At 63.3% G+C, this 55,877-nt stretch carries 58 protein-coding genes (2 of these 58 cut by a window edge); 33 read left to right on the top strand and 25 right to left on the bottom strand.

The genetic code is table 11. The features are described from left to right. The 4 genes in view from OPV09_RS26525 to OPV09_RS26510 are tightly spaced (at most 28 nt apart) and all read left to right on the top strand, a layout consistent with a single transcriptional unit that may run on beyond the window. On the top strand, positions 1-893 hold the 3' portion of the coding sequence (locus tag OPV09_RS26525) for a formimidoylglutamate deiminase (protein WP_338679839.1). The gene continues 484 nt to the left of window position 1, outside the view; only the last 893 of its 1,377 coding nucleotides appear in the window; the start codon falls outside the window, past its left edge; its stop codon occupies positions 891-893. Next, a complete protein-coding gene (locus OPV09_RS26520) occupies positions 893-1,468 on the top strand; it encodes a HutD/Ves family protein (protein WP_034746284.1) in 576 nt (191 codons plus the stop codon). The genes OPV09_RS26525 and OPV09_RS26520 overlap by 1 nt, the downstream gene beginning before the upstream one ends. Positions 1,469-1,496: 28 nt before the next feature. Beyond that, on the top strand, positions 1,497-2,708 hold the full coding sequence (gene hutI / locus OPV09_RS26515) for an imidazolonepropionase (RefSeq protein ID WP_338682384.1): 1,212 nt from the start codon (positions 1,497-1,499) through the stop codon (positions 2,706-2,708). Positions 2,709-2,729: 21 nt separating this feature from the next. Next, positions 2,730-4,229: a glycine betaine ABC transporter substrate-binding protein gene (locus tag OPV09_RS26510; RefSeq protein ID WP_425324011.1), complete on the top strand. Its 1,500-nt coding sequence runs from the start codon at positions 2,730-2,732 to the stop codon at positions 4,227-4,229. 11 nt (positions 4,230-4,240) lie between these two features. On the opposite strand, the gene OPV09_RS26505 is transcribed toward OPV09_RS26510, so the two are convergent. The 5 genes from OPV09_RS26505 to OPV09_RS26485 form a co-directional block, all read right to left on the bottom strand. After that, positions 4,241-4,420: a hypothetical protein gene (locus OPV09_RS26505; protein ID WP_034746290.1), complete on the bottom strand. Its 180-nt coding sequence runs from the start codon at positions 4,418-4,420 to the stop codon at positions 4,241-4,243. 580 nt (positions 4,421-5,000) lie between these two features. Continuing rightward, entirely contained in the window at positions 5,001-5,507 is a 507-nt protein-coding gene (locus OPV09_RS26500; protein WP_338679837.1) for a GNAT family N-acetyltransferase, read from the bottom strand. Further along, positions 5,504-6,448, bottom strand: coding sequence for a DMT family transporter (locus tag OPV09_RS26495; protein ID WP_331777174.1), 945 nt, complete (start codon positions 6,446-6,448; stop codon positions 5,504-5,506). Before OPV09_RS26495 ends, OPV09_RS26500 begins: the two co-directional genes overlap by 4 nt. Positions 6,449-6,766: 318 nt before the next feature. Continuing rightward, positions 6,767-7,216 (bottom strand): glycine zipper 2TM domain-containing protein, encoded by a 450-nt coding sequence (locus tag OPV09_RS26490; protein WP_034780449.1) that lies wholly within the window; start codon positions 7,214-7,216, stop codon positions 6,767-6,769. A gap of 137 nt (positions 7,217-7,353) precedes the next feature. Beyond that, positions 7,354-7,782 carry a DUF962 domain-containing protein gene (locus tag OPV09_RS26485; protein WP_070301111.1) on the bottom strand — a complete coding sequence of 143 codons (429 nt, stop codon included), beginning with the start codon at positions 7,780-7,782 and terminating at the stop codon, positions 7,354-7,356. A gap of 93 nt (positions 7,783-7,875) precedes the next feature. On the opposite strand from OPV09_RS26485, the gene OPV09_RS26480 reads away from it, so the two are divergent. Continuing rightward, positions 7,876-8,400, top strand: coding sequence for a DNA-deoxyinosine glycosylase (locus tag OPV09_RS26480; protein ID WP_338679833.1), 525 nt, complete (start codon positions 7,876-7,878; stop codon positions 8,398-8,400). A gap of 3 nt (positions 8,401-8,403) precedes the next feature. Here OPV09_RS26480 and OPV09_RS26475 read toward each other — a convergent pair whose 3' ends face one another. Next, positions 8,404-9,612, bottom strand: coding sequence for a hypothetical protein (locus OPV09_RS26475; RefSeq protein ID WP_338679832.1), 1,209 nt, complete (start codon positions 9,610-9,612; stop codon positions 8,404-8,406). 107 nt (positions 9,613-9,719) lie between these two features. Next, positions 9,720-10,586 (bottom strand): HDOD domain-containing protein, encoded by an 867-nt coding sequence (locus OPV09_RS26470; RefSeq protein WP_034746307.1) that lies wholly within the window; start codon positions 10,584-10,586, stop codon positions 9,720-9,722. A 288-nt stretch (positions 10,587-10,874) separates the two neighbouring features. Between OPV09_RS26470 and OPV09_RS26465 the strand changes: the two genes are divergently transcribed. Then, positions 10,875-11,453 carry a DNA-3-methyladenine glycosylase gene (locus OPV09_RS26465; protein WP_338679831.1) on the top strand — a complete coding sequence of 193 codons (579 nt, stop codon included), beginning with the start codon at positions 10,875-10,877 and terminating at the stop codon, positions 11,451-11,453. On the opposite strand, the gene OPV09_RS26460 is transcribed toward OPV09_RS26465, so the two are convergent. Further along, a complete protein-coding gene (locus OPV09_RS26460) occupies positions 11,450-13,144 on the bottom strand; it encodes a methyl-accepting chemotaxis protein (protein ID WP_338679830.1) in 1,695 nt (564 codons plus the stop codon). The two genes, OPV09_RS26465 and OPV09_RS26460, sit on opposite strands and share 4 nt — an antisense overlap. 68 nt (positions 13,145-13,212) lie before the next feature. Continuing rightward, the gene (locus OPV09_RS26455) at positions 13,213-13,671 is read right to left on the bottom strand and encodes a cache domain-containing protein (protein WP_338679829.1); all 459 of its coding nucleotides are present in this window, start codon (positions 13,669-13,671) and stop codon (positions 13,213-13,215) included. Positions 13,672-13,953: 282 nt separating this feature from the next. Here OPV09_RS26455 and OPV09_RS26450 point away from each other — a divergent pair, with 282 nt between their 5' ends. The 5 genes from OPV09_RS26450 to OPV09_RS26430 all read left to right on the top strand — a co-directional run bounded on the left by OPV09_RS26450 (position 13,954) and on the right by OPV09_RS26430 (position 19,678). Continuing rightward, positions 13,954-15,318 carry a lysine 2,3-aminomutase gene (locus OPV09_RS26450; RefSeq protein WP_338679828.1) on the top strand — a complete coding sequence of 455 codons (1,365 nt, stop codon included), beginning with the start codon at positions 13,954-13,956 and terminating at the stop codon, positions 15,316-15,318. 2 nt (positions 15,319-15,320) lie between these two features. Beyond that, positions 15,321-16,661: an MFS transporter gene (locus OPV09_RS26445; RefSeq protein WP_338679827.1), complete on the top strand. Its 1,341-nt coding sequence runs from the start codon at positions 15,321-15,323 to the stop codon at positions 16,659-16,661. Next, the gene (locus OPV09_RS26440) at positions 16,606-17,454 is read left to right on the top strand and encodes a fumarylacetoacetate hydrolase family protein (protein WP_034746323.1); all 849 of its coding nucleotides are present in this window, start codon (positions 16,606-16,608) and stop codon (positions 17,452-17,454) included. The genes OPV09_RS26445 and OPV09_RS26440 overlap by 56 nt, the downstream gene beginning before the upstream one ends. Next, positions 17,454-18,020, top strand: a complete 567-nt coding sequence (locus OPV09_RS26435; RefSeq protein ID WP_338679826.1) for a carboxymuconolactone decarboxylase family protein — start codon at positions 17,454-17,456, stop codon at positions 18,018-18,020. Before OPV09_RS26440 ends, OPV09_RS26435 begins: the two co-directional genes overlap by 1 nt. A gap of 104 nt (positions 18,021-18,124) precedes the next feature. Continuing rightward, the gene (locus OPV09_RS26430) at positions 18,125-19,678 is read left to right on the top strand and encodes a S1C family serine protease (RefSeq protein WP_254798539.1); all 1,554 of its coding nucleotides are present in this window, start codon (positions 18,125-18,127) and stop codon (positions 19,676-19,678) included. A 55-nt stretch (positions 19,679-19,733) separates the two neighbouring features. On the opposite strand, the gene OPV09_RS26425 is transcribed toward OPV09_RS26430, so the two are convergent. The 3 genes from OPV09_RS26425 to yjgA form a co-directional block, all read right to left on the bottom strand. Further along, positions 19,734-20,402 (bottom strand): alpha/beta hydrolase, encoded by a 669-nt coding sequence (locus OPV09_RS26425; RefSeq protein ID WP_072454978.1) that lies wholly within the window; start codon positions 20,400-20,402, stop codon positions 19,734-19,736. Next, positions 20,399-21,028 carry a molybdopterin adenylyltransferase gene (gene mog, locus OPV09_RS26420; protein ID WP_058048219.1) on the bottom strand — a complete coding sequence of 210 codons (630 nt, stop codon included), beginning with the start codon at positions 21,026-21,028 and terminating at the stop codon, positions 20,399-20,401. The genes OPV09_RS26425 and mog overlap by 4 nt, the downstream gene beginning before the upstream one ends. Positions 21,029-21,104: 76 nt before the next feature. Further along, entirely contained in the window at positions 21,105-21,704 is a 600-nt protein-coding gene (gene yjgA, locus OPV09_RS26415) for a ribosome biogenesis factor YjgA (protein WP_034746337.1), read from the bottom strand. Positions 21,705-21,800: 96 nt separating this feature from the next. On the opposite strand from yjgA, the gene pmbA reads away from it, so the two are divergent. After that, positions 21,801-23,153, top strand: coding sequence for a metalloprotease PmbA (gene pmbA / locus OPV09_RS26410; RefSeq protein ID WP_338679824.1), 1,353 nt, complete (start codon positions 21,801-21,803; stop codon positions 23,151-23,153). A gap of 37 nt (positions 23,154-23,190) precedes the next feature. Here the strand turns inward: pmbA and OPV09_RS26405 are convergent, their stop codons facing one another. Then, complete coding sequence (locus tag OPV09_RS26405; protein WP_338679823.1) at positions 23,191-24,894, bottom strand: methyl-accepting chemotaxis protein; 1,704 nt, start codon at positions 24,892-24,894, stop codon at positions 23,191-23,193. 378 nt (positions 24,895-25,272) lie between these two features. Further along, entirely contained in the window at positions 25,273-26,397 is a 1,125-nt protein-coding gene (locus tag OPV09_RS26400) for a M14 family metallopeptidase (RefSeq protein ID WP_338679822.1), read from the bottom strand. 140 nt (positions 26,398-26,537) lie between these two features. Here OPV09_RS26400 and OPV09_RS26395 point away from each other — a divergent pair, with 140 nt between their 5' ends. Beyond that, complete coding sequence (locus tag OPV09_RS26395) at positions 26,538-26,792, top strand: hypothetical protein (RefSeq protein WP_331777160.1); 255 nt, start codon at positions 26,538-26,540, stop codon at positions 26,790-26,792. A 97-nt stretch (positions 26,793-26,889) separates the two neighbouring features. Here OPV09_RS26395 and paaX read toward each other — a convergent pair whose 3' ends face one another. Next, a complete protein-coding gene (gene paaX / locus OPV09_RS26390; protein WP_338679820.1) occupies positions 26,890-27,819 on the bottom strand; it encodes a phenylacetic acid degradation operon negative regulatory protein PaaX in 930 nt (309 codons plus the stop codon). 267 nt (positions 27,820-28,086) lie between these two features. On the opposite strand from paaX, the gene paaA reads away from it, so the two are divergent. The 20 genes from paaA (at position 28,087) to OPV09_RS26290 (ending at position 48,501) form a co-directional block, all read left to right on the top strand. Beyond that, positions 28,087-29,076: a 1,2-phenylacetyl-CoA epoxidase subunit PaaA gene (gene paaA / locus OPV09_RS26385; RefSeq protein WP_034746354.1), complete on the top strand. Its 990-nt coding sequence runs from the start codon at positions 28,087-28,089 to the stop codon at positions 29,074-29,076. 28 nt (positions 29,077-29,104) lie between these two features. Then, a complete protein-coding gene (gene paaB, locus OPV09_RS26380; protein WP_034746356.1) occupies positions 29,105-29,389 on the top strand; it encodes a 1,2-phenylacetyl-CoA epoxidase subunit PaaB in 285 nt (94 codons plus the stop codon). Then, complete coding sequence (paaC, locus tag OPV09_RS26375) at positions 29,389-30,156, top strand: 1,2-phenylacetyl-CoA epoxidase subunit PaaC (protein WP_257620220.1); 768 nt, start codon at positions 29,389-29,391, stop codon at positions 30,154-30,156. Before paaB ends, paaC begins: the two co-directional genes overlap by 1 nt. Next, entirely contained in the window at positions 30,156-30,689 is a 534-nt protein-coding gene (gene paaD, locus OPV09_RS26370; protein ID WP_072454984.1) for a 1,2-phenylacetyl-CoA epoxidase subunit PaaD, read from the top strand. The genes paaC and paaD overlap by 1 nt, the downstream gene beginning before the upstream one ends. 40 nt (positions 30,690-30,729) lie before the next feature. Beyond that, positions 30,730-31,809 (top strand): 1,2-phenylacetyl-CoA epoxidase subunit PaaE, encoded by a 1,080-nt coding sequence (gene paaE, locus OPV09_RS26365; protein WP_034746362.1) that lies wholly within the window; start codon positions 30,730-30,732, stop codon positions 31,807-31,809. A gap of 75 nt (positions 31,810-31,884) precedes the next feature. Then, positions 31,885-32,676, top strand: a complete 792-nt coding sequence (gene paaG, locus OPV09_RS26360) for a 2-(1,2-epoxy-1,2-dihydrophenyl)acetyl-CoA isomerase PaaG (RefSeq protein WP_034746364.1) — start codon at positions 31,885-31,887, stop codon at positions 32,674-32,676. A 1-nt stretch (position 32,677) separates the two neighbouring features. After that, the gene (gene paaH / locus OPV09_RS26355; protein WP_338679813.1) at positions 32,678-34,246 is read left to right on the top strand and encodes a 3-hydroxyacyl-CoA dehydrogenase PaaH; all 1,569 of its coding nucleotides are present in this window, start codon (positions 32,678-32,680) and stop codon (positions 34,244-34,246) included. A 22-nt stretch (positions 34,247-34,268) separates the two neighbouring features. Continuing rightward, positions 34,269-34,694, top strand: coding sequence for a hydroxyphenylacetyl-CoA thioesterase PaaI (paaI, locus tag OPV09_RS26350; RefSeq protein WP_425324010.1), 426 nt, complete (start codon positions 34,269-34,271; stop codon positions 34,692-34,694). A 68-nt stretch (positions 34,695-34,762) separates the two neighbouring features. Beyond that, positions 34,763-36,091, top strand: coding sequence for a phenylacetate--CoA ligase PaaK (paaK, locus tag OPV09_RS26345; RefSeq protein ID WP_072454987.1), 1,329 nt, complete (start codon positions 34,763-34,765; stop codon positions 36,089-36,091). 22 nt (positions 36,092-36,113) lie between these two features. Continuing rightward, a complete protein-coding gene (gene pcaF / locus OPV09_RS26340) occupies positions 36,114-37,319 on the top strand; it encodes a 3-oxoadipyl-CoA thiolase (protein WP_072454988.1) in 1,206 nt (401 codons plus the stop codon). 90 nt (positions 37,320-37,409) lie between these two features. Further along, positions 37,410-38,561 (top strand): ABC transporter substrate-binding protein, encoded by a 1,152-nt coding sequence (locus tag OPV09_RS26335; RefSeq protein WP_070301131.1) that lies wholly within the window; start codon positions 37,410-37,412, stop codon positions 38,559-38,561. An 85-nt stretch (positions 38,562-38,646) separates the two neighbouring features. Continuing rightward, entirely contained in the window at positions 38,647-39,525 is an 879-nt protein-coding gene (locus OPV09_RS26330; RefSeq protein WP_034780386.1) for a branched-chain amino acid ABC transporter permease, read from the top strand. Further along, a complete protein-coding gene (locus tag OPV09_RS26325; protein ID WP_070301132.1) occupies positions 39,522-40,505 on the top strand; it encodes a branched-chain amino acid ABC transporter permease in 984 nt (327 codons plus the stop codon). Before OPV09_RS26330 ends, OPV09_RS26325 begins: the two co-directional genes overlap by 4 nt. A 1-nt stretch (position 40,506) precedes the next feature. After that, positions 40,507-41,262, top strand: a complete 756-nt coding sequence (locus OPV09_RS26320) for an ABC transporter ATP-binding protein (protein WP_072454989.1) — start codon at positions 40,507-40,509, stop codon at positions 41,260-41,262. Continuing rightward, positions 41,262-41,993 (top strand): ABC transporter ATP-binding protein, encoded by a 732-nt coding sequence (locus OPV09_RS26315; protein ID WP_072454990.1) that lies wholly within the window; start codon positions 41,262-41,264, stop codon positions 41,991-41,993. The genes OPV09_RS26320 and OPV09_RS26315 overlap by 1 nt, the downstream gene beginning before the upstream one ends. A gap of 77 nt (positions 41,994-42,070) precedes the next feature. Next, the gene (paaY, locus tag OPV09_RS26310; RefSeq protein WP_219327973.1) at positions 42,071-42,685 is read left to right on the top strand and encodes a phenylacetic acid degradation protein PaaY; all 615 of its coding nucleotides are present in this window, start codon (positions 42,071-42,073) and stop codon (positions 42,683-42,685) included. 62 nt (positions 42,686-42,747) lie between these two features. Beyond that, entirely contained in the window at positions 42,748-44,799 is a 2,052-nt protein-coding gene (gene paaZ, locus OPV09_RS26305; RefSeq protein WP_219327972.1) for a phenylacetic acid degradation bifunctional protein PaaZ, read from the top strand. A 384-nt stretch (positions 44,800-45,183) separates the two neighbouring features. Then, a complete protein-coding gene (locus tag OPV09_RS26300; protein ID WP_338679811.1) occupies positions 45,184-46,446 on the top strand; it encodes a hypothetical protein in 1,263 nt (420 codons plus the stop codon). 10 nt (positions 46,447-46,456) lie between these two features. Then, positions 46,457-46,861 (top strand): hypothetical protein, encoded by a 405-nt coding sequence (locus OPV09_RS26295; RefSeq protein ID WP_219327970.1) that lies wholly within the window; start codon positions 46,457-46,459, stop codon positions 46,859-46,861. A 59-nt stretch (positions 46,862-46,920) separates the two neighbouring features. After that, positions 46,921-48,501, top strand: a complete 1,581-nt coding sequence (locus OPV09_RS26290) for a methyl-accepting chemotaxis protein (RefSeq protein WP_338679810.1) — start codon at positions 46,921-46,923, stop codon at positions 48,499-48,501. 33 nt (positions 48,502-48,534) lie between these two features. Here the strand turns inward: OPV09_RS26290 and OPV09_RS26285 are convergent, their stop codons facing one another. The 10 genes in view from OPV09_RS26285 to OPV09_RS26240 are tightly spaced (at most 45 nt apart) and all read right to left on the bottom strand, a layout consistent with a single transcriptional unit that may run on beyond the window. After that, on the bottom strand, positions 48,535-49,758 hold the full coding sequence (locus OPV09_RS26285) for a Xaa-Pro peptidase family protein (protein ID WP_338679809.1): 1,224 nt from the start codon (positions 49,756-49,758) through the stop codon (positions 48,535-48,537). 45 nt (positions 49,759-49,803) lie between these two features. Then, on the bottom strand, positions 49,804-50,340 hold the full coding sequence (locus OPV09_RS26280) for a type II secretion system protein (RefSeq protein WP_319990651.1): 537 nt from the start codon (positions 50,338-50,340) through the stop codon (positions 49,804-49,806). After that, the gene (locus OPV09_RS26275) at positions 50,327-50,710 is read right to left on the bottom strand and encodes a type II secretion system protein (RefSeq protein ID WP_338679808.1); all 384 of its coding nucleotides are present in this window, start codon (positions 50,708-50,710) and stop codon (positions 50,327-50,329) included. Before OPV09_RS26275 ends, OPV09_RS26280 begins: the two co-directional genes overlap by 14 nt. A 5-nt stretch (positions 50,711-50,715) precedes the next feature. After that, entirely contained in the window at positions 50,716-51,186 is a 471-nt protein-coding gene (locus tag OPV09_RS26270) for a type II secretion system protein (protein WP_331777150.1), read from the bottom strand. Beyond that, positions 51,183-53,063 carry a secretin and TonB N-terminal domain-containing protein gene (locus OPV09_RS26265; RefSeq protein WP_070301144.1) on the bottom strand — a complete coding sequence of 627 codons (1,881 nt, stop codon included), beginning with the start codon at positions 53,061-53,063 and terminating at the stop codon, positions 51,183-51,185. The genes OPV09_RS26270 and OPV09_RS26265 overlap by 4 nt, the downstream gene beginning before the upstream one ends. A 17-nt stretch (positions 53,064-53,080) precedes the next feature. Further along, positions 53,081-53,623, bottom strand: coding sequence for a hypothetical protein (locus tag OPV09_RS26260; RefSeq protein WP_338679807.1), 543 nt, complete (start codon positions 53,621-53,623; stop codon positions 53,081-53,083). Next, the gene (pilO, locus tag OPV09_RS26255) at positions 53,620-54,240 is read right to left on the bottom strand and encodes a type 4a pilus biogenesis protein PilO (RefSeq protein ID WP_070301146.1); all 621 of its coding nucleotides are present in this window, start codon (positions 54,238-54,240) and stop codon (positions 53,620-53,622) included. Before pilO ends, OPV09_RS26260 begins: the two co-directional genes overlap by 4 nt. Further along, on the bottom strand, positions 54,228-54,770 hold the full coding sequence (locus OPV09_RS26250) for a hypothetical protein (RefSeq protein WP_070301147.1): 543 nt from the start codon (positions 54,768-54,770) through the stop codon (positions 54,228-54,230). The genes pilO and OPV09_RS26250 overlap by 13 nt, the downstream gene beginning before the upstream one ends. Beyond that, a complete protein-coding gene (locus OPV09_RS26245) occupies positions 54,761-55,549 on the bottom strand; it encodes a hypothetical protein (protein ID WP_139143246.1) in 789 nt (262 codons plus the stop codon). The genes OPV09_RS26250 and OPV09_RS26245 overlap by 10 nt, the downstream gene beginning before the upstream one ends. After that, on the bottom strand, positions 55,536-55,877 hold the 3' end of the coding sequence (locus OPV09_RS26240; protein ID WP_338679803.1) for a GspE/PulE family protein. Its footprint extends 1,356 nt past the window's final position; 342 of the gene's 1,698 nt are visible here — the last part of the coding sequence; its start codon lies beyond the right edge, outside the window; its stop codon occupies positions 55,536-55,538. Before OPV09_RS26240 ends, OPV09_RS26245 begins: the two co-directional genes overlap by 14 nt.

Here is a 55,877-nt window from a genome sequence, read left to right as displayed (position 1 = left end):
TGCTGTACAGCCATGCGGGTTTCGGCGCTCAGCCCCTCAAACCCGAGCAGGCGCGCTTTCGCACCGGTGCGGATGACGTGCTGCGCATCGTCGAAGCGCTGGCGCCGCAGCGCGGCGGGCAGGTGGAGGTGGGCTTTGCGCCCCATTCCCTGCGCGCGGCCGGCGTGGCGCAGATCCGCGCAGTGGCGCAAGCGCTGCCTGCGGACCGTCCCATCCACATCCACATCGCCGAGCAGCAGGGCGAGGTGCGCCAGAGTCTCGATGTCACCGGCCTGCGCCCGGTGGAGTATCTGTACGACCAGATCGACGTCGATGCGCGCTGGTGCCTCGTGCACGCCACGCACGTGCAGCCCGATGAAGTCGCGTTGATGGCGGCCAGCGGCGCCGTCGCGGGCCTGTGCCCGACGACGGAAGCGAACCTGGGTGACGGCCTGTTCCCGCTGGCCGAATTCATTGCCGCCGGCGGGCGTTTCGGCGTCGGCAGCGACAGCCACGTGTCGCAGTCGCCGGTGGAGGAATTGCGCTGGCTCGAATATGGCCAGCGCTTGCAGCGCCAGCAGCGCAATGTGGCCGCCACGCCCGATGAACGCCATGTGGGCGACTATCTGTGGCAAACGGCCTTGCAGGGCGGCGCGCAGGCATCCGGGCGCAAGCTCGGTGCGTTGGCGCCGGGCTGCCGTGCCGACTTGCTGGTGCTCGACGACGCGCATGTGAACCTGTGCGGCGTGGCCATCGCCGATGTGCTGGGCAGCGTACTTTTCTGCGGCAACGACAACCTGGTGCGCGACGTGCTGTGCGGCGGCCAGTGGCAGGTGCGCGATGGGCGCCACGTGGCGCAGGACGCCATCGCCACCGCCTACAAGCGCACCCTGGCGCAACTGAGGGCACTCTGATGGCAACCTTCATCCCGCAGGAATACCTGCGCGCCGCGCCGTGGAAAAACGGCGGCGGCAGCACGACGGAAATTGCGATTGCTCCCCCGGGTGCCGGCTTCGACGATTTTGACTGGCGCATCAGCCTGGCGACGATCACGGCCAGCGGGCCATTTTCCAGCTTTCCCGGCATCGACCGCAGTCTGATGCTGGTCGATGGCGACAGTGTGCAGCTGACGCTCGATGGCGCGCGCAAGGTGACCTTGAGCGCGGCGCAACCGATGCTGTGGTTTCCCGGCGAGGCGGCCGTGGTTGCGCAGGTCAAGGGGCCGACGACGGATTTCAATGTGATGACGCGGCGCGACCGCTGCCGCCACCAGCTGGAAAAAATCACGGCGCCGGGCAAGCTGGCGCGGCGCAGCGCGGCGACCCTGCTGTTCGTCGCCGGCGAAGGCCACGTGCTGGCACGCGGTGGCGAGCAGCAGTTCGCGCTGGCCCGCCATGACGCGCTGCTGCTGGACGCCGACGATGCGCCGGACTGGCGGCTCGACGCCTTGCAGCGCACGGCCGTGTTCCGCGTCGACCTGTTCATCTAGGAAGGAAACCGCCGTGCAAGACTGGGATATGGTCATCCACAACGTCCACCTGGCCACGATGGAGCATGGCTATGGCGAGCTGCTCGACGCGGCCATCGCCGTCAAGGATGGCCGCATCGCGTGGTTCGGCCCCGGCGACGAGCTGCCGGCCAGCGGCGCAGTGCTGCACGACGGCCAGGGCTGCTGGCTGACGCCCGGGCTGATCGACTGCCATACGCACATCGTCCACGCGGGCAACCGCAGCGACGAATTCGAGGCGCGCCTGAATGGCGCCAGCTATGAAGACATCAGCCGCGCCGGCGGCGGCATCATGTCCACCGTGCGCGCCACGCGCGCGGCCAGCGATGACGAATTGCTGCGCCAAAGCCTGCCCCGTGTGCTGGCGCTGCTGGCCGAGGGCGTGACGACCCTGGAGATCAAGTCCGGCTACGGTCTTGACGCGGACAGCGAGGCGAAGATGCTGCGCGTGGCGCGCAGGATAGGGGAACAGCTGCCGGTCACTGTGCGCACCACCTTCCTCGGCGCGCACGCGCTGCCGCCCGAATATGCGGGCCGCGCCGACTCTTATATCGAACTGCTGTGCGCGCGGATGCTGCCCCGGCTGGCGGGCGATGGACTGGTCGACGCCGTCGACGCGTTTTGCGAGCGCATCGGCTTTACGCCGGCGCAAACGCAGCGCATGTTTGACGCGGCGCGGGCGCTGGGGCTACCCGTCAAATTGCATGCGGAGCAGTTGTCGGACCTGGGCGGCGCGGCGCTGGTGGCCCGTTACGATGGCCTGTCGGCCGATCACCTGGAATTCCTGTCGGAAGAGGGCGTCGCCGCCATGGCGCAACATGGCACGGTGGCCGTGCTGCTGCCGGGCGCGTATTATTTTTTGCGTGAGACGCAGCCGCCCCCTGTCGCGGCCTTGCGCGCGGCCGGCGTGCCGATGGCCGTATCCACCGATTGCAACCCGGGCACGTCGCCGATGACGTCTCTGCTGCTGGCGATGAACATGGCGTGCACCTTGTGGCGCTTGACGCCGCAGGAAGCACTGGCCGGCTGCACGATCCATGCGGCGCGCGCGCTGGGTTTGCAGGATCGGACGGGCAGCCTGGTGGTGGGCAAGCGCGCCGATTTCGCCCTGTGGCGCATCGCGCGCCCGGCCGACCTGGCGTATGCGCTGGGCCTGAACCCGTGCGCGGGCGTGGTGCATGGCGGTGTCTGGCGCGCGCCGGTGGTAAGCTTGCCGGATTGATCATCCGCCCTGGAGCGCCGCGTGCGTGTTGTTTACTCCTTGTCTTACCTGCTGTTGTTGCTGTTTTTTGCCGCCGCCCCTGCACATGCCCAGGATGGCGGCACCCTGAAGGTGGGTTCGAAGCGCTTTACGGAATCGTACATCCTCGGCGAAATCCTCCAGCAGAGCGCCGCGCCGCACGTCAAGGCGGAGCACCGCCAGGGCCTGGGCAACACGGCCATCGTGCTGGCCGCGCTGCAGGCGGGCAGCATTGACGTGTATGCCGAATACATGGGCACCATCGGCAGCGAAATCCTCAAGCACGACAAGGCCATCGGCCTGGAACAGATGCGGCGCGAGCTGGCGGCGCTGGGCCTGGGCGTGGCCGTGCCGCTGGGCTTTAACAATACCTATGCGCTGGCCGTGCGCAGCGACGAAAAATCGATTGCCAGCCTGGCGCAGCTGGCCCAATACCCGGCCCTGACATTCGGCCTGTCGCATGAATTCATCGGCCGTGTCGATGGCTGGCCGGGCCTGGCCGCCCGCTATGGCTTGCCGCAGCGCCCGCGCGGCCTCGATCACGGCATCGCCTATGAAGCGCTGGCGCAGCGCCAGGTGGACGTGATCGATATTTACTCGACGGATGCGAAGATCCGCCAGTACGGCCTGCGCGTGCTGGCCGACACGCAGCAATACTTTCCCCGCTACGACGCCATGCTGTTGTACCGGCTTGACGTGCCGCAGCGCTTTCCCGCAGCATGGCAGGCGTTGCAAGGGTTGCAGGGACGTATCAGCGAGAGCGACATGATCGCCATGAATGCGGCCGTGGAAATCGATGGCAAGCGTTTTTCCGAGGTGGCGCGGCAGTGGCTGGCTTCCGGCACGCAGGCGAACAAGCCAGCCGCCGCGCGCGGCAAGCTGCTCGATAAAATCATCGGCGACGATCTGTGGACCCTAACGCGCCAGCATCTGACCCTGGTGCTGCTGTCGGTGGCATTGGCGTGCCTGATCGGCATTCCGCTGGGCGTGCTGGCGGCGTTTTCGGCGCCGCTGCGCCAGACGGTGCTGGCCTTCGTCGGCGTGCTGCAGACGGTGCCCTCGCTGGCCCTGCTGGCGATATTGATCCCCGTGCTGGGCATGATCGGCACCGTGCCGGCGCTGGTGGCGCTATTCGTGTACGCGCTGCTGCCCATCGTGCGCAACACGTGCACGGGCATCTTGCAGGTGCCGCAAGGTTTGCGCATGGCGGCGCTGGCGCTGGGCTTGAGCCGGCGCGACCGTCTGCTGCACGTGGACTTGCCGCTGGCCTTGCCCGTGATGCTGGCGGGCGTGAAAACGGCGGCCGTGATGAGCGTGGGCACGGCCACCATCGCCGCCTTCATCGGTGCGGGCGGCTACGGCGAACGCATCACCATCGGCCTGGCGCTCAATGACAATGACATGCTGCTGGCCGGCGCGATCCCCGCAGCCGTGCTGGCCTTGCTGACGCAGGGCTTGTTCGAGCTGGTGGAGCGCTGGGCCGTTGCCGGCCGGCAGCGCTGACGGCATCACGGTTACAGCGAGTGCAGTTTCGAGCGCACCGAGACGACGGCCTGGTGCAGGATGCGTTCGGCCTGGAAGTCGTTTTCGCGCTGTTCGGCGATGGCTTGCAAGTCGCGCGTGTAGCGCTCCAGCCGGGAGCGCAGGTAGGCGCGGTAGATTTTCATGACGAGCGGTTTGGCAGAAACATTCATGATGTGGCTCCCGTATGCGATTCGTTCATTGATTCATTCATTGTGTGTGAGCGCATTGCCGCCATTTTGCGTCGCATCAAACCCCAGCGTGCCGTCACTTTGGCGCGTTTGATCTTCCGCAATGTATCCCAGGCCGAAGATGCCACACTGAATTTTCCCTGCTCGCCTGGTTATCATCAGCCGCAGGCCTGATTCCTTCAAGCATACTCAAGGAGCGTCGCATGGTCATTTTTGCCGTGGTTGCTGGCTGCATCGCCTGCCTGACAGTGTACCAAATCTATAGAAAATCGCAGGGTGGCAGTGGGGTTGCGCAACAACATATCGGCTTGCACGGCACATTGATTGAACCACGGAAATAATCAGTGGCATCCGAGCGACACTGGGTGACACTTGGTTAGCGGATTTAAGTCAAATGTAAGGCCCGGTAAGCAAATGTAAAGGTCTGCGCTATCGCGAGCGGCAGCGTTTATATTGATAACCGTTGATTGCATTCTCCCCCTCCCACTTGACAATGGGTTCTGCCCCGCGGTGCCGCTAGCCCGCGGGGATTTTTTTGGAACTTACGCTTACAGTTCCCTCATCAGACCGATGTTGGCGTGCCTGCCGACAATTGCGTCAAGGCATCGCCAGCGACGCGGCAGATGCGCCAGTCCGGCATCACGTCCGCGCCCATGCCCTTGTAGAAGTTGATCGCGTTTTCATTCCAGTCCAGCACCGACCATTCGAAGCGGCCGCAATCGCGTTCGACAGCCAGTTGCGCCAGCGCCACGAGCATCTGTTTGCCATAACCCTTGCCGCGCACCGATTGCTTCACGTACAGGTCTTCCAGGTACAGGCCCTTGCGGCACAGGAAGGTGGAGAAATTATGGAAAAACAGGGCGAAGGTCACGACTGCACCATTTTCCTCGCCGACCAGCGCTTCGCACGCGGGATGGGCGCCGAACAGGCTGTCGTGCAGCATGGATTCCTTGGCGATCATCATGTGTTCGAGTTTTTCAAACACGGCCAACTCATGGATCATGCCGAAGATGGCGGCCACGTCGGATGCGGCCGCGGGACGGATGGCGAGGGAGGAAGAGGTGCTCATGTTGCCTTTGCTGATGGAGTGGTGGAAAGGGACGCGATGGTACTCGTCTTGCGCGCGCCCGACGTCAGGGCCCAGGCCACGCTGGACAGGCACAGCACCATGCCCACCCATTCGATGGCGGCAGGCCGGTAGTGTTCGAACTGCACCGACAGCAGCACGGAAATGACGGGCGTGACGACGCCGATATACACGGTCTTTTGCGTGCCGATGCGGGCGATTAACGTGAAATACGCGCTGAATGCGATCACCGAACCGAAGATGGCCAGGTACACCAATCCCATCCAGTAACTGGGGCGCGTGGGCAATTGCCAGGACTGGCCCGTGGCGATGGCCCAGGCGGCCACCATCAAGGTGCCCCACAGCATGGTCCAGGCCATGGTCAGCATCACGTTGCCCGAATGTTCGCGCACTTTCATGACGAGGGCGTTGCCTGCCGTGCTCGACACGGTAGCCACCAGCGCCAGGATAAAACCGAGCAGAAAATGGCCATTGCCGCCGCCCAGAATATCTTGCAGCGCCGCACCGATGGACTGGTAAAACAGCAGCACGATGCCGCAGATGGCGACGAATGCCGCGCAGCAGGTGCTCAAGGTGATCGGTGTGCCGAAGGCGATGCGGTTGAGCAACGGCGTCCAGAAGACCATCAGCGCAAACAGCACGCTGACGAGGGCCGACACCAGATACTGTTCGGAACTATACGTGCACACATAGCTGAGGGCAAACGAGGCCAGTCCCTGCAGCAACATCCATTTTTGCGCGCGCCAGGGCAGGCGCAAGCGGTCGCCGCGCACGGCGCACCAGGCAAACAGGGTGGCGGACGCGAGGCCGAAGCGGTAGACCACGGAAACGGCGGGGGCGACATCGCCCAGCTGCAAGGTGATGGCCCAGAAAGTGGAGCCCCAGATCAGGCAGGCAATGATGAACAGGAGAGGAGATGACATCGCGCAAGTATACGGGCATCGCGCGGGGATGGCGAGTGCGGTCGAGTTTGCTCAATGTGCCGTCAGAAGACAGCCAGGATTGAGCCAGCGCAGTGCTTCTGGAAAATGTTGAATTTATGAAAATATTTATTTTATTATCAAGTAAATATTTTCCCGATTGCATCTTTGAAGGGGACCGCCATGCCAGCCTCACTGCAGATCAAAGTATGGAGCGTGCTTGTGTATGTCGTCGTGACGGCGGTGATTGCCATCTGGCTGCACCCTTCAGTCTTGCTCGCTGCCGGCGCATTCGGCTGAGCGCGTGCGCCGGCAAGCGGATCAGTGCGTGACGCGGGTCTTGCGGCCGTCCGACAGCAGGCGTACACGCTCGCCCGGGCGGAACAGCTCGTCGGCGTCTTGCACGATGGCGCGCATGTCGCCATTGTCCAGGCGCACGGTGATTTCCAGACCGGGCTTGTTCGAGGCATTCGCTTCGATGCTCTTGCCAGCCATGCCGCCAGCGACGGCACCGAGGATGCTGGCCGCGATGGCGCCCTTGCCGCCACCGACTGTCGAGCCGGCCACGCCGCCCAGCGCCGCGCCAGCCAGCACGCCTGTGCCCGTTTCGCCCTTGTCGATGGTTACCTGGCGCACGGATTCAACCGTGCCCATGCGAACCGATTGTTCGTTCTGCGCCTGGCGGGCATTGTAGACATTTGCCGAATTCGGTTGTACGGCGCAGCCGGCCAGGGTGGCGAGCAATGCCACTGCAATAATTGGTGCTTTCATGTGGGACTCCCTTGGACAAAAGTTGGTTGCCGATTGCGTCGACCGGCAGATGATGACTTATCATAAGGACACTTGCCTCAGATAACTAGTTGCGAATAGTAAAAATCTGTTACTGCTTTCGCATAACCGCTTGCCGCTCAATACGCCAGCCGCAGGCGCCGGTACAAAAATCCCAGCACAAACAGCGGCCCCACCAGTAAAAAGCGCAAGTCGTCGAGGAACGACGGTTTCTTGCCTTCGATCTGGTGGCCGATGAACTGGCCTATCCAGGCCAGCACGAACAGCGCCAGCGACACGGGCAGGATGGTCAGCGGTGGCATGAGCAACAGCAGACCCAGCATGGCAGCCAGCATCGCCAGCATGCCCACCGCAAACGGGCGCGACAGCTTGTAATAATAGTATAAGGCCAGAATACTGCCGAGCAGCGCCACGCTGGGATGCACGCTCCACAGCAGCCCCAGCAAGCTGAAAACGATCAGCGGCACGCACACGATGTGCACCCGTTCATTGACGTGGTTGCGGTGGCTTTCGCCATACTGGGCCAGCAGGGTGTCGATGGTGCGCATGGGCGGTCTCGTGGGCAGGAAGGTTGTGCGGGGATTCTACACCGTCGCGTGGCCGGGTAAAATGGTCCTTCGTTTTCCCTTCCGGACCGTCCATTGAATAGCCCAGTTATCCTGCCAGAGCAAGCCGCAGATGCGCGCAAGCGCTGCTTCGATCCCGTCGTCGACGCCAACACGCGCTTGCTGATACTGGGCAGCCTGCCCGGCGAAAAATCGCTGGCGCACAGCCAGTACTATGCGCATCCGCAAAACAGGTTCTGGATGCTGCTGGGCGAGGTGCTGGGCGTGGATTTGAAAAGCCAGCCCTATGAGGAACGTCTGGCGACCTTGCTGGCGCACGGCGTGGGCTTGTGGGACGTGGTGGCGCAGGCGCAGCGTGCGGGCAGCCTGGACAGCAATATCCGTGCGCGCGACGATAACGACCTCGTGGCCCTGGCCGCCAGCCTGCCGCAGCTGCGGACGATCGCCTTCAACGGCGGCACGGCGGCAAAGCTGGGTATCAAGGTGCTGGGCGAACACGCGCAGCGCTACCGCATCGTCAGCTTGCCGTCGAGCAGCCCCGCCTACACCTTGGCATATGGCGCCAAGTTGCTGCAGTGGAAAACACTTCAGCCCTTGTAAAGCTTATGCTGGCGCGTACGGCTGCGCTTCCAGCGGCCGTCCCTTGGCATCGAATTTCAGCGCCACGGACAGTTGCGTCACGCCGATGGTGGCAAGTGCGTCGCAGATGTCGTCGACTTCGTCCTGCAAGTCGGCGGCCAGGTCCAGCGGCTTGTCGGCGCTGTGCAATAGTTGGCCGTTCGCCGTGCTGACATTGACGCGCAACAGCATTTCGCCATGTTCATCGGCCGGGCCGACGACCACCGAGACGTCGCCGGCGTCCACCTTGTTTTCCGCCAGTGCATGGTTGATGCCGGACATCATCTGCAGCATCGCGTACTCGCTCATGCCTTGTTCCTTGCCGCCGTGGAACAGATCCTGATAGAGGAAGCTCACTTCCAGGACGCTGCCGGCCGGCGCCAGGCAGCGCTTGACGAGTTCGCCCACTTCCGTCGTCCACTGCTGGTAGCGGGCCATGCGCGCGTCGAACCAGGCGTCGAGCGCCGCTTCGTCCTTCGGTTCCGCATAGAACGGGTCGTCCACGCGTTTCAAGGCAAAGCCCAGCAGGAAGCGCAGTTCGACGGCCGTGTCCTGCGGGCCGAAGGCCGTTTCGCTCCAGCCGACGATGCTGCTTTCCAGGCCCGGCGTGGCGACGATTTTCTTGTCCGTCATCGAGCTATAGGCATCGCGCACCATCTCGTGCAAATGGCTGTAGGTGATGCGGTCGATTTCATCGAGGTCGTAGGCATGGCTCATCAAGACCACCTTGGCCTTGGCGCTTTCCAGTTCTGCCTGTTGGAAACTTTTCACCAGCGCTTCGAAAGCGTCCTGGTCCTGGAAGCTGTCCGCTTCCTTCAAGCCGCCCGTGCTTTGCACCAGCAGGGGCACGACGAAGGCGTTGATTTCCATGGCAGGCGCGTTGTCGCGGCGGATCACGGAAATGGATGCCGCTTCCTCGATGTGGCTGCGCAGGTACTGGTAGGCGCCCACGTCTTCGTATTTCGAACGTTCGATGGCGTCGTACAGGATTTCATCCTTCTTTTGATTCAAGGCCTTGCGGATCAGGCGGCCGAACTCGACGGCTTGCTCGGCCAGCACCGTGCCCTGCGATTCGCTGTCTTCCTGCTCCGCCAGGTTCAGGGCCATCGTGCACAGCATGCGCGTGACGGATTCATCCTTGTCTTCAGGCGTGTTGGCGGATTTACGGGGGACAGGGCGCTTATTTTTGGGCATGGCGATCAACAGGTTAAGAAATACGGGTCAGGCAAACGGAAACGGGCGCCATGGCTCAGGCCAGGCGCCGGGACAGATCATACAGGCGGACGCGGCCGCCTGGCACCTCAATGGTCGGTATCGAACATCTCGTGCAATTCGTCGAGCAGGTCGGCGGCTTCTTCCTGCGACAGGCCGAGATGCTGGCAGGCAAGTTCGCCGCCCTTGTCCCACTCGAGCGAGGTACTGTTGCCATGGTAGCGCTGAATGCCCTTTTCGGCCAGCAGCGACAGGGCGACGAGCGAGCGGATGGCGTCGTCCGTGGACGGGTCGGCCAGCACCGTGTAGTCGTGGTGGTGCAAAATTGCCCAGGAGACGTCGGAGGACAGGCCCCAGTTGCGCGCCAGCAGGCAGCCGATGGCCGCGTGGTTGGTCTGGTGGCGCGCGTCTTCTAGTGCTGTAAAGCAATTGTGCGCATCGTTGGCCGCCGCCGCGTACGTGTTGACGTAGTCGGGGAAGCGGTTCATCAGCAGGGGCACGCCGATGTCGCAGAACAGGCCGAAGGTGTGGGCGATGTCGGGCGGGGCGATGCGCAGCTTGCGCGAAGTAAATACCAGGGCGCGCGCGCGCTTGGCCGACACATCCCAGAAGTTGGTCAGTTCCACGCCTTCCGCTTCCAGCGCCTGGCGTGCCAGCAAGCCCGTCATCATGGCGCTGCACTGGTTGATCCCAAGAAAGTTGATGCCTTGCTCGACGGACTTGGCCTTGCGCGCGGCGCCATAGAATGGCGAGTTGGCCAATTTCAGCAGGGCGCCGGACATGCCGACGTCATCGGCGATGATGCGCGCGATGCGGCGCGGCGACGGGTCTTGTTCCGCCAGTTCGCGCTGCAAGTCGACCAGCAGGCTGGGACGCGGCGGGATACGGATGGAACGCATCAGGGCGTCAACCGGATCTTCCTGCACTACCTGCTTTTGCGCTGCCGCTCTCATCATCACGCTTTCATCATCATTTTGTGCCCGGTGCTTATTCTGTGCGCGCTGCCGCTGCCCGCTGCATGAGCGTCTGGCGCAGTGCCCGACGATTATCGCTGTTTATGCACGGCAATAGTTCATCTCTGCAATATTTTGTCGCAAAAATCCCCGTTTTGGCCTGCTCCAGCTGCGATTTTCGTCATTTTACGACGCTGCCCATCGCGATATTTGTGATGGAAAGGTCAAGTTTTATTTGTTTTCAAGACGAAGCGAGGCGTGTGGCGCGATGCGCGGCGGTACAATTGCCCGATGAAAAAAATCCTCGCGGGTATCGATTTTGCGGACGATTCCAGCAGCGTGGCGCGCCAGCTGATCGGCGTGACCGTGCTGGTCGACGGCGTGGGCGGGCGCATCGTGGAAACGGAAGCGTATGACCGGCTGGACCCGGCCTCGCACACGTATGGCGGCATGACGCCGCGCAATGCGGCCATGTTCGGCCCGCCCGCGCACGCCTATGTCTACCGCTCGTACGGCATCCACTGGTGCCTGAACTTTGTGTGCCGCGAAGCGGGCCATGGCGCGGGCGTGCTGATCCGCGCCATCGAGCCGCTCGTGGGACTCGACGTCATGCGCGAGCGGCGCGGCGTCGAGGATGCGCGGCTGCTGTGCTCGGGGCCGGGCAAGGTGTGCCAGGCGCTCGGTGTCACGCATATGCATAACCGGCTGGCGCTCGATGCGCCGCCATTCACCCTGCTGGCGCGCGAGGAAGAGGTGACGGTACACGCTGGCCCGCGCATCGGCATTTCCAAGGCGATGGAGACGCCGTGGCGTTTCGTGCTGGCCGGTTCGCCTCACTTGAGCAAACCGATGCGCGCGCCGGCCAGCTAGCTGCGCCGGCGCTGTGGCGTCGTGTTTGCGCCGTGCAAGCCGGGCATGCCGCGTAGCGGGCTATGCAGTGCGCGCCGCTCCTGCTGCGTACTGGCTGGATGCCGGAACGCTTCCTCGTCCGGCGAGGCGGGCTGCGCGGGCGCCAGCGGGTCGAGGGTGAACACAGCCACGGCCGCCGACAATTTGACGGCCTGGTCCTGCAAACTGGCCGCCGCTGCCGCCGCCTGTTCCACGAGGGCCGCATTTTGCTGGGTGACGTCATCCATTTGCGTGACAGCCTGATTCACTTCCGTGATGCCCGACGCCTGCTCCGCACTGGCCTCTTTCACGCGCTGGATGATTTCATTGACTTGCTGCACCGAGGCCACGATGGCGCCCATGTTGTCGCCCGCTTGCTGCACGGCCACGCTGCCGCCGTCGATGGTGGTGACCGAGGTGGCGATCAGGGTCTTGATTTCTTTGGCCGCCTGGGCCGAGCGCTGCGCCAGGGTGCGCACTTCGGACGCCACGACGGCAAAGCCGCGGCCCTGTTCGCCCGCGCGCGCCGCTTCCACGGCCGCGTTCAGCGCGAGGATATTGGTCTGGAAGGAGATGCCGTCGATCACGCCGATAATATCCACGATCTGACGCGAATTGGCGCGTATTGTCGCCATCGTCGTCACCGCTTGCTGCATCGACGCACCTCCTTGCACGGCCAGGGTCGATGCTTGCCCCGCCAGCTCGCAGGCCAGCTGGGCGTTGTCGGCATTGTCATTGACGGCTTGCGTCAGCGCTTCCATGGCGCTCGACGTTTCTTCCAGCGAACTGGCCTGCATTTCCGTGCGCGCCGATAAGTCCAGATTGCCGGTGGCAATTTCGCGCGAGGCTGTGTCGATCGATTGCACGGCGTTCATGATGGTGCGCAAGGTCTGGTTCAGGTGGGCGATGGTCTGGTCCAGCACGCGCGACGTGGCGGCGATTTCGTCATTGCCCTGCTTGGGCGCGCCGGCCGTCAGCTTGCCCGCAGCCAGGTCTTGCACGGCGTCGGAAATGCCGCGGATTTCCAGCAGCATGGCGCGCCGCACCAGCATGGTCACGACGATGGAAACGAGGATCGACAGCAGCACCGTCAGCAGCAAGCTCCAGCCCAGGCTGCGGAACTCGGCGCTGGCCGTCGCATGGGCTTCGCTGCTGAGGCTTGTTTCCAGGGCCGACAGTTGCGCCAGCTGCGTATTGAACTGGACGAATTGGGTTTCCGCCTTGAGCATGGAATTGGTGGCGATCGACTGGTCCATCTGCGCCATTTCCATGGTTTCCAGCACAGCCTTGCGATAGCCGGCCAGCGCCGTGATGGCCGCATCGACCAAGGTGCGCTCGGCACCCGTGGCTGTGGTGCGCAGCGTGGCCAGCTGGGTGCCGATGGCTGCATGGCGCGCCTTGATCTGTTGCTCCAGCGTATCGAGGCGGGCCTTGGCGAAGCTGCCATTCGTCCACGACAGCAACTGGTACATATTGCCGTGTACTTGCCTGGCCTCTCCTAGTACGTCGGCGGCCGCCTTCAAATGCGTGATGCGTACCCGCACCATGTTTTCCAGCGAGGCATTTTGCCGCACCATGCCATACCAGGCGCCGCTCGAGCTGAGTATCAGCAGCAGCAAGACCAGGGTGGGCGCCAGCAATAATTTTGGTCCGATGCGTAATTGATTGAGCATGCTTGACTCCTGGCGATGGCTGTTCAAACCGCAGGCGGCGCACGGCGTGCGTGCGCGCCGCCCCCGTCTTATTTTTTGTAGATGCCCGCTTCCAGTACCACATCGTTGACGCGCAGAATGTAGGTGGTCTTCGGCTCGATCTTGCCGCTGACGGGATTCTTGTACTGGTAATCGACCCAGCCCTTGCCCTGTTTTTGTGCCAGTTCAATGATTTCACGGCGATATTTCTTGCCGTTCGCATCGGGCACATCCGTCAAATCCTTGCCCACGATGGAAGGATTGATGGGGTGGGCCAGCACGATGCCCGTCTTGATGTCGCGCATGTCCACATACAGCGAGCCCTGCACGAAGTCCGGGTCTTTCGCCGTGATTTTCTTCATCATTTCTTCCTTGCTATGCGCCTTCATGAAGGCGGCGCCCCGTTCGGCCATGGCGATCGCATCTTTTTCCGTTGGTTCGACCGCGGCACTGACGCTGCCGCCGGCAAATGCCAGGCACAGCAGGCTGCCCGTGAATAAGCGTTTCATGAAAGCTCCTTGTGATATCGAGGGAAGTGTTGCCAAGACGTAATTTACGTCGCCGAAGTTCGTCTCAGCTTGCGTTGGAACAAACTAAGGTGTTGCTTGTAGGCAGCATGCAACGTATCGACGGCTTGTTGATATGCAGCAATTTGATTCCTAATGGCAAGAATTATGATGACTTTCACAGCATGTCGGGGTGGCCTGGCATGCGGGAGAAAAAGGCTGGAATTGGCCGATATACGGCCGATTTCATGAAAGTTATCGCTATTTACAGGCAAGGAGCCGATCGTGTCCGCACTCATTACCGAGCCGTTTTCACCCAAGTTCAAGCCGTATACGCGGCAAACCATTCAACAGGCGCGGCAGTGGGAATGGCTGCCGGAAGAGCAGCGCGAAGCCGTGCAAGTGGTGTCGCACGTCTTGCCGTTTCGCACCAATGAATATGTGCTTGATCAACTGATCGACTGGAACAACATCCCTGACGACCCCATCTACCGTCTCGTCTTTCCCCACCGCGACATGCTGCCACCCGGGCAGTACGCGCACCTGCGCGACCTGGTGCTGGCGCGGCGCGACAAGGCGGCCATTGATGCCTATGTGCATGGTTTGCGCCTGGGCATGAATCCTCATCCTGCTGGGCAGATGACGCATAACGTGCCCCGGGTCAACGACGCGCCCGTGCGCGGCCTGCAGCATAAATATGCGCAAACGGTGCTGTTCTTCCCCAGCGCAGGCCAGACCTGCCACGCGTATTGCACTTTCTGCTTCCGCTGGCCCCAGTTCGTCGGCATGGACGACATGAAGTTCGATGCGCGCGAGTCGCATGAGCTGGTTGCTTACCTGAAACTGCATCCGGAAGTGACGGACGTGCTGATCACGGGCGGCGACCCGATGATCATGAACACGCGGCAACTGGCCGCCTACCTGGAGCCGCTGCTGGCGCCGGGCCTGGAACACATCCAGAACATTCGCATCGGCACCAAGGCGGTGGCGTATTGGCCGCAGCGCTTCGTGTCCGACCGCGATGCGGATGATCTGATGCGCCTGTTCGAGCGCATCGTCAAGGCGGGCAAGAACCTGGCCGTGATGGGCCATTACAGCCATGCCGTCGAGTTGCGCCAGAACATTGCCCAGCAAGCCGTAAAACGCATCGTCTCCACGGGCGCCACCTTGCGCATGCAGGGGCCGCTGATCCGTCACATCAATGAAGACCCGGCAAGCTGGGCCGAGCTGTGGCAGACGGGCACGCGCCTGGGGGCGATTCCCTATTACATGTTTGTCGAACGGGACACGGGTCCGCGCGGCTATTTCGAGTTGCCCTTGGCAAAGGCGCACGAGATTTTCCAGGCCGCCTACCAGATGGTGTCGGGCCTGTCGCGCACGGTGCGCGGACCGTCCATGAGTGCCTTCCCCGGCAAGGTCGTCATCGACGGCATCGTCACCATCAATGGCGAAAAACTGTTTGCCCTGCAATTTTTGCAGGCACGTAACCCGGACTGGGTGCGCCGGCCGTTTTATGCCAAGTTCGACGCGGAAGCGACGTGGCTGGACCATTTGAAACCCGCATTTGGCCACGACAAGTTTTTCTTTGAAATGGATGAGCCCGTGCCGCAGTTGCCGCATAAAATCATCCGCCTGGCACAGGCCGCCTGAGCATGCACGCGGCCGTTGCGCCTGCCCGCTCCGGCGTGGCCGTGTTTTGCCTGGTATTCCTGCCGTTCGCGCTCGGGCATTACCTGTCGTGTCTGCTGCGCGGCGTCAATGCCGTGCTGACGGCCGAGTTGTTGGGCGCCATCGCCCTGACACCAGCCCAGCTGGGCCTGCTTACCAGCGCCTTTTTTCTGGCTTTTGCGCTGGTGCAATTGCCGATCGGCATGGCGCTCGACCGCTACGGTCCCCGCACGGTGCAACTGTGGCTGCTGGCGCTGGCGGCCCTGGGCGTGTGGCTGTTCAGCCGGGGTCACAGCTTTGCCGAGCTGATGTGGGCGCGTGCCTTGATGGGCGCGGGCTTGGGCGGCTGTTTCATGGCCGCCGTGAAAGCGGTCTCGTGCGCCATCGCCCCATCGCGCCTGCCGTCCGTGCACGGCTATCTGATCGCCGTGGGCGGCCTCGGTGCGGCCACGGCCACCATGCCCGTCAAGCTGGCCCTGCACTACACGGATTGGCGCGGCGTGTTCCTGGGCCTGGCGCTGGCGGCGCTGGCCATAGCCTTGCTGATCCGCCTGCTGTCGCCGGCCCTGCCTGCGCCTGCCGCGGCCAAGAGCAAGGTCAGTATCTGGAGCGTGTACCGCGATCCCGGCTTTCGCCGCACCATCGCGCTGATCCTGCTGCCGCACACGGTGTTCTTTGGCATGCAAGGCTTGTGGATAGGCCGCTGGCTGGCCGACGTGGGCGGCTTGTCTGACGACAACGTCGCGTATTTGTTGTACCTGGGCATGGCGGCCGTCATCTTCGGCGCCATCGGCATGGGCATGCTCACGGAATGGGCCGGGCGGCGCGCGATTGAACCGATGCAAGTGGCGGCCGCCGGCATCGTCCTGTTTGTCGCCGTGCAAGTGGCGATGGCCTGCAATGTGGTGCCCAGCCTGCCTTTGCTGTCCGTGCTGTTTACCTTGCTGGGCACGGTGACGGGCCTTGAGTATGCGATCGTCGCGCAAAGCATGCCGGCCAGCCTGACGGGCAGGGCGGCCACGTGCCTCAATTTGCTCATTTTCACGGGCGCCTTCCTGGTGCAGGCGGGCTTTGGCCTGATCCTCGGCTGCTGGCCCCTGAACAGCCAGCAGCAGTATCCGCCGCAGGCCTACCAGGCGGCGTTTGGTGTGCTGGCGGCCTTGCAACTGCCGGGACTTGCGATGTTTTTCATTGGCCGCTACAGGCGTGCCGGGCCATCCGGTAAAATGGCAGCCTGCACAGCGGCAATGATCAACTCCAAGGAAGACTATGAAACTCGTTCGTTATGGACGTCCAGGCAAGGAAAAACCGGGCCTGATCGATGAAGAAGGCAAACTGCGCGACCTGTCCGGCGTGATTGCCGATATTGACGGCGCACAACTGTCCGACAAGGCCCTGCGCAAGCTGGCCAAGCTCGACGAAAAGACCTTGCCTTTGGTGCGCGGCAATCCACGCTTCGGCGTGCCGCTGGCGAAAGTCGGCAAGTTCATCGGCATCGGCCTCAATTATGCGGATCACGCAGCCGAATCCGGCATGGCTATTCCCGCCGAACCGATCGTGTTCATGAAGGCCATTACTTGCCTGAATGGCCCGGACGACAATGTCGTGCTGCCAAAAGGCTCGAAAAAGACGGACTGGGAAGTGGAATTGGGCGTGATCATCGGCACGCGCGCGCAATACGTGAGCGAAGAGGACGCCTTGAAATACGTGGCCGGCTATTGCGTCGTCAACGACATTTCCGAGCGTTCGTTCCAGCTGGAGCGGGGCGGCCAGTGGGATAAAGGCAAGGGCTGCGACACCTTCGGCCCTGTCGGCCCGTGGCTGGTGACGCGCGATGAAGTCATCGACGAGCAGGACCTGGACCTGTACCTGGAAGTCAACGGCAAGCGCATGCAGACCGGCAATACGCAAACCATGATTTTCACGGTGGCGCAGATCGTCAGCTATTTGTCGCAATTCATGACCCTGGAACCGGGCGACGTCATCGCCACGGGCACGCCGCCGGGCGTGGGCCAGGGCCGCAAGCCGCAGCGCTTCCTCAAAAAAGGCGACAGCATGCGCCTGGGTATCGCCGGCCTCGGTGAACAGCAGCAGGACGTGGTCGCCTGGACCGCCTGATGGCCGGTAGTGATATCGACCGTTTGCCCGCGTTGCCGCTGGACCAGCTGGACCAGCAGCAGCGCACGGCCGCGCAAGCCATCATCGACGGCCCGCGCGGGGCGCTGTACGGCCCCTTCGTGCCGCTGATCCGCAGCCCCGAGCTGATGGAAACGGCGCAGCGCATGGGTGAATACCTGCGCTACCGCAGCGCGATCGGCACGCGCCTGTCGGAACTGGCGATCCTGGTGACGGCGCGCCAGTGGGACCAGCAAGTCGAGTGGGCTATCCACGCGCCGCTGGCCGTGCAGAACGGCATCGCGCAAGCGGCCGTGGACGCCATTGCTGAACGGCGCGTACCGCTTGCCCTGAAAGACGATGAGCAAGCCGTGCACGACTTTTGCATCGAGTTGCAGCAGAACAAGCGGATCAGCGACGCCACGTATGCGCGGGCGCTGGCCCTGTTCGGCGAGCACGGCGTGGTCGACTTGATGGGCATCAATGGCTACTACACCTTCCTGGCCATGGTGATGAATGGGGCACAGACGGCCGTGCCGGCATTGGGCGTGCCGCCCATGCCCGCCTGATGAGATGAGTTTAGAGGAGTTCTTCGGCAAAGATGGACAAAGTGTAATGAAGTTGCAATTATTCAATATATAATTTTACTTCCCTTCCATTGCCAACAAGCTCAATGAAAACTCGTCCGTGCTTCACCCTGATGGGCCGCGCCTTCCTGGCGCTGGCCCTTTCTTTTTGCCCCTTGATGACGGTGCGTGCGCTTGCCGCCGAGACGGCCGCCAGCGCCAGCGCTTCCGCCCTGGAAAACTCCGTCGTCAAGGTGTTTTCCACCCTGCGCGGGCCTGATCCGTACAAGCCGTGGAGCAAGGCCGCGCCGCAAGAGGTGACGGGCTCCGGCGTCGTCATCGAAGGCCGCCGCATCCTCACCAATGCGCACGTGGTCGGCTATGCCAGCCAGGTGCAGATCCAGGCCAACGGTGCCGGCGACAAGATCCCGGCGACCGTGCTGGCCATCTCGCGCGGCATGGACCTGGCCTTGCTGAAAATCGACGACGACAGTTTTTTCGCCAGCCACAAAGCCGTGCCGCGCGCCAATGTCTTGCCAGACGTGCGCGATGCCGTGCTCGCGTACGGTTATCCGACGGGCGGCACGTCGCTGTCGATCACCAAGGGCATCGTCTCGCGCATCGAATTCGTGCGCTACAACTTCCCCGTCTCCGGCCTGCGCATCCAGATCGATGCGGCCATCAATCCGGGCAATAGCGGCGGCCCCGTGATCGCTGGCGACAAGATGATCGGCCTGGCCTTTGCCGGCATGCTCAATGCGCAAAACATTGGCTACATCATCCCCAACGAGGAAATCGAGCTGTTCCTGCGCGACCAGGAAAGTGGCGCGCCCAAGGGCAAGCCGGCCATGCGCGACGTGACGCAAACGCTGGAAAACCCCGCGTTGCGCACCTATCTGAAGCTGGCCAAGGGTGTCGAGGGCGCTGTCGTGATGACGCCGGCCAGCAAGGATGCGGCCTACCCGCTCAAGGAGTGGGATGTCATCACGCATATTGGCGATTTTCCCATCGACAACCAGGGCATGGTCAAGCTGAATGCCAACAGCCGCGTGCGCTTCCAGTACCGGGTGCAGCAGCTGGCGAAAGACGGCGAACTGCCGCTGACGGTGGTGCGCCAGGGAGCACCCCTGAAAATCAAGGTACCCGTCTCGGCCGCGCATCCGATGCTGATCGCCGGTCTGCAGGGCAATTACCCGTCTTATTTCATCTTTGGCCCGATGGTGTTTTCGCGCGCCACCACGGAATTCATGGCGGCGCCGAATGGCAACCCGGCGATCCTGGGCGGCATGGCGTTTGCCGGCAATCCGCTGGCCACGCGGCGCGGCGATGCGCCCGATAGCGAGCGCGAAGAGCTGGTGGTGATCGCCGCGCCATTCTTCCCGCACAAGCTGATGAATGGCTACAGTACCCGTTTCTTCTCGGTCGTCGATTCCGTCAATGGCGTGCGCGTGCGCAGCCTGGCGCACCTGGTGGCCTTGCTGCGCGACCAGACCGATGACTTGCTGACGTTCCGCTTCCAGCAGCGCGATGCGGAAATGGTCGTCGTGCCCCGCAAGGACATGCTGGCAGCGACGGAATCGATACTGACGGACAACGGCATCCGCTCGGAAGCGTCGCCCGACATGTTGAAAATATGGAATGAAAAAACGCCGGCGAACTGATCGTTCCCGGCGTTTCGCAAGACAACAGGCGCGGCGCACACCGCGCCTGTTTATTTTAGGCCAGCACTTTTTTCAGCCACGCGCCGATGGCGTCGATTTCTTCCTGGCACAGCGAGTGCTGCATCATGTACTCGCGCCACTCCACCTTGTAACCCATGCCGGTGAGCAAGTCGCGCGACTGCTGTGCGCGGGCTACCGGTACCACGGGGTCGGCCGTGCCGTGCGCCATGAAGACCGGCGTCTGCAGGCTTGCCGGCGTGCGCTCGGCTGCCGTCTTGTCGGCCAGCGGCAGATAGCCGGACAGGCACATCAGGCCGGCCAGCGGTTCCGCGTGGCGCAAGCCCGTTTGCAAGGTCATGGCGCAGCCTTGCGAGAAGCCGGCCAGGATGATGCGGCTGGCGGGAATGCCGCGCGCCTTTTCGCGCGCGATCAGCGCTTCGATCTGCGCCTGCGAGGCACGCAAGCCAGCCTCATCTTCGCGGCGCACGAGGTCGTTCACGAGAATGTCGTACCAGGCGCGCATCACATAACCGTTGTTGATGGTGACGGGCATGGTGCCGGCGCTGGGGAAAATGAAGCGGATGGCGGGGCAGCCGCGCAAATCGAGTTCTTTTACCAGAGGAACGAAGTCGTTGCCGTCTGCGCCCAGGCCGTGCATCCAGATGATGGCGACGGTAGGATTCGGTGCGCTGTCGAGTTCTATGGTTTCCAGCAAGTTGCTCATGTGTTTTCCTCTGGTAATGGTTGCGCCGGACGCAGCGCCGATTTGGGGCGGAAGGCCTTGCAGATGGCCGGATCGGTTTCCATGTAGGGGCCACCGATGAGGTCGATGCAATATGGCACGGCGGCAAAGATGCCGTTCACCAGTTGCACGCCAGCGGCGTCTTTCAAGCCTTCCAGGGTTTCCTTGATGGCTTTCGGCTGGCCCGGCAAGTTCATGATCAGGGCGGCGCGCTCGGGCGTTTCGCGGATCACGGCCACCTGGCGCGACAGGATCGCCGTCGGCACGAATTGCAGGCTGATCTGGCGCATCTGTTCGCCGAAACCGGGCATTTCCTTGGTCCCGACGGACAAGGTGGCGTCCGGCGTGACGTCGCGCCGCGCCGGTCCCGTGCCACCCGTCGTCAGGATCAGATGGCAGTGGCTCAGGTCGACCATGTCGATCAGGGTGTTTTCAATCTGCGAGCGCTCGTCCGGGATCAACCGCTTTTCCAGTCGGAAAGGCGTGCGGATGGCGGCGGACAGCCAGCTTTCCAGGGCCGGGATGCCCAGGTCTTCATATACGCCGCCGCTGGCGCGGTCCGAGATCGACACGAGGCCGATAATCAATTCGTCTTCTATCGTGGTCATGGGGCACCTGTCTATGTCGTAAAAAAACCGGGCTGATCCCGGTTTTTCGTCAATGCTGGGGTCAGACCCCAGTTTTTTACTCGTCGTCTTCGCCTTCAACGTCATCTTCGTCGGCATCTTTCTTGCCGCCGTTTTTCTTCTTGGCGATCTCTTTCAAAATCTGGAAGATTTCACGGTAGGCTTTTGGCGGCTTGTTCTCGGCTTGCTCTTTGCGGGCATTGCGGATCAGGGTGCGCAGGTGCTGCACGTCCAGTTCCGGGTTTTCCGACAGCAAGACGGTCAACGCCTTGTCGTCCGTCAACAGCTTGTCGCGGCGGCGTTCCATCGCGTGCATATTGGCCGTGTCGGCTTTCGACAAGCCTTTCCAGCTATCGATGGTGCGTTGGATGGCGGCAACTTCTTCTTCATCCAGAGTGCGCATCTTCTTGCCCACGTATTGCAGCTGGCGGCGGCGGCCTTCGTGATCCTTGATTTGCTGGCATTCGAGAATGGCGTCGCGCACGTCTTCCGGCATCGGGACGCGCTTGACGCGGTCGCGTGCTTCATTGACGAGTTCTTCGCCCAGCTTTTGCAGGACGGTCATCTGGCGTTTGAGTTCCGATTTCGACGGACGTTCATATTCCTGTTCGAATTCGGTCGATTGGAAGCCGCAAGCTCCCCGGTTTGGATTTGGCATGATATATAAGGCGGGAGAGGACTTGTGGACCGCTCCTGTAAACTGTAAACGACTGCTATGATAACCTTTTTAGCGGCTTTCCGAAGAAAACAGCGCATGAACGACTCCGTATTTACCCATAGTCAAGAGCAATTGCAGCAACTGGCCCGTGATGTGTTGTCTTTTGCGCGGGAAGCGGGCGGCACCGACGCTGCCGTCGAAGTCAGCGAAGGCGGTGGCCTGTCCGTTTCTGTACGAAAAGGCAAGATCGAGACGATCGAGCAAAACAAGGACAAGGGCATGGGCGTGACCGTGTTTGTCGGCAAGAAGCGCGGCAATGCCAGCACCTCCGACTTTTCGCCGTCCGCCCTGCGCGCCACGGTGGACGCGGCCTACAACATCGCCCGCTTCACGGCCGAGGACGATTGCGCGGGCCTGGCCGACGCGGACATGCTGGAAATGTCCCCCCGCGACCTGCAACTGTTCTATCCGTGGCTCATTTCCACCGAGGAAGCCGTCGCACTGGCCCAGCGGGCCGAAGCGGCCGCGTTCGCCGTCGACCCGCGCATCACCAACAGCGAGGGCGCCAGCGTGCACGTGCAGCAATCGCACTTTGTGTCCGCCAATTCGCGCGGCTTCATCGGCGGCTACCCGTTTTCGCGCCACACCCTGTCCGTGGCGCCCATCGCCGGCAAGGGCGCCAAGATGCAGCGCGACGACTGGTATTCATCCGTGCGCGACGCGTCCAAAATGTCGAGCCCGGAAGCCATCGGCCGCTACGCCGCCGAGCGCGCCCTGTCGCGCCTGAATGCGCGTAAACTCGGCACGCGTACTTGCCCCGTGCTGTTCGAGGCGCCGCTGGCGGCCGGTTTGCTCGGTACCTATGTGCAAGCGACCTCGGGCGGCGCCCTGTACCGCAAGTCCACGTTTCTGAACGACTCGCTGGGCACGCAAGTGCTGCCGTCGCATGTGCAGATCTTCGAAGACCCGCACGTGATCGGCGGCGTCGGTTCGGCGCCGTTCGATGAAGAGGGCGTGAAAACCGTCAGCCGCGACGTCGTCAAGGATGGCCTGGTGCAAGGCTATTTCCTGTCGACTTACACGGCCCGCAAGCTGGGCATGCAGACGACGGGCAACGCGGGCGGTTCGCACAATCTGTACCTGACCTCCAAGCTGACGGCCGCCAGCGACGATTTTGTCGCCATGCTGAAAAAGTTGGGCACGGGCTTGCTGGTGACGGAACTGATGGGGCAAGGAACCAATTACGTGACGGGCGACTATTCGCGCGGCGCCTCCGGTTTCTGGGTGGAAAATGGCGTCATTCAATACCCGGTGGAAGAAATCACCATCGCCGGCAACATGAAAGACATGCTGCGCAACATCGTGGCCGTAGGCGCCGACACCTTGCGCCGCGGCACCAAAGAGACGGGGTCCATCCTCATCGAGAGCATGGTGGTGGCGGGCGGCTGAGGCGCAGGCTGATGTATGCCTTGCGGCAGGTCCTGCCTTAGTACTGTTCCCACTCGGCATCGGCGACCACGGCCAGGGTGCCCGCCTTGCCTGCTTTCCTCGCGGGCGCTGCCGTGACGCGCGGCGCGGCGGCGGGCTTGGCTGGCGCGCGTGCCGGAGCGCGGATGGCTTGCACCTGCGCCGGCGGCAGCGGGTGCGTGCCGTCGAGCTTGAACACGCTGACGGCTTCGGCCAGAATGCCCGCCTGATCCTGCAGGGCTTCGGACGCGGCGGCGGCCTCTTCCACGAGGGCCGCATTTTGCTGTGTCACGGCATCCATTTCCGTGATGGCCTGGTTGATCTGTTCAATGCCCGTTTCCTGCTCGTTGCTGGCGGACGTGATCTCGGCCATGATGTCCGTGACGCGCCGCACGCTGCTGACGATCTCTTCCATGGTGCTGCCCGCCTGGTTCACGAGGCTGCTGCCGAGGTTGACCTGGTGCACGGAGTCGTCGATGAGGATCTTGATTTCCTTGGCGGCGGAGGCGGAGCGGTGGGCCAGGTTGCGCACTTCCGTGGCGACCACGGCAAAGCCCCGTCCCTGCTCGCCCGCCCTGGCCGCTTCCACGGCCGCATTCAGGGCCAGGATATTGGTCTGGAAAGCAATGCCGTCGATAACACCGATGATGTCGACGATTTTCTTTGACGAGGCATTGATGGAGTCCATGGTCGTGATCACTTCGGCCACTACCTGACCGCCCTTGCTGGCCACGCTGGAGGCCGATTGCGCCATCTGGTTGGCCTGGCGCGCGTTTTCGCCATTCTGCTTGACGGTGGACGTCAGTTCCTCCATCGACGAGGCCGTTTCTTCCAGCGAGCTGGCTTGCTGTTCCGTGCGCGACGACAGGTCCATATTGCCGGAGGCGATTTCACGCGAGCCGTGGGCGATGGCATCCGTGCCATGGCGCACCCGCGCCACGATGCCTTGCAGATTGTCATTCATCTCTTTCAAGGCCCGCAGCAGCAGGCCCGTTTCATCGTTGCCGCGCGCGTCGATGGTGACCGACAAGTCGCCGGCAGCCACCCGTTGCGCCACCTTGACGGCTTCGGCTATGGGGCGGCTGATCGAGCGGCTGATCAGGATGGCCAGCGCGATGGCAATGGCCGTCGCGGCGCTCGACAGGGACAGGCTCAGGATGATGGCCATGCGCCCATCGGCGCCGGCTTGCTTGCCTTCGCTTTCCATCAGCGATTCCTGGAAGCTGGCCATGGCCGCCAGTGCCGTCAGGAATTTTTCTTGCGGATAACGCAGCTGCGTCAGCAGGAAAATGCCCGCCGTTTCCGATTTGCCTTCTTGTAACAGCTTGATATTCGCATCGCGCGTCTTGCCATAGCCTTCGTGGCCGTTCGCCACGGCCTGGAACAGCTCCTGCCCCTTGGGCGTGTTGACCAGGACTTTCAGGCGCGCCAGCAGTTCCACGTTCTTTTTGACCGACGCCTGTACCTTGGCCACGGAACTGCTGACTTCATCGGCATCGTTGGCGCCGATGATGGCGATGCTCAGGAGGCGAGCCTGGATATTGACCTCGGACTGTATCGCATTGGACAGCATGACCTTGACATAGCGGTCGTTGAGGATTTTTTCCGTCGAGGCATTGATGTTGCGGATGCGGCTGATGGAAACAAATGCCACCATGATAAGCAGGACAATGATCAGGCCGAAACTGAAGGCCAGGCGGGTACTGATTTTAAGCTTGGACATAGGGTATTCATCCTCGGCGGAAAGCGGAAAGCGTGCGCTGGGCATCGTTCTTGCGGACAGGTGGCGTCCGTCCGTGACGATGCTGATGCGGTCAGTGTGCGTTACAGAGAGCTAGCTCGGCAGGTATGGGGCCGTGATGTCAAGGGCAATGCCATGGATGCGCACTGCAGGGCGCCGGTGAGGTGGCCAGCGGCGTATTCTTGAGGGGCCGCGCAGAAGGGCACGGTCCGATTTTGTTGTCCAGTGTAGGACGATAATTTCTGACAGGCAAGATGTTCGCGCAAAAAATCACAGGACCAGCAACGCTTGCCGCGCGGGCAAAAAAAATGCCCCGGCGAACGGGGCATGGGGTCAAGCGGGCCGGTCTGGCCCTGGCGTTCAGGCGCGCAAGGTGGACAGGATAGGCTGCAGCACGGCCGCACCCAGGGCGGCGCTGCGGGCGCCGCTCCAGCCCGTTTGCGGGTCGGGATCGTTGGCATTGTCCTTGAACGGCAATTCCAGGGTCAGCGACAGGCAGCCGAAGGCGTGCGTGATATGGGGCGAACCCATGGCCAGCACTTCCGGCGTGAACGGGCCGTCTTCGTAGCCGTGCTCATCCTGGAAGTCGGGGCTGGCCACCTTGAAGTCGGCGATGAAGCGGTCTTGCTCGGCCTTTTGTGCTGGCGTGAAATTTTCCAGCGCATCGCTGCCGGCCACGAAGACGTAAGGCAAACCTTCGTCGCCATGCACGTCGAGGAAGAGGTCGCAGCCGATTTCATGCATTTTCTGTTTCACCAGGAATACTTCCGGGCTGCGCTCCATCGTCGGCGTCATCCATTCGCGGTTCAGGTTGGCGCCGGCCGCGTTGGTGCGCAGGTTGCCATGCACGGAACCGTCCGGGTTCATGTTCGGCACCACGTAGAAGACGGCGTCCTGCAGGCACTGGCGGGCAAACGGATTGGCCTGGTCCAGCAAGGCTTCGAGCATGCCTTCGACAAACCATTCGGCCATCGTTTCACCGGGATGCTGGCGCGCGATGATCCAGACTTTTTTCTCGGCATCGGCGTCGCCGACCACCAGCAGATTCATGTCGCGGCCTTCGATGGTGCTGCCCAGGTCGATCAGGCGCACCAGCGGCGACGCTTGCGCGCTGTCGATCAGGGCCAGGTGGCGGTCCCATGGGTACGGCTCGAAGTAGGCGTAGTACACGCTTTCTTCTTCGGGCGTATGTTCGATCGTCATCACGGTGCCGTCAAAGCTGGTCGGCACGCGGAACCAGGTTTCGCGGTCGTAGCTGGCGACGGCCTGGTAATCTTTCCAGCCGTCCGGGTAGGCCGACTTGCCTGCGTTCATGAAGCGGATCGTGCACGCCTCGCCTTGCGCGCCTTGCAGGCGGAAGTAAAACCACTGCGTGATGTCGGCGTGGGAATCCTTGCGGATGTTCAGCTCGATGGAGTGGGCATCGTCGGCGCGCAGCACCTCGATCGCGCCGGCGTCGAATTGCTGGCTGATTTTAATGGTCATGAGTGTTCCTGATAAAAACGTATGGGTTTTGCATCGTGTGCAATGGCCCGATGATACCCGTTTTACCCGTGCCTTTGTGCTGGCGCAAACGATGACGGACATGCTTTGCTAACGTGGAAGCTCCAACATGGGAGATCATCATGGATGACAACGGCAAACACATACGCGAACTGGAAAAGAAAGTCAGCGCCCTCAGCGACGCCCTGGCGCATCTGGGCAAGGGCACGACCTTGCAGGAATTGCTGCGCATCATACGTTTCCCCGGCTATACGACGCCGGCCGAATACACGTTCAACGTCGCCATCCTCGACACCATGCTGGTGCAGGCCAACGCGCTGGAAAAGCTGGGGCAGGATTTGCTGGCAGGGGCGAAGCAAGTGGTGGCGAAGCAGTGAACGCCTGAGAAAATGTCCATGGCGGCGTTGCGTTGCCTTGGCGTACTAGTCGTACTGCCTGCGGCCACGCGCCTGGCCCTGAACATTTTTCAGACGTTCAAGTAGTCAGACCGCCAAATCGTTCGTAGAACCACGGCTCGACGTTCGGCGCCTGCGCATCCTCGCGCCGCAATGTCGCCAGGATATGTTCCTCGGCCGCCGCATACGTGATGCGGTACAGGTCGCGCGCCAGCGTATACGCTTGCGTGCCGGGCCACGGTTCGGGTAGCAGTTCGACGGGCAGTTGCGGGTCGTGCAACTGCACGCGGCGGTAGGCGTGCGTCAGCAGCGAGCGGATGACGAACGCCTGCTCCGCGTCGAACACGGGTTCTTCTTGCAGCAGGGTCAGCAGCGGCTGGAAGCTGGCGATGAATTTTTCGTAGCCGGCCATCACTTCCGACAAGTCCCAGCAGTCGCCCACCATGTCGCGCAGGGGGCGCGTGCTCACGCCCGGCAATTCCGTGGTGTGGCAGACGTACAGCTTGCCCTGCACCTCGTTGCGCACGAGGATATCTTCCAGCGCTTCCGCATTGCTGGCGGGGTGGCCGAAGATGCCGGGAGAAATCAAACCATAGCCGGCCCACAATAATTCCTTGCGCAGCGCTCCCCGCTCGGCGGCGCCGATGCTGCCGGCCGGTCCGATCACCAGGGTCCAGCTGCCATCCCAATGCACGACCAGTGGCGCATAGATGCGGCGGTAAGCGCGTTCGAAGCGGGCCAGCGCCTCCGGGCGTATCGTATAGGCGCTGCGGCGGCCGTCGCGTTGCGAGCTGAGCCAGCCTTCCTGCGCCAGGCGGAACACGCTGGTGCGCAATAGCCGGTCATTGACGCCGAATGGCGCCAGCAGTTCGATCAGGCTGCCCAGCCAGATGGCGCCGCCGCGCGGCACGATGGCGTCGCCAAAGATGGTCATCACCAGGGACTTCGAGCGCGGTGGGTCGCTTTCCAGGAAATCGGCTATCCATGCCGTGCAGCGGGTGTTCTTCATGTGGTTCCGGTCTGGCCGTGTTGCGGTCGAATCAATAAAAGCAGCAGTTTACTTGGCTGCGCGGGTAGCGCGGCAATAATTTGCCGGAAGCGCTGGTGGCGCTTTATGGTGTTTTCTCATAAGCAATATCATACGCACAAAAAAGCGGCACAAGATACGATTTTTTAAAATGATTCATATCAAGTGTATGCAAATCGTTTTTTGTATCGTATTATCTGTTCATCGCACCGCGTTGCTGCGCAAAATCAAAGACATGGGAGACACATCATGTACGCACAAATGGTTGAAACCGGCCTCAAGAACGTCCGTTCCCTCGACGACATGGGTCAAGAAGAGCGCGCTTTCCAGGCGCGCATCGACGAAGGCATCAAGATCGAGGCCAAGGACTGGATGCCGGACGCCTACCGCAAGACCCTGATCCGCCAGATTTCGCAGCACGCGCACTCGGAAATCGTCGGCCAATTGCCCGAAGGTAACTGGGTCACGCGCGCACCGACCCTGAAACGCAAGTCCATCCTGCTGGCGAAGATCCAGGACGAAGCGGGCCACGGCCTGTACCTGTACAGCGCTGCGGAAACGTTAGGCGTATCGCGCGACGACTTGCTGGCCGCCTTGCACTCGGGCAAAGCCAAATATTCGAGCATCTTCAACTATCCGACCCTGTCGTGGGCCGACATGGGCGCCATCGGCTGGCTCGTTGACGGCTCCGCCATCATCAACCAGATTCCCCTGTGCCGCTGCTCATACGGTCCATATGCGCGCGCCATGATTCGCGTCTGCAAGGAAGAATCGTTCCATGCGCGCCAGGGCTACGACATCATGATGTCGCTGTGCAAGGGCACGCCCGAGCAGAAAGCCATGGCGCAGGATGCCTTGAACCGCTGGTGGTGGCCATCCTTGATGATGTTCGGCCCGTCCGACGCCGCCTCCGTCAACAGCGCCCAGTCGGCGCAATGGCGTATCAAGCTGTTTTCGAACGATGAACTGCGCCAGCGCATGGTCGACCAGACCGTGCCGCAAATCGAATACCTGGGCTTGACCGTGCCCGATCCCGACCTGAAGTTCAATGCGGAGACGGGCCACTATGAATTCGGCGAGATCGACTGGTCCGAGTTCAACAACGTCCTGAAGGGCAATGGCCCGTGCAACCGCGAACGCCTGCAAACGCGCGTGAAAGCGTACGAAGACGGCGCATGGTTCCGCGATGCCTTGGTCGCGTATGCAGACAAGCAAGCTGCTAACAAAGCGGCAGCGTAATTACATAAGACAGATAGGGGATAGCAACATGAGCAAAGAATGGCCATTGTGGGAAGTTTTCATCCGCAGCCAGCACGGCCTGGCGCACAAGCATGTGGGCAGCCTGCACGCTTCCGACGCCACCATGGCGGTCAACCATGCGCGCGACGTCTACACGCGCCGCAATGAAGGCGTGAGCATCTGGGTGGTGCGTGCGGCCGATATCGTCGCCAGCAGCCCCGGCGACAAGGGCGCCCTGTTCGAGCCGTCGAACAGCAAGGTGTACCGCCATCCCACCTTCTTCCCGATGCCGGAAGAAGTCAAGAACCTGTGATGGGAGCGCCTGCAATGGATGACAAGGTCAACTACCTCTTGCGCCTGGGCGACAACGCCCTGATCCTCAGCCAGCAGCTGTCGCAGCTGTGCGGCAAGGGGCCGGCGCTGGAAGAAGACATGGCGCTGACCAATGTGGCGCTGGACTTGCTGGGCCAGACGCGCTTGTGGTTCAGCTATGCGGCCGAACTGGAAAACGCGGGCCGCGACGAGGACGACATCGCCTTTTTGCGCGACGCCCACGACTTCAAGAACTGCCTGCTGGCCGAACAGCCGAACGGCAATTACGCCGACACCATGATGCGCCAGTTCTTCTTCGACAGCTGGCACTACTTCCAGCTGCTGGAACTGACGAAATCGGCGGACGCGCGCATCGTCGAAGTGGCGCAAAAGTCGATCAAGGAAGTCACGTATCACTTGCGCCGCAGCGGCGACCTGATCGTGCGCCTCGGCGACGGTACGGCCGACAGCCACGCGAAAACGCAGGCCGCCGCCGACAAGCTGTGGATGTACACGGGCGAGATGTTCACGTACGACGCCGTCGACCAGGCCATGGTTGCCGCCGGCATCGCGCCGCCATCGGACGTGCTGCGCCGCGCTTTCCTCGAACACGTGGCCGAGATCTTCGCCGAAGCCACCTTGACCATGCCGGCGCCCGACGCCTGGATGCAAAAAGGCGGCAAGCAGGGCACGCACACGGAACACCTGGGTTTTATTCTGGCCGAGATGCAGTTCCTGCAGCGCGCCTATCCCGGGGCGGAGTGGTAATGAACACGGTCGCTGGCGCCGCGGCGCTGGACGCCGCCCAGGTTTGGGCCTGGCTCGGCGACGTGCCGGACCCGGAAATCCCCGTCATTTCGGTGGTGGACCTGGGCATCGTGCGCGCCGTCGAAGTCACGGATAGCGATGCGTGCATCGTGACGATCACGCCCACGTATTCGGGCTGTCCGGCGATGCAGGTGATCGCCGACGCCGTCACGGAGGCCTTGCGCAGCCATGGCGTGGCCAAGGTGACCTTGGTGAACCAGCTGGCGCCCGCCTGGACGACGGATTGGATGAGCGAATCGGGCAAGGCCAAGCTGAAAGGCTATGGCATCGCCCCGCCGCAGCAGCAGGTGATCGATATCAGCGGCCTGCGTGGCGGCGTCAAGCGCCAGGCGATGCCGAAACTGGACGTGATCTGCCCGAACTGCGGCTCGACGCACACGCAGCTGACCAGCCAGTTCGGCTCCACGCCGTGCAAGGCCCTGTACAAATGCATCGATTGCCGAGAACCGTTTGACTACTTCAAGTGCCACTAAAAAAATCAGGCACACGTTCCGAAGAAACTGGAGATGAAGCATGAGTAAATTTTATCCGCTGTGCGTAGCCAACGTGCGCAATGAAACGCGCGACACCATCGCCGTCACGTTCGACGTGCCATTTGAATTGCAGCAGCAGTTCCGCTTCCAGCAGGGCCAGCACCTGACCCTGCGCGCCAATATCAATGCGGAAGACGTGCGCCGCTCGTATTCGATCTGTTCGGCGGTGCAGGACGGCACCCTGCGCGTGGCCATCAAGCGCACGCCCGGCGGCGCTTTCTCGACCTGGGCGAACGACACCCTGAAGGCCGGCGCCACCATCGACGTGATGCCGCCCATGGGCCACTTCAACGTGCCGCTCGATTGCGTCAACCGCAAACACTACCTGGCCTTTGCGGCCGGCAGCGGCATTACGCCCATCCTCTCCATCATCAAGACGACCCTGCTGACGGAACCTCTGAGCCGCTTCACCCTGTTCTACGGCAACCGCGCCTCGTCGTCCGTCATCTTCAAGGAAGAATTGACGGACTTGAAGGATGTGTACCTGGAGCGCCTGAACCTCGTCTACGTGATGAGCCGCGAGCAGCAGGACATCGAATTGTTCAACGGCCGCATCACCCAGGAAAAATGCGAGCAATTCCTGCAGCACTGGATCAAGGTCGAAGACTACGACAATGCGTTTATCTGCGGCCCGGAAGACATGATGCTGGGCGTCTCCGCCGCCCTGCAGGCGGCCGGCATGCCCAAGCAGAACATCAAGATCGAACTGTTCGCCGCCAGCATCCCGAAAAATGCCCACAAGCCGCGCGCCCAGTTGGCCGCCGACGCCGTGCAGGAAACGGAAGTGACCGTCATCATGGACGGCAACCACACCACCTTCACGATGGACAAGGACAAGGAATCCATCCTCGACGCGGGCCTGCGCGCCGGGCTGGACATGCGCTACTCGTGCAAGGGCGGCGTATGCTCGACCTGCCGCTGCAAGATCCTCGACGGCAAGGTCGAAATGGACGTCAACTACGCGCTGGAAGACTACGAAGTGGCGCGCGGTTTTGTCCTCAGCTGCCAGAGTTTTCCTGTCACCGACAAGGTGATTGTCGATTTCGACCAGGCTGAATAAATGCCGGGGTCAGACCCGCCGGGTCTGACCCCAGATTTCCGCTGCGGGCCAATAAATAAAATAGCGAGACACGCCATGACCTACCAAAACATCCTCTTCACCATCGAGCAGGGCATCGCCACGTTGACCCTGAACCGTCCCGACAAACTGAATAGCTTTACGCAAGCCATGCACGAGGAAGTGCGCGACGCGATCGCCAAGGTGAACGCCGACAGCACCGTGCGCGTCTTCGTGCTGACGGGCGCGGGCCGCGGTTTTTGCGCGGGCCAGGATTTGTCCGACCGCGCCGTGGAGCCGGGTTCGAAGGGCGTGGACCTCGGCGAATCGGTGGAAAAGAACTATGCGCCGCTGGTGCTGGCCTTGAAGGCTTTGCCCATGCCCGTGATTTGCGCCGTCAACGGCGTGGCCGCCGGCGCGGGCGCCAACCTGGCGCTGGCCTGCGACATCGTCATCGCCGGCAAGTCGGCCAGTTTCGTCGAAGTGTTCTGCAAGCTGGGCCTGATCCCGGACACGGGCGGCACCTTCTTCCTGCCACGTTTGATCGGTTCGGCGCGCGCCATGGGACTGGCCATGCTCGGTGAAAAACTGACGGCGGAAAAAGCGGAAGACTGGGGCCTGATCTGGAAATGCGTCGAGGATGCAGAACTGGCGCAGGAAACGCGCAAGCTGGCCGTGCACTTTTCCACGGCGCCAACCAAGGGCCTGGCCTACACCAAGCAGGCGCTGGCCGCCAGTGGCGCCAATACCCTGCCGCAGCAGCTGGCGCTGGAAGCGCGCATGATGAGCGATCTCGGTAACAGCGACGATTACCGCGAAGGCGTGGCCGCCTTCATGGAAAAGCGCGCACCGCAATTCAAGGGACATTGATATGGCAGCTTTGGACAACAACAGTATCGTCGCCGTCATCGGCAGCGGCGCCATGGGCGCCGGCATCGCGCAGGTGGCCGCCGCCGCCGGCTACCGTGTCAAGTTGTACGACACGCGAGCGGAAGCCGTCAGCAAGGCGCTGGCCGACATCGGCAAGATGTATGCGAAGCTGGCCGAAAAGGGCCGCATGACGCAAGGCGATGCGGCCGCCGCCACGGCGCGCCTGCAGGCGGCCGGCAGCCTGGCCGATGTGAGCGATTGCGCCCTGGTGGTGGAAGCCATCGTGGAAAACCTCGACGTCAAGCGCGGCCTGTTCGCCGAACTCGAAGCGCTGGTCGGCGACGACTGCATCCTGGCGACGAACACGTCGTCGATTTCCGTCACGGCGATTGCCGCCAAGCTGCGCCGCCCGGAACGCCTGGTCGGCATGCATTTCTTTAATCCCGTGGCCCTGATGGCGCTGGTCGAAGTGATCAGTGGCCTGGCCACCAGCGAGCAGGTGGCCGCCACCGTCTACGACACGTCCATCGCCTGGGGCAAGAACCCCGTGCATGCGAAATCGACGCCCGGCTTTATCGTCAACCGCGTTGCCCGCCCATTTTACGCGGAAGGCTGGCGCCTGTTGAACGAGCAGGCGGGCGATGCCGCCACCATCGATGCCGTGCTGCGCGAAGCGGGCGGTTTCCGCATGGGGCCCTTCGAATTGATGGACCTGATTGGCCATGACGTGAATTTCTCCGTCACGCAATCCGTGTTCGGCGCCTATTTCAACGACCCGCGTTTCACGCCATCCGTGCTGCAACAGGAAATGGTCAACGCCGGTTTCCTCGGCCGCAAATCGGGCCGCGGCTTCTACCCGTATGGCGAAGGCGCCAGCGCGCCTGTGGCGCAGGCGGAAAGCGCGCAGCCGAAGCCCGAATTCGTCGCCCTGTCGGCCGCCATCGGCGGCGATGGCCGTGGCCATAGCGGCATCATCCACAGCCTGGTGCAGCGGCTGGAGCAGGCCGGTATCACCGTCAGCCGCCGCGTGACGCAGGAAGGCCAGGCGCATGACGAAGCGCCGGCCCTGCATTGCCATGGCGCCGCGATTTACCTGACCGATGGCCGCAGCGCCACCCAGCGCGCGCACGACAACCAGCATCCGGATACGGTGCTGTTCGACCTGGCGCTCGATTACGCCGGTGCCAAACGCATCGCCGTGGCCCGCGCCGACCAGTGCAGCGACGCCGCCTACGCGGCCGTCGTCGGCCTGTTCCAGGCGGCCGGTTTCATCGTCACGCGCCTGGACGACGTGCCTGGCCTGGCCGTCATGCGCACGGTCGCCATGCTGGCCAACGAGGCGGCCGACGCAGTCAACCAGGGCGTGTGCACGGTGGCCGCCGTCGATATCGCCATGCAGAAGGGCGTCAACTATCCGCGCGGACCGCTGGCCTGGGCCGATGCCGTCGGCATCCAGCACATCGTCACCGTATTGCAGCATCTGGCGCTGGGCTATGGCGAAGACCGCTACCGGGTCTCGCCGCTGCTGCGCCGCAAACTCGCCAATGGAGCACCGTTTCATGCCGAATGATATGTCCAATAAGGACCACAACATGACCGCGCAAGCCCTGGCCGAAGCGGCCGCCGCCTCGATGCTGTCGCGCGATAACGCCACCGCCGCCATGGGCATCTCCCTGGCCGGCGTGGGTCCCGGCCATGCGCGCATGACGATGACGGTGCGCGCCGACATGCTCAACGGCCACCAGACCTGCCACGGCGGTTTCATCTTCGCTCTGGCCGACAGCGCTTTCGCCTTTGCCTGCAACAGCTACAACATGAATACCGTGGGCGCCGGCTGCACCATCGACTACCTGGCGCCGGGCCGCGAAGGCGACGTGCTGACGGCGCATGCCGTCGAGCAGGCGCTGGCCGGCAAGAGCGGTGTCTATGACGTCAAGGTCAGCAATCAGGAAGGCCGCGCCATTGCGCTCTTCCGCGGCAAGTCGATCCGCGTGGCCGGCGAAGTGATTAGCAATTGAAGTGACAAGAGCAGGTTTGAACTGCCGGTAGCAATTACACAGTGATAGAAACGATTCAGGAGACAATGATGGTCCAACGTACGCCTTCCCCGAATGACCTCGAGCCGATCGAGTGCGCCAGCAAGGATGAACTGCAGGCGCTGCAGCTCGAACGCATGAAATGGACGCTCAAGCACGCGTATGACAACGTGCCCCATTACCGCGCCGCTTTTGACGAAGCGGGCGTGCATCCGGACGACCTCAAATCCCTGGCGGACCTGGCCAAATTCCCGTTCACCGATAAGAAAGTCTTGCGCGACAATTACCCGTTCGGCCTGTTCGCCGTGCCGCGCGAGCAAGTGGTGCGCATCCACGCGTCGAGCGGCACCACGGGCAAGGCCACGGTGGTCGGCTACACGCAGAACGACATCGATACCTGGGCCAATGTGGTGGCGCGCTCGATCCGCGCCGGCGGTGGCCGCGCGGGCGACATGGTGCACATCTCCTACGGCTACGGCCTGTTCACGGGCGGCCTGGGTGCGCACTATGGCGCCGAACGTCTGGGCTGCACGGTCATCCCGATGTCGGGCGGGCAGACGGAAAAGCAGGTGCAACTGATCCAGGATTTCAAGCCGTCTATCATCATGGTCACGCCATCGTACATGCTCAACATCATCGAGGAATTCACGCGCCAGGGCCTCGACCCGGCGGAATCGTCGCTGAAAGTGGGCATCTTTGGCGCCGAGCCGTGGACGGACGCCATGCGTTCGGAAATCGAAGCGCGCGCCGGCATCGACGCCGTGGATATCTACGGCTTGTCCGAAGTGATGGGCCCTGGCGTGGCGTCCGAATGCATCGAGAGCAAGGACGGTCCCGTCATCTGGGAAGACCATTTTTACCCGGAGATCATCGATCCGGAAACGGGCGAAGTGCTGCCGGACGGCGAAGAGGGCGAACTGGTGTTTACCTCGCTGTCGAAAGAAGCGCTGCCCATCATCCGCTACCGCACGCGCGACCTGACCCGTTTGCTGCCGCCGACGTCGCGCTCGATGCGCCGCATCGGCAAGATCACGGGCCGGTCCGACGACATGCTGATCATCCGCGGCGTGAACGTCTTCCCAACGCAGATCGAAGAGCTGATCCTCAAGATGCCGCGCCTGGCGCCGCAATACCAGCTGGTGGTAACGCGCGACGGCCACCTCGACAAACTGGAAGTGATCGCCGAATTGCGTATCGACCTGACCGCCACCATCTCGGCCAGCGAAACGGACGCGCTGGCGCGCGAACTGGAACACCGCATCAAGACCCACGTGGGCGTGAGCACCCGCGTGCGCCTGGTGGCCGCCGCCGGCATCGAGCGCACCTTGACGGGCAAGGCCCGCCGCGTGGTCGACCAGCGCCCGAAGATTTTCTCCTGATAGCCCGAACAAGGAAGCAGACATGAACGAAGCCTTTATCTGTGACGCCGTACGTACCCCGTTTGGCCGCTACGGCGGCGCGCTGTCCAGCGTACGCGCTGATGACCTGGGCGCGCTGCCGATCGCGGCGCTGATCGCCCGCAACCCATCCGTCGACTGGTCCGCCATCGACGACGTGTTCTACGGCTGCGCCAACCAGGCGGGCGAAGACAACCGCAACGTGGGCCGCATGGCCGCGCTGCTGGCCGGCTTGCCGGTCGACGTGCCGGCCAATACCATCAATCGCCTGTGCGGCTCCAGCCTGGATGCCGTGGGCCTGGCGGCGCGCTCGATCAAGGCGGGCGAAGCTGAGCTGATCATCGCCGGCGGCGTGGAAAGCATGACGCGCGCGCCGTTCGTGATGGGCAAGGCCGACAGCGCGTTTTCGCGCGCGGCGAAAATCGAAGACACGACCCTGGGCTGGCGTTTTGTGAACGGCAAGATGAAGGCGCAGTACGGTATCGACACCATGCCGGAAACGGCGGAAAACGTGGCCGTGGAATTTGGCATCAGCCGCGCCGACCAGGATGGTCTAGCCTTGCGCAGCCAGCAGCGCTGGGCCGCCGCCCATGCTGCCGGCGTGTTCGAGCGCGAAATCGTGCCCGTCGCCGTGCCGCAGAAAAAGGGCGATCCTAAGATGGTCACCAGTGACGAACATCCGCGCCCCGATACGTCGATCGAGATGCTGGCAAAGCTCAAGGGCGTGGTCAAGCCGGATGGCACGGTCACGGCCGGCAATGCCTCGGGCTTGAACGACGGCGCTTGCGCCATCCTGCTGGCGTCCGCCGCCGCCGTCGACAAATACAAGCTGACGCCGCGTGCAAAAGTGCTGGGCATGGCCACGGCCGGCCTGGCGCCCCGCATCATGGGCTTTGGCCCTTCGCCCGCGTCGCGCAAGGTGCTGGCGCAGACGGGATTGACCATAGAGCAGATGGACGTCATCGAACTCAATGAGGCGTTTGCGGCGCAGGCCCTGGCCGTCACGCGCGACCTGGGTCTGGCTGACGATGCGGCCCACGTGAATCCGAATGGCGGCGCGATCGCCATCGGTCACCCGCTGGGCGCATCGGGTGCGCGCCTGGTGATGGCCGCGCTGAACCAGCTGGAACGGATTGGCGGGCGCTATGCGCTGTGCACCATGTGCATCGGCGTGGGGCAGGGGATTGCTGTCGTGATCGAACGCGTATAAACGCGTATAACAAAGTAAAAACAAAAGGCGCAGGCTTGTAAAAAAGCGCCAACCAAAATTGACCGTAGTGCCAACCTGGTGGAGACCATAATGATTGCCAATATCTTCAAGAAAACCCTGATCGCCGGCGTGCTGGCCATGTCCGCAGCGGGTGCGTATGCGGCCGAGAACATCAAGATCGGTTCCGTGCTGTCCGTCACGGGACCTGCCGCCTTCCTGGGCGACCCTGAACTGAAAACCCTGCAGCTGTATATCGAGAAGATCAACGCAGCCGGCGGCGTCCTGGGACGCAAGCTGGAACTCGTGCATTACGACGACGGCAGCGATGCTGCCAAGGCCAACGGCTTTACCAAGCGGTTGATCGAGTCCGACAAGGTCGATGTGCTGATCGGCGGCACGACCACGGGTGCGACGATGGCGATGGCGCCGCTGGTGGAGCGCGCCAGCATGCCGTTCATCTCGCTGGCGGGCGCCGTGGTGATCATCGACCCGGTCAAGAAATGGGTCTTCAAGACACCGCACACGGACCGCATGGCGGCCGAGAAGGTGTTCGAGGACATGAAGAAACGCGGCATCAGCAAGGTGGGCCTGCTGTCGGAAACGAGCGGCTTTGGCGCCTCGGGCCGCAAGGAATCGCAAATTGTCGCCTCCAAATACGGCATCACCCTGGTGGCCGATGAAACCTACGGCCCGAAAGACACGGACATCACGGCGCAGCTCACGCGCATCAAGAATACCAAGGGCGTGCAAGCCGTCTTCGTGTTTGGCCTGGGCCAGGGCCCGGCAGTCGTGACGAAGAACTATGGCCAGCTGGGCATGGCCGCGCTGCCGCTGTACCAGTCGCATGGCGTGGCGTCGGATGAGTATTTGAAACTGTCGGGCAAGTCCGCCGAAGGCGTGCGCCTGCCAACGCCGGCCCTGTTGATCGGTGCCATGCTGCCCGACAGCGACGCGCAGAAGGCCGTCGTCGTCGGCTACGACAAGACGTATAAAGACCGCTACAAGATCGACCCATCGACCTTCGGCGGCTATGCGCTCGACGCCCTGAACCTGTCGGTGGACGCCATCAAGCGCGCCGGCGGCACGGACCGCGAAAAAGTGCGCGCGGCGCTGGAATCGACCAAGGGTTTTGTGGGTACCACCGGTGTCTTCAACATGTCGGCCAAAGACCACATGGGCCTGGATCTGTCGGCGTTCCGCATGGTCGAAGTGAAGAACGGCGAATGGCAATTGTCGAAGTGATGTTCGAAACAAGGTAAGCCGGAAGTACCTGCGCGAGGCCGCCCTCGAAGGCGGCCCGCGCATCGCCGAACATATTGGAGACACCATGGAAGTCGCACAATTTCTACAATTTCTGTATTCCGGGATGACGGTCGGTTCCGCCTATGCGCTGGCGGCGCTGGGCTTTACCATCATCTACAACACCAGCGGCGTGATCAACTTCGCCCAGGGCGAATTCATCATGCTGGGCGGGATGCTGGCCGCCGTGATGTCGGCCGCCGGCGTGCCGCTGCCGCTGGCCATCATCCTGGCCGTCATCGCCACCGGTATCGTTGGCCTGCTGATGGAAAAAACCGTGATCGAGCCGGCGCAAAATGCGCAGGTCATCACGCTGCTGATCATCACCATCGGCGCCTCGCTCGTGCTGCGCGGCCTTGTGCAAATCTGGCTGGGCAAGGATACGCACTCACTGCCAGCGTTTTCCGGCGATGCGCCGATCGAATTCCTGGGCGCCAGCCTGCTGCCGCAAAGCCTGTGGGTGCTGGGCGTGACGGTCGTCATCGTGCTGGTGCTGGGCTGGTTCTTCGGCCGCACCTTGATGGGCAAGGCCATGCTGGCCACCTCGCACAACAAGCTGGCCGCGCAACTGGTGGGTATCAACACGCGCAAGGTACTGCTGTTCTCGTTCGGCCTGTCGGCCCTGCTGGGTGCTGCGGGCGGCATCCTCGTCGCACCGATCACTTACACGTCCTACGACGCTGGCATCATGCTGGGCCTGAAAGGCTTTGTCGCCGCTGTTCTCGGTGGCCTCGGTGGCGGCGCGGGCGCGATTGCCGGTGGCCTGATCCTCGGCATCGCCGAAGCCATGACGGCCGGCTACATCTCGTCGGCCTACAAGGACGCGGTGCCCTTCGTGCTGATCCTGCTGATCCTGTTCTTCCTGCCGCAAGGCTTGTTCGGCGCTAAAAATTCGGAGCGTGTATGAAGAATTTATTTACCCGCTCGCGCCATGGCGGCCTGCTGGTGCTGGCACTCGTGCTGGCCATTCTGCCCCTGTTCCTCACCAACGCGTTCTACTATGACGTGGCGATCCGCATTGCGCTGAACGCCATCGTCGTCATCGGCCTGAACCTGTTGATGGGCTACACGGGCCAGATCAGCCTCGGTCACGCGGGTTTCTATGGCCTGGGCGCGTATGCGTCGGCCGTGCTGACCACGCACTACAACTGGCCGCCGCTGGCCGCGCTGGCCGCCGGCGCCGTCGCGACTGGTCTGCTGGCACTGCTGCTGGCCCGCCCCGTCTTGAAGCTCAAGGGCCATACGCTGGCCATGGCGACCCTGGGCCTGGGCATCATCATTTCCATCGTCATCAACAACGAGACGCAGTGGACGGGTGGCCCGGACGGCATCGGCGTGTCCGCCTTCAGTGTCGCCGGCCTGGAAATCGCCGGTGAAAAATCGTGGTACCTGGTGTGCGCCGTATTGCTGCTGCTGGTCACATGGCTGGCGTTGAATCTGATCGACTCGCCTGTCGGGCGCGCGCTGCAGGCGATTCACGGTTCGGAAGTGGCGGCCCGCGTCGTCGGCGTCGATACGACGCGCTTCAAGGTGCGCGTGTTCGTGCTGTCGGCCGTCATTGCCAGCATCGCGGGCAGTATCAGCGCCCATTACATCGGTTTCATCACGCCCAACCTGGCCGGCTTCTTCCACTCGATCGAGCTGGTGACGATGGTGGTGGTGGGCGGCATGGCGTCGATCTTCGGTTCCATCATCGGTGCGGCGCTGCTGACGATTCTGCCGCAGCTGCTGTCCAGTTTTGAAGGCTGGGAAACGGTGGTGTTTGGCGTGATCCTGATGGCCACCATGATCTTCATGCCGAAAGGCCTGGTACCGAGCCTGGCCAGCCGTTCGCGCAAGCGGGCAGCCACGCCGAAAGCACCGCCTAAATCTGCACAGGAGGTCTGAGATGTTGACAATTAACAAGCTGAGCAAGAGCTTCGGCGGCGTGCACGCGGTGCAGGACGTCAGCTTTACGGTCAAGGAAGGCAATATCCACTCCGTGATCGGGCCGAACGGCGCAGGCAAGACGACTCTGTTTAACCTGATCACCGGCGTCTATACGCCGACCAAGGGCGAAATTTTGCTCAATGGCGAGAACGTGGCCGCCATGTCGCCCGATGCGCTGGCGCGGCGCGGCATGAGCCGCACCTTCCAGAACCTGCAGGTGTGCATGAACATGACGGCCATCGATAACGTGATGGTGGGCGCGCACCTGCGCCTGAACCAGAACCTGTTCGCTTCCATGCTGCGTTTGCCGTCCGTGCGCCGCGCCGATGCGGCCTGCCGTGATGAAGCGGCGGGCCTGATGGAATTCGTCGGCGTGGGCCGGCATGTCGATGACGAGGCGGGGCAGATGTCGTATGGCGCATTGAAGCGCCTGGAAATCGCCCGCGCACTGGCGGCCAAGCCGAAAGTGCTGCTGCTCGATGAACCTGCGGCCGGCTTGAACCACACGGAGACAGGCGAGATCGAAGCCCTGATCCGCAAGGTGGCGCAATCGGGCGTAACGGTGGTGCTGGTCGAGCATGACATGAAACTGGTGATGAATCTGTCGGACCATATCCTGGTGCTCGACTATGGCAAGAAGCTGGCCGAAGGGACCGCTGCCGAAGTGCGCGCGAACCCCGACGTGGTGGCGGCCTATCTGGGAGTGGCGGCATGATGAAGATGGAAAAACCCCAGGCACCGCTGGTGCTCGATATCGTCGGCCTGACCAGCCATTACGGCCGCATCCAGGCCTTGCACGGCATCGACCTGCAGGTGCGCCAGGGCCAGCTTGTGGCGCTGGTGGGCGCGAATGGCGCCGGCAAGACCACCCTGCTGCGGGCGATCTCCGGCGTGCAGCCGATCAGCGCCGGCAGCATCACCTTCGCCGGCCAGGACGTCAGCCGCATGAGCGCCGACAAGCGCGTGCGCAGCGGCATCTGCCAGGTGCCGGAAGGGCGCCAAGTGTTCGGCCCCATGACGGTGGAAGACAATCTGCGCCTGGGCGCGTTTACACGTCCGCCGCAAGACGTGGCCGGTGACATGGAGCGCATGTACGGGCTGTTCCCGATCCTGAAGGAAAAGCGCTTGCTGCTGGCCGGGACCTTATCTGGCGGACAGCAGCAGATGCTGGCCATGGCGCGCGCGCTGATGGGCCGTCCGCAACTGCTGCTGCTCGACGAGCCGAGCATGGGCCTGGCGCCGCTCCTGATCGCGGAAATCTTCCGCATCGTGGCCGAACTGCGCGACCAGGGCATCACCATCTTCCTCGTCGAGCAGAACGCCCATGCGGCCCTGTCGATTGCCGACGTGGGCTATGTGATCGAGACGGGCGCCATCACCTTGTCCGGGCCTGGTCCTGAATTGCTGCATAACGAGCAGGTGCAGAGCGCCTACTTGGGTATGTGATGACGTAGGTCGGATTAGCGCTTGCGCGTAATCCGACATCAGCCGCTACGGCTGGCAATAATGTTTTGGAGAGCAATATGGTCAAAGTCTACGAAATCAACGGCGTCACCCCCGTCGTCCACCCCAGCGCCTACGTGCACCCGTCGGCGGTGCTGATCGGCGACGTGATCATCGGGCCGCGCTGCTATATTGGCCCGCTGGCATCGATCCGCGGCGACTTCGGCCGCCTGATCCTGGAAGAAGGTGCGAACCTGCAGGACACCTGCGTCATGCACGGCTTTCCCGGCTGCGACACGGTGGTCGAAGTCGACGGCCATGTCGGCCACGGCGCCGTGCTGCACGGCTGCCGCATCGGTCGCAATGCGCTCGTCGGCATGAACGCCGTGGTGATGGACAACGCCGTCATCGGCGAGGAATCCATCGTCGCCGCCATGAGTTTCGTCAAGGCGGGCATGATCGTCGCGCCGCGCAGCATGGTCGTCGGCACGCCCGCCAAGATCATCCGCGCACTGACCGACGATGAAATCAAATGGAAAAGCTCGGGCACGGGCCAGTACCACGAACTGGCCGTGCGCTCCATGCAGACGATGCGCGAAGTGGAAGCCCTGACGCAAGTCGAGGCGAACCGCCAGCGCCTGAATTTCGAATCCGCCTTGCCGCTGCACCTGCACAAGAACGCAGCGGCGCAGTAACCTTTAACCCTTTAAATGCTGGGGTCAGACCCGAGGGGTCTGACCCCTAACGGAGAAACCACATGGCTCAAATATCCACCCTGCAAAGCCTGATCGCCGGCCGCTGGCTGGGCGAAAGTGCCGCCGTGCCCCTGCACAGCGCCTTGAACAACCGCGTCATCTATCACACGCATGCGGAAAAGATCGACTTCGACGAAGCCGTCACCTATGCGCGCAAGACGGGCGTGCCGGGCCTGATGGCGCTGGACTTCCAGCAGCGCGCCGCGCGCCTGAAGGCGCTGGCCCTGTACCTGGTCGAGCGCAAGGAAGAGCTGTACGCGATCTCGCACCTGTCGGGCGCCACGCGCGCCGACAGCTGGGTCGATATCGAAGGCGGCACGGGCACCCTGTTCGCCTACGCCAGCATGGGCAGCAACGAGCTGCCGTCGTCGAACGTACTGCACGAAGGTCCGGCCATCGCGCTTGGTAAAAAAGGCGGTTTCGCCGGCACGCACATCCTGGTGCCGCGCGGCGGCCTGGCCGTGCATATCAACGCCTTCAACTTCCCCATCTGGGGCTTGCTGGAAAAATTCGCGCCCAGCTTCCTGGCGGCCATGCCCTGCATCGCCAAGCCGGCCACGGCGACGAGCTATCTGACGCAGGCCGTCGTGCGCATGATGCATGAATCGGGCTTGCTGCCGGCCGGCAGTTTGCAGCTGGTGATCGGCTCCACGGGCGACTTGCTGGACCGCCTGAACGGCCAGGATTTCGTGACATTCACGGGTTCGGCCGCGACGGCCGCCAAGTTGCGCACCAATCCCAACCTGATTGCTCAGTCCGTGCCCTTCAACGGCGAAGCCGATTCGCTCAATTGCGCCATCCTGGCACCGGACGTCACGCCAGACGATGTGGAATTCGACCTGTTCGTCAAGGAAGTCGTGCGCGAGATGACGGGCAAGTCGGGCCAGAAGTGCACGGCGATTCGCCGCATCATCGTGCCCGAGCACCTGATGGACGCCGTCGGCACGCGCCTGCGCGAGCGCCTGGCCAAGGTGGTGGTGGGCGATCCGTCCATCGAAGGCGTGCGCATGGGCGCGCTGGCGTCGAAAGAGCAGCAGAACGACGTGGCCGAACGTGTCGCCACCCTGTCGCAGGGTAATGAAGTGGTGTTCGGCGCGGCCGACGGTTTCAATCCGCTCGGTGATGGCGCGCAGGACGGCAGCTTCTTCTCGCCGACCTTGCTGATGTGCCGCGACGCCTTCGGCAACGACGCCGTGCACGACGTGGAAGCGTTCGGCCCTGTCAGCACCATGATGGGTTACCACGATATCGACGAAGCGCTGGCCCTGGCCGCGCGCGGCAAGGGCAGCCTGGTGAGCACCCTGGTGACGCGCGATCCGAAGATCGCCGCGCGCGTGGTGCCGCAAGTGGCGGCCACGCATGGCCGCGTGCACGTGCTCGAGCGCGTCGCTTCCGTCGATTCGACGGGCCATGGCTCGCCCTTGCCGCAACTGAAGCACGGCGGCCCTGGCCGCGCGGGCGGCGGCGAAGAGCTGGGCGGCGTGCGCGCCGTGCGCCATTACCTGCAACGGGCGGCCGTGCAAGGCTCGCCGACGATGCTGGCGGCCATCACCGGTGAATATGTGCGCGGCGCGGACGTCAACGAAAGCCCGATCCACCCGTTCCGCAAGCACTTCGAGGACTTGAAGACGGGCGACTCGCTGCTCACGCACCGCCGCACCGTCAGCGAAGCGGACATCGTCGCCTTCGGCGGCATCTCGGGCGACTTCTTCTACATGCACTTCGACGAAATCGCGGCCAAGGAATCGCAGTTCGGCAAGCGCATCGCCCACGGCTATTTCGTGCTGTCGGCCGCCGCCGGCCTGTTCGTCTCGCCCGGTGTCGGTCCCGTGCTGGCCAACTATGGCCTGGACAACCTGCGCTTCGTCGCCCCCGTCGCCATTGGCGACACCATCCGCGCCCGCCTGACGTGCAAGCGCAAGGTCGACCGCAACCGCAAGGACGTGTTTGGCGTGGGCCAGGGCGTGGTCGCGTGGGACGTGCAGGTGACGAACCAGAATGAGGAACTGGTGGCCAGCTACGACATCCTGACCCTGGTGTCGAAGCGCGAGTAAGCATCTGCTGCAGCACTGGTGTGAACGGCGCCGCCCGCGATCTTCGCGCGGGCGGCGCTTTTTTTATCGCGGTTCTTTTTGTCTTGAATTATCCATAAGTGTATGAAAAACATAGCGTAAGTGTGGTTTTGCACGGCGTGCTATTTAGATAAACCCCTCTAGAACGCGTGCTTTTTCCGTGAAAAGAGGTGAATTCGTTCATTGCCTCAAGAAAACTTTCCAACGTAAAACCTTTTCTCTGTAGCATGGTTTTACTCACTGGTTACGCCGCCATCACGCCCAAGGCGATGGCGGCGCGAAAAAAACGGACCCGGCCTTTTACGGCCGGTGAGCCATCGACCTCGAGCCCAACTCCACGTTCACCGCTACGGGTATTTAATTACTATGAATAAACACGTCCTGATTTTCCTGCTGGCCATGCCCCTGGCCATCAGCCATGCCTATGCCGAAGAGCCCACCGGCCCCGCGGTCAAGATCAGCGGTTACGGCAGTGCCGCCCTGACCATGGCCGATACCGACAGCGCGCAGTTCGCGCGCCCGAACCAGGCGGCTGGCGCCAGCAAGACAGCCCGCACGGGCGTCGATTCCAACCTGGGACTGCAAGCCAATGTCACCGTCAACCCGTGGCTGTCGGCCACCGTGCAGGGCCTGGCGCGCAAGGATGGCGAGGATGATTTCGGCGCCGAACTGGCGTGGGCCTTCGCCAAGGCCAAGGTGTCGGACAGCTTCAGCGTGCGCGTCGGCCGCATGGGTCTGCCCGTCTTCATGATTTCCGATTACCGTAACGTCGGCTATGCCAACACCATGCTGCGTCCACCCGGCGAAATGTATTCGCAGGTTCCCCTGAACAGTATTGACGGCATCGACGGCACCTACCAGTTCAGCGCGGGCGACACCAGCATCACCACGCAGCTGGCGCTGGGCCGCACCAAGGCCACCCTGGCCACGGGCCCCGCTTCGACCGTGCAGGTGGAAGGCAAGTCCATCGTGGCCCTCAACGTCGTGGCCGAACATGGCCCCGTCACCGTGCGCTTCGGCCGTGCCGAGACCAAGCTGACGATCAACGATTCGCCGAGCTTGAATACCCTGATGGGCAGCTTGCGCGCGGCCGGCAGCGGCTACAGGATCGCTCAGCTGGGCGCTCTGGCCGATGCGCTGGAAGTCAAGGACAAGAAGGCGTCATTCACGTCCGTGGGCCTGGGCCTGGACTGGAACAATGTGCTGGTGCAGTCCGAATATGCGAAGCGCAAGACGGACAGCTACGTCAGCGACAGCACCTCGTGGTACGTGATGGGCGGCTACCGCATCGGCGCCTTTTTGCCCTACTACAGCCACGCCAGCCTGAAGGCCGATGGCCGCGTGAACAACACCGTGCCCGCATCCTGCCCGGCCGGTTATCCGGCCGCCTGCACGCCGACCCTGCGCGCCCTGTCGGCCGGTGTCGACACCCTGGCCACCATGCGCAACCAGCTCGAGCAATCGACGGACAGCATCGGCGTGCGCTGGGATTTCCACCGTTCGGCCGCGCTGAAAGTGCAGATCGACCGCATCAAGCCGAAGAATGGCCCGGGCCTGTTCGTGCAAGCCAAGCCAGGCTTCCATGGCCCCGTCACGGTGGCTGCCGCCGCCATTGATTTCGTTTTCTAAGGAGCGCCGCATGAAACCCCATATTTTTGCGGCTGCCTTGCTGGCGCTGTCGACCGCTGTTCCCGCCATGGCCGAAGTGGTCGTGGTGGTCAATGCTAAGAGCGCCGCCGGCGCCATGACGAACGAACAGGTGTCGCAATTTTTCCTCGGCAAATCGACGGCAATGACGCCGATCGACCAGCCGGAAAGCGCTCCCGTGCGCGCCGAGTTCTACAAGAAGGTGACGGACAAGGAACCGTCGCAGGCGAAGGCCCTGTGGTCCAAGCTGGTCTTCACGGGCAAGGCCACCTTGCCGAAGGAAGTGGCCAATAGCGCCGACGTGAAGAAGGCCGTGGCCGCCGATCCGAAAGCCATCGGCTATATCGAAAAGAGCGCCGTCGACGCCAGCGTCAAAGTGGTTCTGACGGCGCCGTAAAGCCGGCCCGGGCCGCCCGCCATGCGGCGGCCCGGTACACATATCATCAGGAGACAGCAATGAGCATCAAACGCAAGATATGGGCGCTGCCTGTCGTCTCGGCCGTGATTTTCGGGCTGGGGCTGGCCGTCAGCGCCTATCTGTCCACGGCCACGCTCAATTCCATCCACGCCACGGAAAGCGCCGACTATCCCGTGCTCGACATGGCGAAGTCGCTGACCCTGGACGTGGCCGCCGTGGGTGACGCCCTGCGCGACGCCGTCAGCGAAGGCGACAAGGAGCGCATCGGGCAAGTCGGCGGCCAGGCCGTCAAGCTGCGTGAAAAACTGGCCGCCTTTGCGGCGATTCCCGGCCAGCGCGAGCAGGGCCAGCGCCTGGGCAAGGAATTCGATGCCTACTATGCGCCGGCACTGAGCGCGGCGCGCATCATGCTGGAAATGGAAGAGGGCGACCCGCAAGCGACCGTGGCGCGCATGCAGGGCGCGCTGGCGGTCCTCAACACGGACCTGGCCAAGACCAACGAACAGGCGCAATTGCAGTTCAAGCAGGGCATCGAACGCAGCGCGGCCAATGTGCGCAATGCGCTCAATACCAGCATCGCCGTGGCGCTGGCCGTCATCGTCTGCCTGGTGGCCGTCTCGCATTTTGTCGTGCGCGCCATCTGGCAGCAGCTGGGCGGCGAGCCCGAATATGCGCGCCAGATCGCGCGCGCCGTGGCCGATGGCGACCTCTCGATGCAGATTGTGACCGAGGCGGGCGACCAGGACAGTCTGCTGGCGGCGCTGAAGGAGATGCGCGGCCGGCTGGCCGGCATGGTGTCCGGTATCAAGGCGTCGGCTGAAACCATCCAGGTGGCCAGCGCGGAAATCGCTCAGGGCAATGCGGACCTGGCGGCGCGCACGGAATCGCAGGCAGGCAGCCTGGATCAGACAGCGCGCAGCATGGACAGTCTGACTTCCACCGTGCGTGACAACGCCGCCAACGCGGGCCAGGCGCACGAACTGGTGGTGTCGGCATCGTCGGTGGCCGTGAAGGGCGGGCAAGTGGTCAGCCAGGTGGTCACCACCATGGGCGAGATCAACGATTCCTCGAAACGCATCGTCGACATCATCGGCGTCATCGACGGCATCGCCTTCCAGACGAACATCCTGGCCTTGAACGCGGCCGTGGAAGCGGCGCGCGCCGGAGAGCAGGGACGCGGCTTTGCCGTGGTGGCGTCCGAAGTGCGTAGTCTGGCGCAGCGCAGCGCGGCAGCGGCGCGCGAGATCAAGCAACTGATCGGCGATTCGGTGGCCAAGGTGAACGTCGGTTCGAAGCTGGTCGACGAGGCGGGGCTGACCATGGGCCAGATCGTCGATTCCGTGAAAAAGGTGGCTGACATCATGGCTGACATCAGCGCCGCCAGCCAGGCGCAAAGTGCTGGCATCGGCGACATCGGCGTGGCCATCGGCAGCATGGACCAGATGACGCAGCAAAACTCCGCGCTGGTGGAAGAAGCGTCGGCGGCGGCCGAATCGCTGCAGGAGCAAGCCGTGCAACTGGGCACGGCGCTGGCCGTGTTCAAGCTGGCGCAGGGCGGCGCTGTGTCGGATTACGCGCAAGGCGCTAATCCGACCTACCGGGCATTGGTGTGTGCGTAGGTTGGATTAGCGCAGCGTAATCCAACACCCGGCTTAAGCCCGCAGCCCGAACGGATCATCGATGCTGTGCGCAGGTTGCGTGAACCAGCGGGGACCGTCTGCCGTCATGTAAAAATGGTCTTCGTGGCGGATGCCGAATTCGCCGGGGATGCAGATCATCGGTTCGTTCGAGAAGCACATGCCCACGTCGAGCGGCGTGGTGTCGTTGCCCACCAGGTAGGGCCACTCGTGGATATCGAGGCCAATGCCGTGGCCCGTGCGGTGCGGCAGGCCTGGCAGCTTGTAGCCGGGACCGTAGCCATCGGCTTCCAGCGACACGCGCGCGGCGCGGTCCACGTCGCCACAGGGCACGCCCAGTTGGGCGGCGGCGAATGCGGCGGCCTGCGCGGCCTTTTCGCTGTTCCACACGCTGCGCTGGCGTTCGCTGATGGCGCCAAACACATAGGTGCGCGTGATGTCGGAGATGTAGTTCATCACCTGGCAACCCGTGTCGATCAGTACCGTGTCGCCCGCTTTCAGGGTTTGCACGTAGTTGACGCCATGCGGATAGGCCGTCGCCTCGCCGAACAGCACGATGCAGAAATACGAGCGGGGCGCGCCGACCTTGCGGTGCGCGCGCTGGATGAATTCTTCCACTTCCACTGTCGTGATGCCTTCGACCAGCATGCTGGCCGTGGCCACGTGCACGGCCAGGGTCATGTCCATCACGCGCTGCATCAGGGCGATTTCCGCCGGAGACTTGCGGCTGCGGCAGTAGGCCGTGACGGCGCGCGCGTTTTCCAGCGTATAGCCGGGGGCCAGCGGCTTGATGCCATCGTAGATGAAGAAGGCGGCGCTTTCGCAGATGCCCACGCGCGGCGGCGCGGCCGTATCCTGGGTTATCCCCATGCGCGCCAGCACGTCGGCGAACAGCTGGTACGGGCTTTCATGCTCTTCCCAGCAATTGACACGGCCTTCGATGAGCATGAAGCCTTGCAAGGTGCTTTCCTCGAACGCGGGGGCGATGTATTCGATGTCGCCGCTGGCCGGCAGGATGGCGCCCACCATGCGTTCGCTGGCATACCATTTGGTGCCCGTGAAATAGGTGAGGTTGGCGCCCGCGTTCAAGTAGATCGCGGCGATGCCCTGCTGGCGCATGAACGCTTGCGCCTTGGCGATGCGTTGCGCATGTTCGTCCTTGCCGATGGCGACCATGCCGCCCGTCATGTCCGACAGCGATGCCAATGCCTGTTCGATGGAAGTGCCACCTATGCTCATGCCTGCTCCTTTGCTCGATGCTGAATATGGAATGCGGGCATGATATCAGTTCGCGCCTTTCGGCTTGAGCCCGGGCGCGCCGCCGGCCGCATCGGGCGGGGCCAGCACCAGGTCGTGCGGATACGTGAAGTGCCAGTCCGCGTAGCGCTGCTTGCGGCGCAGGCTCGCGTCTTCATCGAGAAAATTGTCCTGCTTGATGGGCAGCTGCGGCGACAGCGAATGGATGCCGACGATGCGTCCCTCCTGCCGCAGCAGACCCCACTCCGCCTTGCCCGTGACGGGATCCGCATACAGGCGGCGCAGATGCCGCCGGGCGTTGGCGAAGCGCGGGTCGCGCAGCAGTTCCTGCAGGGTCAATGGATAGCGGGGCCGCCCGTCGCCCGGCGTGCTGTCGTAGTAGCGGCCCAGCGCATTGCGGAATTCATGGCCGATGAACAGTAGCTCGCGCTCCTTGTCGCGCCGCGCGGCCGTGGCATGCAATTCGCTGGCCAGTACCAGGCCCACGCCCATGAAGGCCACCAGCATCAGGGTCCAGATATACGCGAAGCCCTGTGCGCGGCGTTGAAAACTAGAGCTGCTCAAAGGGGATGCCCTCGCGCGTCTTGCCCTTGGCGCCGCTGCGCACGTCGGCCACGCCGCCGATCTCGCCATTGGGCGAAGGGATCAGCTGCCAGGTGGCGGCGGACTCCGTGACGGGGTCGAGCGGCACGCTGCGGAAATAATGGTGGGTCACCAGGTCGGCCAGCGCGGCCGGATACTCGCCCTTGTCGGCATAGTATTTATCGAGGCTGCTCCTGAGTACTTGCAGGTTTTCCTTCAGCGCGACTTCCTTCGATTTTTCCACGGAACCGAAATAGCGGGGGATGGCGATCGTCAGCAGCAGCGAGATGATCGCCAGCACCACCAGCAGTTCGACCAGGGTGAAGCCGCGACGTCGAGAGGAGGCAGGCATCGGGTTCACCATTGATTGAGCGGCACGCCGTTCAGGCCCACCTTGGTCGAGCGCGAGGCGACATCGAACACGTCCTCGCCTTCGCTGGGATTGTCGGGCGGCGAGGCATAGGCGCGCTTGCTCCAGCTGTCGGCGGCGCTGCCTTCTTCCCTGGGCTGGAACGGGTCGCGCGGCAAGCGGCGAAGGAAATAGATGTTTTGCTTGGAAGGGCTGCGCTGGTCGGGCACGCCCTCGACCAGTTCCTCGAGTTTTTTCGGATAGCCGGAGGCGCCCAGCGACAGCTTGATGCGGCCATTGTCCGAAGCGCGCTTGTAGGCATCGATCGCTTCGCGCATCTCGATCAGGGCGCTGCGCAACTGCTGCTCCTTCGCCCGTTGCAAGGCCACCTGCGCCATCGGCACGGCCACCGTGGCCAGGGTCGCCATGATGGCCAGGGTGATCATCAGCTCGATGAAGGTAAATCCCCTTGGTTTCACTGGCCACCCTTGCCTGATTTTTCGCCAGCCGCAGGCGCCTCGTCGCCGCCCGTCATGGGCGAGCCGGCGCGTGGCGCGGCCTGCTCGGGCGCGGCGATCGCCTCGGGAGAGCCGCCCACGCTGGCGCGGCCACCCACGGATGCTTCGGTGCCGGAATTGAATTCGGCCGTCATCAGGTCCGGGCGGCGGATGCTGCGCAGCAGGCGCGGCGTGATCGACAGTACGATCTCGCTGCGCATGGCGTCGTCCTTCTGGCTGCCGAACAAACGGTTCAGCACGGGCAGTTCGCCCACGCCCGGCACCTTGTTGGCCGTACCCCGGTCTTCATCGCTGATCAGGCCGGCCAGCACCTGCGTTTCGCCATCCTTCAGGCGCAGGACCGTGGACGCGCTGCGCGTGCCGATCTGGTAAGCCTGCGTGCCCGTCTTGCTGATGACTTCCTTGACGACGTTTGACACTTCCAGGTTGATCTTGATGGCCACCTCGTCGTCCAGGTAGACGTTCGGTTCCACGTCGAGTTTCAGGCCCACGTCGATGTAGTTGACGCTGTCGGAGCTGACGCCGTTATTCGTCGTGACGGTAATGACGGGCACGCGGTCGCCGATGAGGATCTTGGCTTTTTCCTTGTTGCGCACGCGGATGCGCGGATTGGCCAGGATATTGCTGTCGCTGTCCGTCTTGTTGGCGTTCAGGGTGACGCCGCCGATGCCCAGGTTGATATTGTCGCCATTGATGCGGTGCAGGTCCGCCACTTTCAGGCCGCCCAGGCCTCCCGTGCTGCCTGCAACGCCGGCCAAGGTCAGGCTGGCCTGGTCCGGCCAGCGCACGCCCAGTTCCATCAGGCGCGTGCGCTTGACTTCCAGCACCTCGACTTCCAGCATCACTTCCGGATCGGCCAGGTCCTGCACATTGATGATGCGCTCGGCCATGCGCACCATTTCCGGCGTATCGCGCAGCATGATGATGCCCAGGCGTTCATCGGTGACGACGTCCTTGGCCTTGAGCAGGGTCTTGATGGAAAACGCCACCGTCTTGACGTCGGCATTGGCGAGGAAAAAAGTGCGCACGACGAGCTGCTGGTAATCCTTCACCTTTTGCGGCGTGTTCGGATAGATCGTGATCGATTTGTCGCTGGTGACGCTTTGTTCCAGCTGGTTGGCGCCCAGCAGCATGGCAATCGCCTCTTCGATGCTGGTGTCGCGCACGGAGATCGTGGCGCGCAGGGCCGGGTCGACTTCCTTGTCGAAGACGAAGTTCAGGCCCGACACTTTGCTGATGAAATCGAACACGGAGCGCAGCGGCGCGTCGCGAAATTCGAGGGTGACGGGTTTCCTGTAGGCGGCCGCCAGCTTGCCGCCGGCCGGCAGGCTTTTCGACGACGCTTCGCCGATGCGGCTTTTCAGGGCCAGCGCCTCGCGCTGCGCGGGGCGTTCCTGCAGCACCTGGCGCAAGGCTTCCTGCGCCTGCGCGACATTCGCTTCGCCACCGCGCTGGTAGCTGGCCTGCGCTTCCTGCACCAGCTTGCGGTGCCGTTCATCCTGCGCCACGCCGGCCAGGCCCCGCTGCGCCACGTCGTTGCTGGCGTCCAGCGCCAAGGCCTGCTGGTACAGCGCTTGCGCTTCGGGCAGCTTGCCCTGCTGGCGCAGCGCCTCGGCGCGGCCATTCAGATTGTTCAGCGCGCGCATCCTGCCGTTGGTGACGGCGATGCGGTACTTGGCGTTGGTCGGTTCGGCCTGCGCCGCCTGTTCCAGCAGGGCCAGTCCCTGTTCCGTGCGCCCCGCGCCCAGCATGGCCTGGCCATCGTTATAGGCCTGGTTGCCGGCGCAGGCGGCCAGCAGGGACAGCACTGGGAGCAGGGTGATGAGATTACGAGACATACGTGCGGCGCGTCGTTTCAATTGAGGTCCCCTACGGCGAGTGTCTGTTTCAGGTTGAGCGGCAGATAGGTAAATTGCAGGGCGCCTTGCACCACGCCGTCGAAGCGGTAACGCTCTTCGAGCGTGTCGCCGGGGCGCGCCACCACGTTGCGTTCGCCCGCTTGCAGGAAGTAGGCCGCCTTGCCTTCGTCGACAAAGCGGCCCAGGAATTGAAATGGCAGCGGTGGCGGCGCGTTCGCATCGACGCGGGCGGCGGGCAGCGCGGCCTGGGCCGCCTGCTGGTCGAGCATGATTTTTTTCGGCGTCTCAGGTTGCCAGCTTTGCTTGGCGAACAGGCTGGCCGCTTCCTCGTCGTCGAGTCCACGGCGCGGTTCGATGGCCAGTGCGCGATTCGTTTGCGCAGCAGCGGCAGTGGCGACGATGATAGGGGGCGGCGCCACCCGCTCCACCTGGCGCGGCGTGGCCGTGGCCGGTCCCACGATGCTGCCTTCGTCCTCGGGGGCGAAGAGGGCGGCCAGCAAGGTCGCCACGGCGGCGCCTCCCAGTACGGCTTTTTTCATCGGCGCACCTCCGCCTTCTTCACCAGCAGGATGAACTGGATGCGCGCGTCGATCTCGCCCGCCTCGATCTGCTCGCGCTTGAAGAGCACGGAGTCCAAGGTCAGGGTGGGCAGCGCCTGCAGGGCGTCGACGATAAAGGTTTGCAGCTGCGCGTATTCGGCCTTGACGGGCAGGGTGATCTGGTAGCGCAAAAAGGCCGTGTTGCCGTCTTCCTGCGGCTTGTAGTCGGCCTTGGCCAGGGTGACGCCGCTCTTTTGCGCCACTTCCAGCAAGGCTTTCAACTGGTCGGGAATGCTGTCATGCGCGGGCAGGTAGGCGTGAAAGGCGGCCAGGCTGTCGGCATCCGCATCGAGCGTGACGGGTGCCGACGGCAGCGCCGCCTGTCTCGCCATCATGGCCAGCTGCGCGCGCAATTGCTGCTGGCGTCCGGCCAATGCATCGCCCTGCTGCACGGCGAAAGCGGCCAGCGCCAGACAGGCCGCACCGATGGCGCTGGGCCAGCCCAGCATGCGCCACAGACGCGCGGCTTCCCACGCCAGCCGCGGAGGCACGTGCAGCTGCAGACGCGCGCGGGCCACGGGCGTGCCGGCTTTTAACACGGGTTTTATTGCCGCCATTGCGCCTCCAGCTGAAAACGGTAAGGGTGTTCCGGAGTGTTCGCGTTCATCTCGTGCTTGAGCAGATACACGGAGCTGAACATCGGTTGCTGGTTCAGGAAGGCCAGGTAATTGAGCATGTCCTGCGGCGTTTCCGCTTCGGCGGCGATCTTCAGGACGCTGGCGCCATCCTGTCCCTGCTGCGCGTTCAGGTCCAGCCCCAGCAGGGCCACGCGCACGTCGCGCGGCGCCTGCACCGTCTTGACCAGGCGGGTGACGGGCAGGTTAAGCTGGCGCACGGCGGCAGCCACCTGTTTCAGTTCGAGGTCGCGTTCGCGCTGCTGGCTCGCCGAGAGGGGCGCGCGCTCGGGACGCGCGGGCTGCAGCTGCGCCAGTTGCGCTTCCAGGCGCCGCGTTTCCTGCGTCTGCACCAGCCAGTACACGGCGGCCGGCAGCAGCATCAAGCCGCCCGCCAGGCACAGGGCCAGGCGCCAGCCCTTGAAGGTTTGCGCCGCTCCAGGCGGCAGGAACTCCAGGCGGCTCAGGCCCATGCGGCCTCCCGCATTAGGTGGGCGCCGCTGGCCACGGCGACGGGCACGAAGCGTTCCGGCACGTTCGTTTGCGGCACGCCGCTCAAGTCGATCAACGCCACCTGGTCGATGGCGTCAAGCTGTGGCGCACGCAAGTTCCAGCGCCGCCAGGCCCGGTCCAGTTCATCGCCCCAGTCCGCGGCGCAGGACTGGCTGTGCAGGGCCGTGATGCGCCCGCCGCTCGCCGTTGCCAGCAGCAGCCGTCCCGCTTCCACCAGGGCGAAGGCGTCGGGCTTGGCACCGGCGATGCTGCGCCAGGCCGGTCCGGCGATCGGTTCGATGGACAGGCAGCGCCTGCCATGCGCGGCCGCCGCATCCTGCACGCCTTGCAGCAGAGCCGCATCGATGCCGCAGGCCAGGCGCGGCTTGCCATAGGGCGCGTCGTCGGCGGCCAGGCGCCAGGCGCGCGCGCCATCGCCGTAGACGGCGGCGAACTGGCTATGCAGGAAGCGCTGTGCGCTGGCCCGGTCGAGCAGTGCTCCGCTCCACGGCACCACTTGCATGGCGCACCAGCGGCTGGCCAGGCTGACGGCCAGCGGCAGTTTTTTTTCACTATGCTGTTCGAGCCAGCCGCGCAGGGCCGCCAGCGCTACTTCCCAGCTGGCGTCGGGATTCGCAATGGATAGGTGGAAGGCGCTGTCCGCCACGGGAAGGCCGGCGCGGCGCAGTACGCCGTGCAGCCCGTGCGGCGCCAGGTGCAGGCACACGGTGGCGCGGGCAAGGTGTTCAATAAGTGACACGATTGAGCTCCGCTAAAGTGGTTTCCCCGCGCCGCACCAGATCCAGGCCCGCTTCGCGCGCCAGGCGAAAGCCGTTGCGCGCCGCTTCTTCCTTCATCTGGCTCAGGGGCGCGCGCGTGCAGATCATTTCGCGCATCGCGTCGCTGAGCATCAAGACTTCGGCGACGGCCTTGCGGCCCTTGTAGCCGGTGCCGCGGCAGTGGCCGCAACCCTTGCCGGCCATGAACTGCCAGTCCTGCACCTGGTGCAGGGCCAGGCCGCTGTCGCGCAATTGCTGCGCATCGGCCAGCACTTCGGCGCTGGCGTCGACGGCGCAATGGGCGCAATT

Origin of the sequence: Janthinobacterium sp. TB1-E2, from assembly GCF_036885605.1 — a bacterium.
Classification (GTDB): Bacteria; Pseudomonadota; Gammaproteobacteria; order Burkholderiales; family Burkholderiaceae_D; genus Janthinobacterium; species Janthinobacterium aestuarii.
This window is presented reverse-complemented; position numbering and strand designations above follow the sequence as displayed.

Bases quoted from the DNA above. Each gene is read 5' to 3' on its own strand.
- OPV09_RS26520 (WP_034746284.1), top strand. From the start codon at position 893: ATGGCAACCTTCATCCCGCAGGAATACCTGCGCGCCGCGCCGTGGAAA.
- hutI (WP_338682384.1), top strand. From the start codon at position 1,497: ATGGTCATCCACAACGTCCACCTGGCCACGATGGAGCATGGCTATGGC.
- OPV09_RS26505 (WP_034746290.1), bottom strand. From the start codon at position 4,420: ATGAATGTTTCTGCCAAACCGCTCGTCATGAAAATCTACCGCGCCTAC.
- OPV09_RS26500 (WP_338679837.1), bottom strand. From the start codon at position 5,507: ATGAGCACCTCTTCCTCCCTCGCCATCCGTCCCGCGGCCGCATCCGAC.
- OPV09_RS26495 (WP_331777174.1), bottom strand. From the start codon at position 6,448: ATGTCATCTCCTCTCCTGTTCATCATTGCCTGCCTGATCTGGGGCTCC.
- OPV09_RS26490 (WP_034780449.1), bottom strand. From the start codon at position 7,216: ATGAAAGCACCAATTATTGCAGTGGCATTGCTCGCCACCCTGGCCGGC.
- OPV09_RS26485 (WP_070301111.1), bottom strand. From the start codon at position 7,782: ATGCGCACCATCGACACCCTGCTGGCCCAGTATGGCGAAAGCCACCGC.
- OPV09_RS26475 (WP_338679832.1), bottom strand. From the start codon at position 9,612: ATGCCCAAAAATAAGCGCCCTGTCCCCCGTAAATCCGCCAACACGCCT.
- OPV09_RS26470 (WP_034746307.1), bottom strand. From the start codon at position 10,586: ATGATGAGAGCGGCAGCGCAAAAGCAGGTAGTGCAGGAAGATCCGGTT.
- OPV09_RS26465 (WP_338679831.1), top strand. From the start codon at position 10,875: ATGAAAAAAATCCTCGCGGGTATCGATTTTGCGGACGATTCCAGCAGC.
- OPV09_RS26460 (WP_338679830.1), bottom strand. From the start codon at position 13,144: ATGCTCAATCAATTACGCATCGGACCAAAATTATTGCTGGCGCCCACC.
- OPV09_RS26455 (WP_338679829.1), bottom strand. From the start codon at position 13,671: ATGAAACGCTTATTCACGGGCAGCCTGCTGTGCCTGGCATTTGCCGGC.
- OPV09_RS26445 (WP_338679827.1), top strand. From the start codon at position 15,321: ATGCACGCGGCCGTTGCGCCTGCCCGCTCCGGCGTGGCCGTGTTTTGC.
- OPV09_RS26440 (WP_034746323.1), top strand. From the start codon at position 16,606: ATGAAACTCGTTCGTTATGGACGTCCAGGCAAGGAAAAACCGGGCCTG.
- OPV09_RS26435 (WP_338679826.1), top strand. From the start codon at position 17,454: ATGGCCGGTAGTGATATCGACCGTTTGCCCGCGTTGCCGCTGGACCAG.
- OPV09_RS26430 (WP_254798539.1), top strand. From the start codon at position 18,125: ATGAAAACTCGTCCGTGCTTCACCCTGATGGGCCGCGCCTTCCTGGCG.
- OPV09_RS26425 (WP_072454978.1), bottom strand. From the start codon at position 20,402: ATGAGCAACTTGCTGGAAACCATAGAACTCGACAGCGCACCGAATCCT.
- mog (WP_058048219.1), bottom strand. From the start codon at position 21,028: ATGACCACGATAGAAGACGAATTGATTATCGGCCTCGTGTCGATCTCG.
- yjgA (WP_034746337.1), bottom strand. From the start codon at position 21,704: ATGCCAAATCCAAACCGGGGAGCTTGCGGCTTCCAATCGACCGAATTC.
- pmbA (WP_338679824.1), top strand. From the start codon at position 21,801: ATGAACGACTCCGTATTTACCCATAGTCAAGAGCAATTGCAGCAACTG.
- OPV09_RS26405 (WP_338679823.1), bottom strand. From the start codon at position 24,894: ATGTCCAAGCTTAAAATCAGTACCCGCCTGGCCTTCAGTTTCGGCCTG.
- OPV09_RS26400 (WP_338679822.1), bottom strand. From the start codon at position 26,397: ATGACCATTAAAATCAGCCAGCAATTCGACGCCGGCGCGATCGAGGTG.
- OPV09_RS26395 (WP_331777160.1), top strand. From the start codon at position 26,538: ATGGATGACAACGGCAAACACATACGCGAACTGGAAAAGAAAGTCAGC.
- paaX (WP_338679820.1), bottom strand. From the start codon at position 27,819: ATGAAGAACACCCGCTGCACGGCATGGATAGCCGATTTCCTGGAAAGC.
- paaA (WP_034746354.1), top strand. From the start codon at position 28,087: ATGTACGCACAAATGGTTGAAACCGGCCTCAAGAACGTCCGTTCCCTC.
- paaB (WP_034746356.1), top strand. From the start codon at position 29,105: ATGAGCAAAGAATGGCCATTGTGGGAAGTTTTCATCCGCAGCCAGCAC.
- paaC (WP_257620220.1), top strand. From the start codon at position 29,389: ATGGGAGCGCCTGCAATGGATGACAAGGTCAACTACCTCTTGCGCCTG.
- paaD (WP_072454984.1), top strand. From the start codon at position 30,156: ATGAACACGGTCGCTGGCGCCGCGGCGCTGGACGCCGCCCAGGTTTGG.
- paaE (WP_034746362.1), top strand. From the start codon at position 30,730: ATGAGTAAATTTTATCCGCTGTGCGTAGCCAACGTGCGCAATGAAACG.
- paaG (WP_034746364.1), top strand. From the start codon at position 31,885: ATGACCTACCAAAACATCCTCTTCACCATCGAGCAGGGCATCGCCACG.
- paaH (WP_338679813.1), top strand. From the start codon at position 32,678: ATGGCAGCTTTGGACAACAACAGTATCGTCGCCGTCATCGGCAGCGGC.
- paaI (WP_425324010.1), top strand. From the start codon at position 34,269: ATGACCGCGCAAGCCCTGGCCGAAGCGGCCGCCGCCTCGATGCTGTCG.
- paaK (WP_072454987.1), top strand. From the start codon at position 34,763: ATGGTCCAACGTACGCCTTCCCCGAATGACCTCGAGCCGATCGAGTGC.
- pcaF (WP_072454988.1), top strand. From the start codon at position 36,114: ATGAACGAAGCCTTTATCTGTGACGCCGTACGTACCCCGTTTGGCCGC.
- OPV09_RS26335 (WP_070301131.1), top strand. From the start codon at position 37,410: ATGATTGCCAATATCTTCAAGAAAACCCTGATCGCCGGCGTGCTGGCC.
- OPV09_RS26330 (WP_034780386.1), top strand. From the start codon at position 38,647: ATGGAAGTCGCACAATTTCTACAATTTCTGTATTCCGGGATGACGGTC.
- OPV09_RS26325 (WP_070301132.1), top strand. From the start codon at position 39,522: ATGAAGAATTTATTTACCCGCTCGCGCCATGGCGGCCTGCTGGTGCTG.
- OPV09_RS26320 (WP_072454989.1), top strand. From the start codon at position 40,507: ATGTTGACAATTAACAAGCTGAGCAAGAGCTTCGGCGGCGTGCACGCG.
- OPV09_RS26315 (WP_072454990.1), top strand. From the start codon at position 41,262: ATGAAGATGGAAAAACCCCAGGCACCGCTGGTGCTCGATATCGTCGGC.
- paaY (WP_219327973.1), top strand. From the start codon at position 42,071: ATGGTCAAAGTCTACGAAATCAACGGCGTCACCCCCGTCGTCCACCCC.
- paaZ (WP_219327972.1), top strand. From the start codon at position 42,748: ATGGCTCAAATATCCACCCTGCAAAGCCTGATCGCCGGCCGCTGGCTG.
- OPV09_RS26300 (WP_338679811.1), top strand. From the start codon at position 45,184: ATGAATAAACACGTCCTGATTTTCCTGCTGGCCATGCCCCTGGCCATC.
- OPV09_RS26295 (WP_219327970.1), top strand. From the start codon at position 46,457: ATGAAACCCCATATTTTTGCGGCTGCCTTGCTGGCGCTGTCGACCGCT.
- OPV09_RS26290 (WP_338679810.1), top strand. From the start codon at position 46,921: ATGAGCATCAAACGCAAGATATGGGCGCTGCCTGTCGTCTCGGCCGTG.
- OPV09_RS26285 (WP_338679809.1), bottom strand. From the start codon at position 49,758: ATGAGCATAGGTGGCACTTCCATCGAACAGGCATTGGCATCGCTGTCG.
- OPV09_RS26275 (WP_338679808.1), bottom strand. From the start codon at position 50,710: ATGCCTGCCTCCTCTCGACGTCGCGGCTTCACCCTGGTCGAACTGCTG.
- OPV09_RS26265 (WP_070301144.1), bottom strand. From the start codon at position 53,063: ATGTCTCGTAATCTCATCACCCTGCTCCCAGTGCTGTCCCTGCTGGCC.
- OPV09_RS26260 (WP_338679807.1), bottom strand. From the start codon at position 53,623: ATGAAAAAAGCCGTACTGGGAGGCGCCGCCGTGGCGACCTTGCTGGCC.
- pilO (WP_070301146.1), bottom strand. From the start codon at position 54,240: ATGGCGGCAATAAAACCCGTGTTAAAAGCCGGCACGCCCGTGGCCCGC.
- OPV09_RS26250 (WP_070301147.1), bottom strand. From the start codon at position 54,770: ATGGGCCTGAGCCGCCTGGAGTTCCTGCCGCCTGGAGCGGCGCAAACC.